The organism is Enterobacter cloacae complex sp. IR5418 (genome assembly GCF_049238105.1).
GTDB lineage: Bacteria > Pseudomonadota > Gammaproteobacteria > Enterobacterales > Enterobacteriaceae > Enterobacter > Enterobacter hormaechei.
Genome location: NZ_JBMKHS010000010.1, coordinates 112,512 through 160,715, shown reverse-complemented (window position 1 = coordinate 160,715; position 48,204 = coordinate 112,512). Strand labels below are relative to the sequence as shown.

Annotated in this window: 39 protein-coding genes, 1 tRNA gene and 2 pseudogenes (1 of these 42 cut by a window edge); 22 read left to right on the top strand and 20 right to left on the bottom strand. The window is 58.1% G+C overall.

Going from position 1 to position 48,204, the window contains the following annotated elements:
- Nucleotides 1-58 precede the first annotated feature (58 nt).
- From ACOTX7_RS10835 to rraB, 5 genes and pseudogenes are all read right to left on the bottom strand, one after another.
- Nucleotides 59-1,135 (bottom strand): annotated as a pseudogene (locus ACOTX7_RS10835) (tyrosine-type recombinase/integrase); the annotation flags it as partial.
- 164 nt (nucleotides 1,136-1,299) lie between these two features.
- Nucleotides 1,300-1,384: transfer RNA gene (locus tag ACOTX7_RS10830), tRNA-Leu, on the bottom strand.
- 105 nt (nucleotides 1,385-1,489) lie between these two features.
- Entirely contained in the window at nucleotides 1,490-2,212 is a 723-nt protein-coding gene (locus ACOTX7_RS10825) for a topoisomerase II (protein WP_221813421.1), read from the bottom strand.
- 30 nt (nucleotides 2,213-2,242) lie between these two features.
- Nucleotides 2,243-3,001 (bottom strand): tRNA isopentenyl-2-thiomethyl-A-37 hydroxylase MiaE, encoded by a 759-nt coding sequence (gene miaE / locus ACOTX7_RS10820; protein ID WP_221256848.1) that lies wholly within the window; start codon nucleotides 2,999-3,001, stop codon nucleotides 2,243-2,245.
- Nucleotides 3,002-3,047: 46 nt separating this feature from the next.
- Nucleotides 3,048-3,473 (bottom strand): ribonuclease E inhibitor RraB, encoded by a 426-nt coding sequence (gene rraB / locus ACOTX7_RS10815; RefSeq protein WP_006810300.1) that lies wholly within the window; start codon nucleotides 3,471-3,473, stop codon nucleotides 3,048-3,050.
- Between the two features lie 99 nt (nucleotides 3,474-3,572).
- On the opposite strand from rraB, the gene argL reads away from it, so the two are divergent.
- The 3 genes from argL (at nucleotide 3,573) to xynR (ending at nucleotide 5,587) form a co-directional block, all read left to right on the top strand.
- On the top strand, nucleotides 3,573-3,668 hold the full coding sequence (gene argL, locus ACOTX7_RS10810) for a putative translational regulatory protein ArgL (RefSeq protein ID WP_213748629.1): 96 nt from the start codon (nucleotides 3,573-3,575) through the stop codon (nucleotides 3,666-3,668).
- Nucleotides 3,638-4,642, top strand: a complete 1,005-nt coding sequence (gene argF, locus ACOTX7_RS10805) for an ornithine carbamoyltransferase (RefSeq protein WP_221256847.1) — start codon at nucleotides 3,638-3,640, stop codon at nucleotides 4,640-4,642. Before argL ends, argF (ACOTX7_RS10805) begins: the two co-directional genes overlap by 31 nt.
- A gap of 186 nt (nucleotides 4,643-4,828) precedes the next feature.
- On the top strand, nucleotides 4,829-5,587 hold the full coding sequence (xynR, locus tag ACOTX7_RS10800) for an IclR family transcriptional regulator (RefSeq protein WP_221256846.1): 759 nt from the start codon (nucleotides 4,829-4,831) through the stop codon (nucleotides 5,585-5,587).
- A gap of 4 nt (nucleotides 5,588-5,591) precedes the next feature.
- On the opposite strand, the gene ACOTX7_RS10795 is transcribed toward xynR, so the two are convergent.
- From ACOTX7_RS10795 to ACOTX7_RS10775, 5 genes are all read right to left on the bottom strand, one after another.
- A complete protein-coding gene (locus tag ACOTX7_RS10795; RefSeq protein ID WP_221256845.1) occupies nucleotides 5,592-7,202 on the bottom strand; it encodes a glycoside hydrolase family 43 protein in 1,611 nt (536 codons plus the stop codon).
- A gap of 11 nt (nucleotides 7,203-7,213) precedes the next feature.
- Nucleotides 7,214-8,596 carry an MFS transporter gene (locus ACOTX7_RS10790; RefSeq protein ID WP_221256844.1) on the bottom strand — a complete coding sequence of 461 codons (1,383 nt, stop codon included), beginning with the start codon at nucleotides 8,594-8,596 and terminating at the stop codon, nucleotides 7,214-7,216.
- A 226-nt stretch (nucleotides 8,597-8,822) separates the two neighbouring features.
- On the bottom strand, nucleotides 8,823-10,790 hold the full coding sequence (gene yagF, locus ACOTX7_RS10785) for a YjhG/YagF family D-xylonate dehydratase (RefSeq protein WP_221813423.1): 1,968 nt from the start codon (nucleotides 10,788-10,790) through the stop codon (nucleotides 8,823-8,825).
- Between the two features lie 14 nt (nucleotides 10,791-10,804).
- Nucleotides 10,805-11,713: a 2-keto-3-deoxygluconate aldolase gene (gene yagE / locus ACOTX7_RS10780; protein ID WP_421626078.1), complete on the bottom strand. Its 909-nt coding sequence runs from the start codon at nucleotides 11,711-11,713 to the stop codon at nucleotides 10,805-10,807.
- A gap of 234 nt (nucleotides 11,714-11,947) precedes the next feature.
- Entirely contained in the window at nucleotides 11,948-12,400 is a 453-nt protein-coding gene (locus ACOTX7_RS10775; RefSeq protein ID WP_221256841.1) for a YhcH/YjgK/YiaL family protein, read from the bottom strand.
- A 675-nt stretch (nucleotides 12,401-13,075) separates the two neighbouring features.
- Here ACOTX7_RS10775 and arcA point away from each other — a divergent pair.
- From arcA to ACOTX7_RS10750, 5 genes are all read left to right on the top strand, one after another.
- Nucleotides 13,076-14,296, top strand: a complete 1,221-nt coding sequence (gene arcA, locus ACOTX7_RS10770; RefSeq protein WP_213826093.1) for an arginine deiminase — start codon at nucleotides 13,076-13,078, stop codon at nucleotides 14,294-14,296.
- A 9-nt stretch (nucleotides 14,297-14,305) separates the two neighbouring features.
- On the top strand, nucleotides 14,306-15,217 hold the full coding sequence (gene arcC / locus ACOTX7_RS10765; RefSeq protein WP_006810310.1) for a carbamate kinase: 912 nt from the start codon (nucleotides 14,306-14,308) through the stop codon (nucleotides 15,215-15,217).
- A 138-nt stretch (nucleotides 15,218-15,355) separates the two neighbouring features.
- Complete coding sequence (argF, locus tag ACOTX7_RS10760) at nucleotides 15,356-16,360, top strand: ornithine carbamoyltransferase (protein ID WP_032673681.1); 1,005 nt, start codon at nucleotides 15,356-15,358, stop codon at nucleotides 16,358-16,360.
- A 46-nt stretch (nucleotides 16,361-16,406) separates the two neighbouring features.
- Nucleotides 16,407-17,810 carry a YfcC family protein gene (locus tag ACOTX7_RS10755; RefSeq protein ID WP_221256840.1) on the top strand — a complete coding sequence of 468 codons (1,404 nt, stop codon included), beginning with the start codon at nucleotides 16,407-16,409 and terminating at the stop codon, nucleotides 17,808-17,810.
- An 80-nt stretch (nucleotides 17,811-17,890) separates the two neighbouring features.
- The gene (locus ACOTX7_RS10750; RefSeq protein ID WP_003863366.1) at nucleotides 17,891-18,370 is read left to right on the top strand and encodes an arginine repressor; all 480 of its coding nucleotides are present in this window, start codon (nucleotides 17,891-17,893) and stop codon (nucleotides 18,368-18,370) included.
- Nucleotides 18,371-18,373: 3 nt separating this feature from the next.
- Here the strand turns inward: ACOTX7_RS10750 and ACOTX7_RS10745 are convergent.
- Nucleotides 18,374-18,491 (bottom strand): annotated as a pseudogene (locus ACOTX7_RS10745) (hypothetical protein).
- On the opposite strand from ACOTX7_RS10745, the gene ACOTX7_RS10740 reads away from it, so the two are divergent.
- The 5 genes from ACOTX7_RS10740 (at nucleotide 18,471) to gbpA (ending at nucleotide 22,062) form a co-directional block, all read left to right on the top strand.
- Nucleotides 18,471-18,575, top strand: a complete 105-nt coding sequence (locus ACOTX7_RS10740; RefSeq protein WP_022646880.1) for a pyrBI operon leader peptide — start codon at nucleotides 18,471-18,473, stop codon at nucleotides 18,573-18,575. The pseudogene ACOTX7_RS10745 and the gene ACOTX7_RS10740 overlap by 21 nt on opposite strands.
- A 34-nt stretch (nucleotides 18,576-18,609) precedes the next feature.
- The gene (gene pyrB / locus ACOTX7_RS10735; RefSeq protein ID WP_003863368.1) at nucleotides 18,610-19,542 is read left to right on the top strand and encodes an aspartate carbamoyltransferase; all 933 of its coding nucleotides are present in this window, start codon (nucleotides 18,610-18,612) and stop codon (nucleotides 19,540-19,542) included.
- Nucleotides 19,543-19,554: 12 nt separating this feature from the next.
- Nucleotides 19,555-20,016 (top strand): aspartate carbamoyltransferase regulatory subunit, encoded by a 462-nt coding sequence (gene pyrI, locus ACOTX7_RS10730; RefSeq protein ID WP_003863370.1) that lies wholly within the window; start codon nucleotides 19,555-19,557, stop codon nucleotides 20,014-20,016.
- Nucleotides 20,017-20,090: 74 nt separating this feature from the next.
- Nucleotides 20,091-20,477, top strand: a complete 387-nt coding sequence (ridA, locus tag ACOTX7_RS10725; RefSeq protein ID WP_006810315.1) for a 2-iminobutanoate/2-iminopropanoate deaminase — start codon at nucleotides 20,091-20,093, stop codon at nucleotides 20,475-20,477.
- 136 nt (nucleotides 20,478-20,613) lie between these two features.
- Complete coding sequence (gene gbpA / locus ACOTX7_RS10720; protein ID WP_221813426.1) at nucleotides 20,614-22,062, top strand: N-acetylglucosamine-binding protein GbpA; 1,449 nt, start codon at nucleotides 20,614-20,616, stop codon at nucleotides 22,060-22,062.
- Nucleotides 22,063-22,145: 83 nt separating this feature from the next.
- Here the strand turns inward: gbpA and ACOTX7_RS10715 are convergent, their stop codons facing one another.
- The gene (locus ACOTX7_RS10715; RefSeq protein ID WP_221813428.1) at nucleotides 22,146-24,530 is read right to left on the bottom strand and encodes a beta-N-acetylhexosaminidase; all 2,385 of its coding nucleotides are present in this window, start codon (nucleotides 24,528-24,530) and stop codon (nucleotides 22,146-22,148) included.
- A 190-nt stretch (nucleotides 24,531-24,720) separates the two neighbouring features.
- Nucleotides 24,721-27,429: a magnesium-translocating P-type ATPase gene (mgtA, locus tag ACOTX7_RS10710; RefSeq protein ID WP_221256838.1), complete on the bottom strand. Its 2,709-nt coding sequence runs from the start codon at nucleotides 27,427-27,429 to the stop codon at nucleotides 24,721-24,723.
- Between the two features lie 386 nt (nucleotides 27,430-27,815).
- On the opposite strand from mgtA, the gene treR reads away from it, so the two are divergent.
- The 4 genes from treR (at nucleotide 27,816) to ACOTX7_RS10690 (ending at nucleotide 32,894) form a co-directional block, all read left to right on the top strand.
- Nucleotides 27,816-28,763 (top strand): trehalose operon repressor TreR, encoded by a 948-nt coding sequence (treR, locus tag ACOTX7_RS10705; RefSeq protein WP_221256837.1) that lies wholly within the window; start codon nucleotides 27,816-27,818, stop codon nucleotides 28,761-28,763.
- Nucleotides 28,764-28,887: 124 nt separating this feature from the next.
- The gene (gene treB, locus ACOTX7_RS10700) at nucleotides 28,888-30,306 is read left to right on the top strand and encodes a PTS trehalose transporter subunit IIBC (protein ID WP_221257201.1); all 1,419 of its coding nucleotides are present in this window, start codon (nucleotides 28,888-28,890) and stop codon (nucleotides 30,304-30,306) included.
- Between the two features lie 51 nt (nucleotides 30,307-30,357).
- Nucleotides 30,358-32,013 (top strand): alpha,alpha-phosphotrehalase, encoded by a 1,656-nt coding sequence (gene treC / locus ACOTX7_RS10695; protein ID WP_221256836.1) that lies wholly within the window; start codon nucleotides 30,358-30,360, stop codon nucleotides 32,011-32,013.
- Nucleotides 32,014-32,147: 134 nt separating this feature from the next.
- Nucleotides 32,148-32,894 (top strand): oligogalacturonate-specific porin KdgM family protein, encoded by a 747-nt coding sequence (locus ACOTX7_RS10690; protein WP_006810325.1) that lies wholly within the window; start codon nucleotides 32,148-32,150, stop codon nucleotides 32,892-32,894.
- An 8-nt stretch (nucleotides 32,895-32,902) separates the two neighbouring features.
- Here the strand turns inward: ACOTX7_RS10690 and ACOTX7_RS10685 are convergent, their stop codons facing one another.
- A complete protein-coding gene (locus ACOTX7_RS10685; protein ID WP_006810326.1) occupies nucleotides 32,903-33,562 on the bottom strand; it encodes a MurR/RpiR family transcriptional regulator in 660 nt (219 codons plus the stop codon).
- 179 nt (nucleotides 33,563-33,741) lie between these two features.
- On the opposite strand from ACOTX7_RS10685, the gene ACOTX7_RS10680 reads away from it, so the two are divergent.
- The 5 genes from ACOTX7_RS10680 to nrdG all read left to right on the top strand — a co-directional run bounded on the left by ACOTX7_RS10680 (nucleotide 33,742) and on the right by nrdG (nucleotide 41,395).
- Entirely contained in the window at nucleotides 33,742-35,139 is a 1,398-nt protein-coding gene (locus tag ACOTX7_RS10680) for a PTS fructose transporter subunit IIC (protein WP_221256835.1), read from the top strand.
- A gap of 10 nt (nucleotides 35,140-35,149) precedes the next feature.
- The gene (locus ACOTX7_RS10675; RefSeq protein ID WP_221813430.1) at nucleotides 35,150-37,744 is read left to right on the top strand and encodes a glycoside hydrolase family 38 C-terminal domain-containing protein; all 2,595 of its coding nucleotides are present in this window, start codon (nucleotides 35,150-35,152) and stop codon (nucleotides 37,742-37,744) included.
- A gap of 1 nt (nucleotide 37,745) precedes the next feature.
- Nucleotides 37,746-38,318, top strand: coding sequence for a PTS sugar transporter subunit IIA (locus ACOTX7_RS10670; RefSeq protein ID WP_221256834.1), 573 nt, complete (start codon nucleotides 37,746-37,748; stop codon nucleotides 38,316-38,318).
- 368 nt (nucleotides 38,319-38,686) lie between these two features.
- Complete coding sequence (nrdD, locus tag ACOTX7_RS10665; protein WP_047354587.1) at nucleotides 38,687-40,825, top strand: anaerobic ribonucleoside-triphosphate reductase; 2,139 nt, start codon at nucleotides 38,687-38,689, stop codon at nucleotides 40,823-40,825.
- Nucleotides 40,826-40,930: 105 nt separating this feature from the next.
- Nucleotides 40,931-41,395: an anaerobic ribonucleoside-triphosphate reductase-activating protein gene (gene nrdG / locus ACOTX7_RS10660; protein ID WP_006810331.1), complete on the top strand. Its 465-nt coding sequence runs from the start codon at nucleotides 40,931-40,933 to the stop codon at nucleotides 41,393-41,395.
- Nucleotides 41,396-41,427: 32 nt separating this feature from the next.
- Here the strand turns inward: nrdG and ACOTX7_RS10655 are convergent, their stop codons facing one another.
- From ACOTX7_RS10655 to ACOTX7_RS10630, 6 genes are all read right to left on the bottom strand, one after another.
- A complete protein-coding gene (locus ACOTX7_RS10655) occupies nucleotides 41,428-43,338 on the bottom strand; it encodes a BglG family transcription antiterminator (protein ID WP_047354585.1) in 1,911 nt (636 codons plus the stop codon).
- Nucleotides 43,339-43,357: 19 nt separating this feature from the next.
- Nucleotides 43,358-44,494, bottom strand: a complete 1,137-nt coding sequence (locus ACOTX7_RS10650) for a lactonase family protein (protein WP_260630841.1) — start codon at nucleotides 44,492-44,494, stop codon at nucleotides 43,358-43,360.
- Nucleotides 44,495-44,620: 126 nt separating this feature from the next.
- On the bottom strand, nucleotides 44,621-45,361 hold the full coding sequence (gene dagF, locus ACOTX7_RS10645; RefSeq protein ID WP_221256833.1) for a 2-dehydro-3-deoxy-phosphogluconate aldolase: 741 nt from the start codon (nucleotides 45,359-45,361) through the stop codon (nucleotides 44,621-44,623).
- Nucleotides 45,358-46,476: a DgaE family pyridoxal phosphate-dependent ammonia lyase gene (locus ACOTX7_RS10640; RefSeq protein WP_221256832.1), complete on the bottom strand. Its 1,119-nt coding sequence runs from the start codon at nucleotides 46,474-46,476 to the stop codon at nucleotides 45,358-45,360. The genes dagF and ACOTX7_RS10640 overlap by 4 nt, the downstream gene beginning before the upstream one ends.
- The gene (locus tag ACOTX7_RS10635; RefSeq protein ID WP_221256831.1) at nucleotides 46,460-47,593 is read right to left on the bottom strand and encodes an amidohydrolase/deacetylase family metallohydrolase; all 1,134 of its coding nucleotides are present in this window, start codon (nucleotides 47,591-47,593) and stop codon (nucleotides 46,460-46,462) included. Before ACOTX7_RS10635 ends, ACOTX7_RS10640 begins: the two co-directional genes overlap by 17 nt.
- Before the next feature lie 42 nt (nucleotides 47,594-47,635).
- A protein-coding gene (locus ACOTX7_RS10630) for a DUF4310 family protein (protein WP_003856081.1) crosses the window boundary here: on the bottom strand, nucleotides 47,636-48,204 show its 3' portion. 73 nt of this gene lie beyond the right edge of the window; the window shows 569 of its 642 coding nt (coding positions 74-642); the start codon falls outside the window, past its right edge — the gene reads right to left on this strand; its stop codon occupies nucleotides 47,636-47,638.

The window sequence follows — 48,204 nt, the reverse complement described above, 5'->3', positions numbered from 1 at the left end:
GAAGATGCGTGATCTGATCCTTCAACTCAGCAAAAGTTCGATTTATTCAACAAAGTCTCCATAACCCTGACTCACCGAGCGCACCACGTGCCATCGTCCTAAACCCATGCCCGCAGACCTCAGTTTTCGTGTCATATCCCATCGAGCGCAATGCACTGTTTACTGTGTTCTCACTCATAACTTTAGTTGCATCATGATCACCCGGAAAAAGCAGCTCTTTATCACCACTAATCTGCTTAAGCTGCTCTAACAAAATCATCGCCTGTCGACTGAGAGGAACGATATGTTCCTCTTTCATCTTCATACCCCGGTATGAGTAACGCACGCCTTTAATTTCTTCTCGTTTAGCAGGCACGCGCCAAAGAGATTTATCGAAGTCGAACTCATCCCAGCGCGCGAAACGTAACTCACTGGAACGCACAAAAGTGAGTAAGGAAAGCTCGACCGCGATCCGTGTCATTACGCGGCCACGATATGCAGCAAGACGTGCAAGAAACTCAGGGAACCGGCTGGAGGGTAAGGCGGGGTAATGTCGCGCTTTGGTTGTTGATAGCGCACCGGCCATGTCACTGGCTGGATTAGAGTCAATGTAATCGTTCTGTACAGCATAACGCATAATAGCCGTGACACGCTGCTGAAGACGCTGCGCAACATCATGCTTACCACTGGCATCAACTTTTTTAATCGGGGCTAACAGATGGCTAGTTTTGAGCTGGCGAATGTCGGACGAACCGATATGAGGGAAGATATAAAGCTCAAGATAGCGAAGAACGCGCGATCGATGGTCTTCACTCCAGCGCTTGTTACTGGCATGCCATTCACGAGCAATGGTTTCGAAAGTATATGCCCCCGAATTCTCGGCCTGAGCTTCTTTCTGTTCGGCTTTTGGATCAATACCCTGCACTAACAGCTTTTTAGCTTCGTCGCGCTTCGCTCTTGCCTGAGCAAGCGTCACAGTCGGCCAAACGCCAAAAGCGAGGCGATCCTCTTTTTTGTCAGAGGGGCGTCGGTATTTCATGCGCCAGTATTTAGAACCCTTGGCCGAAACCTCGAGATACAAACCGCCGCCATCGGCCATTTTGTAAGTTTTGTCTTTTGGCTTTGCGGTCTCGACCTGTCTGGCGTTGAGCTTCATTTTGGGGGCACATTTCTAATCGAAGTTAAGATGCCCCCAATTATGCCCCCAATGACATCCGGATTTCAACGGACAACCTCGGACGACTCAGGACGTAAAAATCGCTGCAAGCATTGATTTTTAAGGAATAATTGGACTTTCTCGGATGGTCTTGGAAGTACTAATGGTGCCGAAGGCCGGACTCGAACCGGCACGTATTTCTACGGTTGATTTTGAATCAACTGCGTCTACCGATTTCGCCACTTCGGCACTGAAGGGGATGCGGAAACGTTGTGGATTATACCTGTCGCGCGCCGCCATGCAAGCGACGACGCGCTAAACCTGCGCTAAGTGCCCAAAAAACCAGCGCTACCGTCACTCCAGCTCAGACACCGCCAGTCGAATCACCCCTGCCGCCTTCTGCTCCGGCAGCGCCAGCACCTTCGCCCACATCGCCTGCACCATATCGCAGGAGAGCTTCTCTTTGCCCGCCGCCTTCTCCGGCATCTGCAACAGCTGGATATCCTCGCCGTACTTATCGGCAAGTTGCTTCATAATCGGCCGGACATCCTCGACAGCCGCCTCGCGTTCGGCCTGCGTCACGGTGTGGCGATTTTTGCCGTAGGCCGCGCGCATCATGTCGGCGTCGGCCTGCATGCGCCGCGCCATCAGGTCTTTATCCAGCATGCGCATCGGGTTCACACCGCCCTTCACCATCGGGTAGAGGAAGCGGAAACAGGCGTCATCGCTCACCTTCTGGATGGCGGCGGTCTGCTCCATGTTGATGGTCATGTAGTTCACCACGTTGGCGTCCGGGGCGTTTTGCAGGCGCGTCATCTGCAAATGCAGGATCTGCGGCTGGATGGTGTCGATAATCTGCTGCTCCGGCTCGCCCGCTTTTTGCAGGGCGGCCATCTGGTCGAGAATGCGCTGATGCAGCGCAGGCTCCTGCTCCTTAATCACCTGCCAGGCGGGCATCGCGTTAAGGGCGGTATCCATCTGCTGTTCCGGGGCGCGTTGCCTGTCAAAGAACACCCAGAACGCCACGGCGGCAGCCGCGACAATAACAATGACCGTACTGATCCACGTTTTTTTCATCTCGCATCCTTATCCTTGCGTTATGCCGGTTTACACCGGCACGCCGCTGTGGAAGCGAAACTCGTGGTCCGGTGTCGAGATAAGTGTGGCTTCAATTTCGCCAAAAAGCTGTATGCGCGGTGAGATATCGTCGTCGCTCACCTGCTGAGCCAGCGTCAGGTAGTCCTGATAGTGGCGCGCTTCCGAGCGCAGTAGCGAGAGATAGAACTTCTGTAAGTCATCGTCGAGGAACGGGGCCAGCGCGGCGAAGCGTTCGCAGGAGCGGGCTTCGATGTAGGCGCCACAGATGAGCTTGTCTATCAGCGTCAGCGGTTCGTGGGTGCGCACTTCCTTCAGCATCCCTCTGGCGTAGCGGCTGGCGGTGATTTTGACGTACGGAATGTCGCGGGCCAGCATCGCCTCGCGCACCTGCCAGAAGTGGTGCAGCTCCTCTTTAATCAGCAGCACCATGCTGTCGATGAGCGCCTGGCCCCACGGGTCGTCGGTTTTGGGCATCACGCTTTTGCCAATCTGCCTGTGCAGGGCGATGAAGTCCGGCTCCGGGCCGTCGCGGAAGGTGAACTGTTCGTAGGGTTTGAGCCACTCGAGCAGCACGTCGGCACCGCTTTCGTCGGCGACGTATTTACGCACCAGCAACAGCGCGGTCTGGGCGGCCTTAAGCTCGCACACCATGTGGTCGGTGAGCAGCAGCGGCAGGTTCGCCGGGTCGCGGGCTTTATCAATCCATGCTTGCGGGGTCGGGCACTGGAGGAAGTTAAGTACGGGGGCGAGTATCTGCGGGTAATCCATGGTTCTGCCTTGAAAAAGCGGTGGCGCGGGCCACCGCCTGAAACGCTTAGTGACGCACGCCGTCGTCGTCTTCGTCGACGTAATCTTCGTCGTCGCCTTCTTCGCCGTCTTCACCGTTCGGATCTTCGAAGTAGGTGCCCCAGCCATCGTATTCCACGTCAAACTTCTCGGCCAGGTTCATCAGCTGTTCTACCTGCGCGTCAATCAGCTCCGCCTTCAGCGCGCCTTCGCTCAGGATGTCGCAGCAGATGACGGTGTCGCCCTCTTCCACTTCCAGCTCTTCCGGCTCGGTCACTTCGTAACCCAGCTTGAAGGCTTCCACGGCCATTTTTTCCAGCGCGTCGAAATCATCCGCAGAGAAATGGTGCTCGATGGTGTACAGCGCGTCCGGATCGCTACCGTCTTCCAGCAGTTCTTCAATAATCAGACGCGTCTCTTCGCGTTGTTCTTCCAGGTGTTCCGGGTTTGCCATGGCTCAATCCTCTTTAAAGTGCGGCAGATACTTCTATTTTCACACACGGACGGGTTTGCCTCCACCTTTGTAAGAAAGAATTGTGAAACGGGGTTGCAAATGAATAATTACACATATAAAGTGAATTTTAATTCAATAAGTGGCGTTCGCCATGCGAGGATAAAATGTCCGATTTGTACAAAAAACACTTTCTGAAATTGCTCGACTTTACCCCTGCACAGTTCACTTCTCTGCTGACTCTTGCCGCACAGCTCAAAGCCGATAAAAAAAAGGGTAAGGAAGTACAGAAGCTTACCGGTAAAAACATCGCGCTCATCTTCGAAAAAGACTCGACCCGTACACGTTGCTCTTTCGAAGTTGCCGCATTTGACCAGGGCGCGCGCGTCACCTATTTAGGGCCGAGCGGCAGCCAGATTGGGCATAAAGAGTCAATTAAGGACACCGCGCGGGTTCTCGGGCGGATGTATGACGGCATTCAGTATCGCGGCCACGGTCAGGAAGTGGTCGAGACGCTGGCGGAGTATGCGGGCGTGCCGGTGTGGAACGGGCTGACCAACGAGTTCCACCCGACCCAGCTGCTGGCGGACCTGCTGACCATGCAGGAGCACCTGCCGGGCAAGGCGTTTAACGAGATGACGCTGGTCTACGCGGGCGATGCGCGCAACAACATGGGCAACTCGATGCTGGAAGCGGCGGCGCTGACCGGGCTGGATCTGCGTCTGGTGGCTCCGAAAGCCTGCTGGCCGGAAGAGAGCCTGGTGGCGGAGTGCAGTGCACTGGCCCAGAAGTACGGCGGGAAGATCACCCTGACGGAAGACGTGGCGGCGGGCGTGAAGGGCGCGGACTTTATCTATACCGACGTCTGGGTGTCGATGGGCGAAGCCAAAGAGAAGTGGGCGGAGCGGATTGCGCTGCTGCGCGGGTATCAGGTAAACGCACAGATGATGGCCCTGACCGGCAACCCGGACGTGAAGTTCCTGCACTGTCTGCCGGCGTTCCATGACGACCAGACCACGCTCGGCAAGCAGATGGCGAAGGAGTTCGATCTGCACGGCGGGATGGAGGTGACGGACGAGGTGTTTGAGTCGGCGGCGAGCATCGTGTTCGACCAGGCGGAAAACCGGATGCATACCATTAAGGCGGTGATGGTGGCGACGCTTGGGGAGTGATCGTTTCTCCCACTTTATTGGTTCGGAGCACTCTTCTTGCCGGGTGGCGCTGCGCTTACCCGGCCTACACAACCCGTAGGCCCGTGCAAGCGCAGCACCGCCGGGCAAACCGGCTCCATTTCATTGATTTTTCACCCCGAAAAAGGTACGTTTTCGCCTTCATTCCAGCGTGGACATGCCAGCATTATGCCGATTATTCAGTCTGTTGAACGTGCGTTGCAGATCCTCGACCTGTTCAACGAGCAGGCCACCGAGCTTAAGATCACCGACATCAGCAAACTGATGGGGCTGAGCAAGAGTACCCTCCACTCGCTGCTGAAAACCCTCCAGCTTCACGGCTATATCGATCAGAATCCGGAGAACGGTAAGTATCGCCTCGGCATGAAGCTGGTCGAGCGCGGTCATTTTGTCGTGGGCTCGATGGATATTCGGCAGAAGGCGAAAGGCTGGCTGACGGAGCTGTCACAGCGGACCGGGCAGACCACCCATCTGGGGATCCTGGACGGGCGTGAAGGGGTCTATATCGAGAAGATTGAAGGCAAGCTGGCCGCCATCGCCTATTCGCGCATTGGCCGCCGCCTGCCGGTTCACGCCACCGCCATCGGCAAGGTGTTGATTGCCTGGCTGGGCGAGGCCGAACTGAACGCCCTGCTGGAGGGCTATCAGTACACCACCTTTACGCCTTCCACCCTCGGTTCCCGCGAGGCATTGCTGGATGCTCTGATAAAAACGCGCGAGCAAGGCTACGCCCTGGATTGCGAAGAGAACGAGCAGGGCGTACGCTGCGTGGCGGTGCCGGTGTGGAACCACGAATCCCGCGTCATCGCCGCCCTGAGCCTCTCGACGCTGACCTCGCGCGTGGACGATGCTGAACTGGCTAATTTCCGCGAGCAGCTTCAGCAGGCCGGGCTCCAGCTCTCACGCGCACTGGGCTACCCGGCCTGAGCCGTTATACCGGCTCGTAGGTGAAGTAGTCGAAATCCGCGTGGCAGCCGTCACCGCTGATGTCCTCGCAGTGCAGACCCACAAACGCGCCGGTGAAGAAACCGCGCCCGCCGATGTAGTCGTCCGACAGCTTCCACGCCTCATACGTGACAGGTACGATGTGCCACGTCTCGCCGTCGAACGAGTAGCTGTAGCGGTAGACCAGCGTATCCACGTCGACCCGCAGCCAGACGCTCTCCGCCTGTTCAGGCACCGGAATCGGCTGCTCGTGCAGTGGCCACGACGGCACGTTGTGGTCAAGCTGGATCACCTTGATCGTTCTCCCCTGCCCTTCCTCGTAGTCCACAAAGCAGTAGCTCCAGTTTTTGCTGTTGTAGTAGCAGGTCAGCCCCGCGCTCTGCTGGAAGTGGACCGGCGAGAACTGCATCCGCGTCTCGGCCCGGAAGGTGAAGTGCTGCCAGCGGCGCGCCACGGTCGACTGGGTGAAGGTCGAGTTGAGCGAGTCGTTGCCGTACAACCGTAAATAGCCCGGGCGGGCGGTGAGCGAGCCGAGGGTGTCGTCGAACGGAATGCGCAGGGTCTGCAATTCAGGGTCAAGCGAATTGGCGTCGAAATCGTCCCGCCAGTTACCCTGTGCGATTTTGGGCTGCTCCGCCACCTGCGGGCCGGGCACGGTGAGCTGCGCGTGCTTACCGCCTTCCACGTACGGCCAGCCGTCGCGCCATTCAATGCGGGCGATGCCGGTCTCGCGCCCCAGCGGGCAGTAGCCGCGTCCGCCGGAGGCCAGCAGCGGTATACCGGGCAGGCGCAACGAGCGGCTGGTGAGGTAGGCCATGTACCACTCCCCGGTGTGGGTTTGCAGCAGCGAGCCGTGGCCGCTCTTTTGCAGCGGGTTCTCCGGCAGGTGCCAGCTGGTCATCATCGTCACGTCCGGGTGCAGCTCGTACGGCCCGTCGATATTTTTGGAACGCAGCACCACGACCGCGTGTTCGTAGCTGGTGCCGCCTTCGGCAACCATCAGGTAGTACCATCCCGCGTGGCGATACAGGTGCGCCCCTTCGGTGTAGCAGAGCGGCGTGCCGGTAAACAGCGTTTTTCGCTCAGGCGAGAGCGTGCCGGTCTGCGGGTCAAACGCCTGCATCACGATGGTGTTGTGCGGATTGCTGTGGTGGCGCGGCCCCCACGGGCGGTAGAGGTAGTATTTGCGGCCATCATCGTCGTGGAACAGGGACGGGTCAAACCCGCCGTTGCCCATCGGGATCGGTTCGCTCCATGGCCCTTCGATGGAGGGGGCGGTGACGAGGAAATTACGACCATTTTTCCACGGCGAGTCGACAATTTTTACGTCGGTATAGAGCAGCCAGAACTTCCCGTCGGCGTAGCTCAGGCACGGCGCCCAGATGCCGCCGGAGTCCGGGTTGCCCTTCATGTCCAGCATCGACACGCGGTCCAGCGGGGTGCTGACCAGCGACCAGTTTTTCAGATCGCGGGAGTGGTAGATGCGCACGCCCGGGAACCACTCGAAGGTCGAGGTGGCGATGTAGTAGTCCTCGCCCTGACGGCACAGGGACGGGTCCGGGTTGAAGCCGGTCAGAATGGGGTTAGTGATTTCCATATTGCCTCCGGTTAATGGGATGCGGCTGTCGCGGCGTCGGGAACGGCCTCGCCCTGCGCCGCGCGGTGCTTGATCAGCTGCTGGCTGATGGCCTCCACGCGGGCGTCGGTGAGCTTGTAGAACGACAGCATGATGAACATGCCCGCGTAGAGCACCACCGGCACCACGCAGAACAGAATTTTGATGGTGGTGAGCACCTCAACCGGCTGCACGCTGCTGCTGGCGGAGTAGTTCACCCAGGCCAGGATCCAGCCCACCACCGCCCCGCCAATCGCCAGGCCAATCTTCAGGCTGAACAGGTAGGTGGAGAACACCAGTCCATCGAGGCGGCGTCCGCTGCGGCTCTCCTCGTAATCCACCACGTCAGAGGCCATCAGCCACTGTAGCGGCGTGGTGGTGTTAAAGACGAACAGGAACAGGATGTTGAGGGCGAAAATCAGCGCGATGTGCTCCGCGGGGGTGAAGAAGATCAGCAGGCTAATCAGTGAGTAAGCGACAATGATCCACTTAAAGGCGGTGACGCGGTCGAAGCGGCCCAGCAGACGAGACGAGCAGAGCGAGCCGAACATGGTGGCGAGGCTGCCGTAGAGTAAAAACTGCGTCGCCATCTCCGGGTGATCCATCACGTATTTTACGAAGTAGAGCGTCGCCCCGCCGCGCACCACGTTAGAGCAGGTCGCCATCATCTTGAACGCGCACATGATGCGCCACTGGCTGTTGCCCAGCAGCAGTTTGAGATCTTTCGCCACCGACGAGCCAGGCTGCACCTCAAAGGTGTAGCGCTCTTTGGTGGTGAAGAAGCAGACGTAGAGCAGCACCACGCCGCTCAGCCCCAGCACGCACATGGCGCCGAAGTAGCCCACCTGCTCATCCCCTTTGCCGATGATGCTGACCAGCGGCAGCGCGATACCGCTGATGGCAAGCGAGCCAGCCGCCGCCAGGAAGAAGCGCCAGGACTGAAGGGCGTGACGCTCTTTCGGATCGGCGGTGATCACCCCCGGCATGGCGCAGTACGGCACGTTAACGAAGGTGTAGACCAGGGTCAGCAGAATGTAGGTTACGCAGGCGTAGATGATTTTGCCCTGCGCCGAGAAGTCCGGCGTGTAGAAGGTCAGCATACAGACGATGCCAAACGGGATGGCGCCCCACAGCAGGAACGGGCGGAACTGGCCATAGCGGGTGCGGGTGCGGTCTACCAGCAACCCCATCAGCGGATCGGTCACGGCGTCGAGCACGCGGGAGACCAAAAACAGCGTCCCCATAATGCCCGCAGAGAGGCCGAACACATCGGTGTAGAAATAGGCCAGCAGGAACATCGTGGCCTGCCAGACGAAGCCGCAGGCGGTGTCACCCAGCCCGTAGCCAATTTTGTCTTTCATGGTTAATTGCGTCATCAGAATTACACCCTTATGTAGTGTGCTGAATTACAACATCGTGTTACTGGAGTGTAATGAGCTGTTCAATTAACCAGCAATGGTCATATCTTATTTCTGAATTACGTTATTTTGCTTTTGTGACGCCAACGATATATCTCAAATCATTGTTTAAATTAGAAAAATAAAGACAAGCAAAAACCGCCCGCGGAATATTTCCCGCAGACGGTTTTATCTCTGAAAATAATTAAAGACCGAGCGCTTTTTTACCGGCGTTAATTACCTCGATGATTTTATCGGTGTCATAAATACAGCCTTTCCAGGTGCCGCCGCTCACCGACTGTAATGCCGCCCACAGGCGGGTATCGTCCGGCAAAAAGTCATGGGCGTGCAGGTCCGGGTGCGTCTGCCGCCGCGCCAGCTCGCGCGCGCCCTCCTCCGGCGTCAGCGGATTGTACGCCGTACCGATAAAGTTCACGCTGCCCGTCAGGGTCAGGCGGTCGACCGCAATCTCAATGATGTCGTTGTCGCGCAGCTTGCCAATCGGCCCGCCCGCCAGCGCTTCCGGCGATACGTGGCCGAAGCAGGCGCCCGTCGACACGCCCGAGAAGCGCGCATCGGTGATGAGCGACACCGTTTTGCCCCACGAGATATGCTTCAGCGCGGAGGTAAGCTGGTAGGTCTCTTCCATGCCGGTGCCGGACGGTCCACCGCCGATCACCACCATGATATCGCCCTGCTGAATCTCTTCCCGCTTGATGGCCCTGATTGCCTGCGCTTCCGAGACAAACACCCGCACCCGGCCAGTGTGGCGGTAAACGCCATCGTCGCCCACTACCGACGGGTCGATCGCCGTGGCCTTGATCACCGATCCTTCCGGCGCGATGTTGCCCGTCGGGAAGCAGACCGTCGAGGTCAGCCCTTTCGCTTTTGCCTTCTCCGGCGGCAGGATCACGTCATCCGGCTCCACGCCGTCCTGCTCGCGCAGGCACTGGCGGAAGCGCTTACGGCGCTCGGACGTCTGCCACCAGTCGAGGTTCTCGCCCACCGTCTGGCCGGTCACGGTCATGGCATCCAGATGCAGCAGGCCGAGATCGCGCAGGTGGAGCATGACTTCCGGCACGCCGCCCGCGAGGAAGGCGCGCACGGTCGGGTGATAGTCCGGGCCGTTGGGCAGTACGCTCACCAGGCGCGGCACCCTGCGGTTGACGCGCGTCCAGTGCTCAACGTCCGGGATCGTACAGCCCGCCGCGTGGGCGATGGCCGGAATGTGCAGCAGTAAATTGGTGGAACCACCGAACGCCGCGTGGATCACCATGGCGTTTTCGATGGCTTTATCGGTGAGGATATCGCGCGTGGTGATGCCGCGGTTATCCAGCTCGCTCACCGCCCGCGCCGACTGGCGGGCGATCTCCAGCCACACCGCCTGCCCGGACGGCGCCAGCGCAGAGTGCGGCAGCGCCAGCCCCAGCGCTTCCGCGACCACCTGCGAGGTGCCCGCCGTGCCGAGGAACTGACACCCGCCGCCCGGCGAGGCGCAGGCGCGACAGCCCAGCTCGGCGGCCTCCTGCAAGGAAAGTTCATGGTTGGCGAAGCGCGCGCCGATGGTCTGCACCTTGCCCGCATCTTCCCCCACGGTTGGCGGCAGCGTCGCCCCGCCCGGCACCAGAATGGTCGGCAGGTCGTGCATGGAAGCCAGGGCGATCATGGTGGCGGGCAGCCCTTTATCGCAGGTTGCCACGCCGATCACCGCCCGACGCGTCGGGAGAGAGCGGATCAGGCGGCGAAACACAATTGCCGCGTCGTTGCGGTACGGCAGGGAGTCGAACATGCCGTGCGTACCCTGCGAGCGACCGTCGCACGGATCGCTGACGAAGGCCGCAAACGGGATACCCCCGTTGCGGGTGATCTCCTTCGCCGCCGCCTGCATCTGCATGCCGATTTCCCAGTGTCCGGTGTGGTAGCCCAGCGCAACCGGGCGTCCGTCTCCGGCGCGGATGCCGCCTTGGGTGCCGATGATCAGCACCTCTTTCCCGGTCAGCTTGTTGGCGTCCCAGCCCATCCCGGCGTTCTGCGTCATGCCGAACAGGTTGCCGCTGGGGGATTCTATCAGCATCTGCGGGGTCAGCGGCAGCGCGCCCTGCGGCCCTGCCGCATGGGTGATCACCGCATAAAACGCGTCGTCCTGTGGGGTGAAAATTTTCTCAATGGTCATCGTTATCGTCCGGCTCAGCAGAGCTTGAGCTGTTGTAACAGGGTTTTCAGCTGCGCCTTGCGCGGCTCGTCCAGCGGTGATGCGGGCGGCAGCACATACGTGGAGACTGGGCGGCCGCAGAGCACAATCGCCTCTTTAATGACGTTCACAAACGGCGTATCCAGCTGATACATCTGCGGAATTTGCAGCAGGGTCTGATGATACTCAGCCGCTTTCGCTACGTCCCCGTCGCGCCAGGCTTTCAGAAGTTTTACCGACACCTGCGGAGCAAAGTTGCCGCTGGCCGAGATCGCCCCGTCGCCGCCGAGCAGCAGGGTATTAAACAGATGATCGTCGTAGCCGCAGAGCACGGTGAAGTGCGGATGGGCGCCTTTGACGGTGTGGATCATGCTGCGCAGGTGGGCAACAGAGTCGATGGTGTCTTTGATGCCGATAATGTTGCTGCGCGAGTCGGCGAGGGTTTTCACCAGCGCTGGCGTCAGATCCTGCCCGGTCAGCGCCGGGAAATTATAGAGCATCACCGGCAGCGTGACGCTGTCGGCCACCTGCTCGAAATAGCGGATCAGGTTCGCTTCCGACACTTTCCAGTAGTAGGGGTTGATCACCACGATGCCGTCCGCGCCCGTCTGCTGAGCGTGCTGGCTCAGTTCAATGGTTTCCCGGGCGTTGGTGCCGCCGGTGCCGATCAGGACCGGTACGCGACGATCGACATGATCGATAGCAAATTGGGCAATGGTTTTACGCTCTTCGGCGCTAAGCTGGGAAAACTCGCCGCCGCTGCCCAGAAAGAACAGGCCGTCAACGCCTGCCGCGATCAGATCGTCGATCAGCGCGGCGGTGCCCTGCTTATCGAGCTGGCCATCGGCGGTAAAAATAGTGGAGACAGGGGGAATGATTCCCGTAAACAACGCGGACTGCGGCATGAGATCTCCTTGCTGAATCATTTTGTTCTACATTATAGAACAGCGTTCGTTAATTTAACGATCATACTATGACGCAGAAAAAGGAGAGGTAAATGGGAAGGGAAGAAGGAGTGCGGGAAATTTAAGCTGGATCACATATTGTTCCCCCCTCACCCCGGCCCTCTCCCCAAAGGGGAGAGGGTGTTAAAGTCCCCTCTCCCCTCTGGGGAGAGGGTTAGGGTGAGGGGTGTGGGGTTACTCAACTAACATTTTCACGACCACTTTTCGCACCTTAGCAGGCGCCCCCACCGCGCACAGCGGCTTATGCACTTCGCCCGGGTAAAACACCACAAAATCCCCTTCGCTCAGCACCACGGTTTTCTCCTGCTCGCCTTCCGGCAGGAACGCGATGTCTTTGTCCGCCAGCCAGTCAGTGTCCGGCGTGCCGTGCGGCAGGGTGCTGAAGGTCATCCCTTCCTGACCTTTCAGCACAATCTGAATATCCAGATAGCGTGCATGATATTCAGCACGACGCTCGGCGAACGGCTGGGTCATGTCTTCAGAGACCAGATAAAGCAGGCTGTCGCCGTTGATGTCGTGCTTGCCGGTCGGCGTCGCGTCGGTGACGTGGGCCTTAACGTGCTCAATGGCCTGGCGCAGCTCTTCTGGCAGCCAGGACTGGAGATGATGAATATTGCCAATAATCATGATGCAACCCTCAAATTAAAACATTGTTTCATTTTTAGCTTTTATACGAGAATTGCTGCTTCCATACCAGTTCTTTTTTGGCAAGATTTGCGCCAGCGCATGTTTATCGGGAAATGTGTTAATCCCCTGTTAATAGCACGCAGGCATTTATGCAGTGGTTATGCATAACCTCATTTCATGCGCTTTACGTATCTGATCTAACTCGCTGAATTGAAACGGTAACTCACAAAACAGGTTGGTATATCACACTTTATCACTCCAGTTATTTCCTTTTAAAATCCATAATTATTTATTGATTTTTCTTAAGTCAAAAATAGTTAACTGTCGTTATTGCATAGCTATTCATGGCGCTAGGTTTTATTTTTTAAAATCAAGCACATAACTAAATATTTCAAAACGTGTAATTCTACAAAATAATAACAAATTCAAATATTGCCACCCGTTTCTGCTTAGCTATTCATCCGTCAATAATATGAAATTAATCATTATCTGATGCGAATCATGCAATTGAAAACAAGCGACTCACTATCGGTTTTCGCGTGAGCAATGTCACAATAACCATTATTTAAGCGCCTACTATGAATCACGAAATCAATTGAGCTTAGCCGCCATGAAATTAAATACATCACATGGCGCATGCCCTTTTTATTCTGAAAAAAAGTTAAAGGAATAATTATGGAAAAGCATTACGTCGGTTCTGAAATTGGTCAATTGCGTAGCGTTATGCTGCACCGTCCTAATTTAAGTCTGAAACGGTTAACCCCCTCAAACTGTCAGGAGCTGTTATTTGATGACGTGCTCTCGGTTGAACGGGCGGGTGAAGAGCATGACATCTTCGCAAACACGCTGCGCGAGCAGGGTGTGGAAGTCCTGCTGTTGACCGACCTTCTGACACAAGCCCTTGATATTGCTGAAGCGAAAGCCTGGCTTCTTGAAACACAAATCTCCGACTATCGCCTTGGCCCAACCTTTGCCGCCGACGTGCGCGGCTGGCTGGCGGATATGCCGCACCGCGAACTGGCGCGGCGTTTAAGCGGCGGATTAACCTACGGCGAAATTCCGGCAGTCATTAAAAATATGGTGGTGGATACCCACACGGCGAATGATTTTATTATGAAACCGCTGCCGAACCATTTATTTACCCGCGATACCTCCTGCTGGATATATAACGGTGTTTCCATTAATCCAATGGCGAAACCTGCCCGTCAGCGTGAAACCAATAACCTGCGGGCAATATATCGCTGGCATCCGGCATTTGCCGACGGCGATTTTATCAAGTATTTCGGCGACGAGAATATTAATTACGACCACGCCACATTAGAAGGCGGCGACGTATTAGTGATTGGTCGCGGGGCGGTCCTGATCGGCATGTCCGAGCGCACGACGCCGCAGGGCGTGGAGTTCCTCGCCAACAGCCTGTTCAAACACCGCCAGGCCGAGCGCGTGATTGCCGTTGAACTGCCAAAACACCGCTCCTGCATGCACCTCGACACCGTCATGACCCACATCGACGTGGACACCTTCTCCGTTTACCCGGAAGTGGTGCGCAAGGACGCCCAGTGCTGGACGCTCACCCCGGACGGACGCGGCGGCCTGCTGCGCACACAGGAAACCGACCTGCTGCACGCCATCGAGAAAGCCCTTGGCATTAACCAGGTGCGCCTGATCACCACTGGCGGCGACGCCTTCGAAGCCGAACGCGAGCAGTGGAACGACGCCAACAACGTTCTGACCATTCGCCCGGGCGTGGTGATCGGCTACGAGCGCAACGTCTGGACCAACGAGAAGTACGACAAAGCGGGCATCACCGTGCTGCCGATCCCCGGAGATGAACTCGGACGCGGACGCGGCGGCGCGCGCTGCATGAGTTGCCCGCTGGAACGTGACGGAATTTAAGGAGCCATCATGGAACGAAAACCCACTCTGGTTGTGGCCCTGGGCGGCAATGCGCTGCTCAAGCGCGGCGAGCCGCTGGAAGCGGAGATCCAGCGCCAGAACATCGAGCAGGCCGCCCGCACCATCGCCGGGTTAACGGCGCAGTGGCGCGTGGTACTGGTGCACGGCAACGGGCCGCAGGTCGGGCTGCTGGCGTTGCAAAACAGCGCCTACGACAAAGTCACCCCCTACCCGCTGGACGTTCTCGGTGCCGAAAGTCAGGGAATGATCGGCTACATGCTCCAGCAGGCGCTGAAAAACAACCTGCCCCAGCGCGAGGTGAGCGTCCTGCTCACGCAGGTGGAAGTGGACGCCGCTGACCCGGCCTTCAGCAACCCGACCAAGTATATCGGCCCGGTTTACAGCGAAGCCCAGGCGAAAGCGCTGGCCGCGGAAAAAGGCTGGGTGTTTAAGGCCGACGGGAGTTATTTCCGCCGTGTGGTGCCGTCGCCGCAGCCGAAGCGCATCGTCGAGAGTGATGCCATCACGGCGCTGATCCAGCGCGACCACCTGGTGATCTGCAACGGCGGCGGCGGCGTGCCGGTAGTGGAAAACGCCAACGGCTATCGCGGCATTGAGGCGGTGATCGACAAAGACCTCTCCGCCGCCCTGCTGGCGCGCCAGATCGAAGCCGATGCCCTGCTGATCCTGACCGATGCCGACGCGGTGTACCTCGACTGGGGCAAGCCGACCCAGCGCCCGCTGGCGCAGGTGACGCCGGAACTGCTCAGGGGCATGCAGTTTGACGCCGGATCGATGGGGCCGAAAGTGGCCGCCTGCCGCGAGTTTGTTGAAGCCTGCAACGGCATTGCCGGGATCGGCGCGCTGAATGACGGCGCGGAGATCCTGGCGGGCGAGAAAGGCACGTTGATTCGTAACTGAGAACACATACACACATACACACCCCTCACCCCGGCCCTCTCCCCAAAGGGGAGAGGGTGCAATCGTCCCCTCTCCCCTTTGGGGAGAGGGTTAGGGTGAGGGGAAGGTCTTAGACACTCATTTCAAAAGGATTTATCCATGACCATCAACCTGAAAAACCGCAACTTCCTGAAACTGCTGGACTACACCCCGGCGGAGATCCAGTACCTGATCGACCTCGCCATTGAACTGAAGGCCGCCAAAAAAGCCGGACGCGAAAAACAAACCCTGGTCGGGAAAAACATCGCCCTGATCTTTGAAAAAACCTCCACCCGCACCCGCTGCGCCTTTGAAGTGGGCGCGTTCGACCAGGGCGCGCAGGTCACCTATCTCGGCCCAAGCGGCTCACAGATCGGCCATAAAGAGTCGATGAAGGACACCGCCCGCGTGCTGGGCCGCATGTATGACGGCATCGAATACCGCGGCTACGGCCAGGCGATTGTCGAGGAGCTGGGCGAGTATGCGGGCGTGCCGGTGTGGAACGGCCTGACCGACGAGTTCCACCCGACCCAAATCCTTGCCGACCTGATGACCATGCTGGAGCACGCGCCGGGCAAAACCCTGCCGGAGCTGAGCTTTGCCTACCTGGGCGATGCGCGCAACAACATGGGCAACTCCCTGATGGTCGGCGCGGCGAAGATGGGGATGGATATCCGCCTGGTTGCACCGAAATCCTTCTGGCCGGAAGCGGGCCTGGTTGAGCAGTGCCGCGCCATCGCCAAAGAGACCGGCGCGCGCATCACCCTCACCGATGACGTGGAAGAAGGCGTCCACGGCACCGATTTCCTCTACACCGACGTGTGGGTCTCCATGGGCGAGCCGAAGGAGGCGTGGGCCGAGCGCGTCAGCCTGATGAAGCCGTATCAGATTAACGCGGACGTGATGAAGGCCACCGGCAACCCGAACGTCAAGTTCATGCACTGCCTGCCCGCGTTCCACAACGAGCACACCAAAGTGGGCCGCGAGATCGAGATGGCGTACGGCCTGAAGGGGCTGGAGGTGACGGAAGAGGTCTTTGAATCACCGAACTCCATCGTCTTTGACGAAGCAGAGAACCGCATGCACACCATCAAAGCGGTCATGGTGGCGACACTCGGCGACTAATCACCGCCCGGCGCGCCGCAGGTGCGCCGGGTTTAAGGAGCACATCATGGGCAAGTTCAAATTTCCCTCCGCTTACACCATTCTCTTTTTTCTGATTGCCGTGGTTGCCGTGCTGACGTGGATTGTCCCCGCTGGTCAGTACCATATGGCGATGAACGAGGCGCTCGGCAAAGAGGTGCCGGTCGCCGGGACCTATGCGCAAGTGGCATCACATCCGCAGGGGCTGGTTTCGGTGCTGATGGCGCCGATTGCCGGGCTGTACGATCCGGAATCCGGCCAGGCCGGGGCGATCGACGTGGCGCTGTTTATTCTGATCATCGGGGGTTTTCTCGGGATCGTCACCAAAACCGGGGCAATTGACGCCGGGATCGAGCGCGTCACCACCCGCCTGCGCGGCCGCGAGGAGTGGATGATCCCGATCCTGATGGCGCTGTTTGCCGCAGGCGGCACGATTTACGGCATGGCCGAAGAGTCGCTGCCCTTCTATACCTTACTGGTGCCGGTGATGCTGGCGGCGCGGTTCGATCCGGTGGTTGCAGCCTCCACCGTGCTGCTCGGCGCGGGGATCGGCACCCTCGGATCCACCATCAACCCGTTCGCCACGGTGATCGCCGCCAACGCCGCCGGGATCCCCTTCACTAACGGCATCGCCCTGCGCCTGGCGCTGCTGGTGATCGGCTGGGTCATCTGCGTGGCGTGGGTGATGCGCTACGCCCGCAAGGTGCGCAAGGATCCGTCGCTGTCGATCGTGGCGGATAAGCAGGAGGAGAACCTCGCCCACTTCCTCGGCAACAAGGGCGAGCAGTCGCTGGAGTTCACTCCGGTGCGCAAAATTATCCTGGTGATCTTCGCCCTCGCCTTCGCGGTGATGATCTACGGCGTGGCGGTGCTGGGCTGGTGGATGGCGGAGATCTCGGCGGTGTTCCTCGCCAGCGCCATTATCGTCGGCCTGATCGCCCGCATGAGCGAAGAGGAACTCACCTCAACCTTTATCAACGGCGCGCGAGATTTGCTGGGCGTCGCGCTGATTATCGGCATCGCGCGCGGTATCGTAGTGATCATGGATAAGGGCATGATTACCCACACCATTTTGCACAGCGCCGAGGGGATGGTTACCGGGTTGTCGACGGTGGCGTTCATCAACGTGATGTACTGGCTGGAAGTGGTGCTGTCGTTTCTTGTGCCTTCTTCGTCCGGCCTGGCCGTTCTGACGATGCCGATCATGGCACCCCTTGCCGATTTCGCTAACGTCAACCGCGACCTGGTGGTCACGGCTTACCAGTCGGCATCCGGCATCGTTAACCTGATCACTCCCACCTCTGCCGTCGTGATGGGCGGGCTGGCTATTGCCCGCGTGCCCTACGTGCGTTATCTGAAATGGGTGGCGCCACTGCTGGGGATTTTAACGGTGGTGATTATGGTGGCGTTAAGCCTGGGTGCCTTGTTGTGATTTGCCGGATGGCGCTGCGCTTATCCGGCCTACGGATCGGTGCAGTGCCACCGGTTATTTCGGGAACTGATATGGGAACTATGATGGATTACGAAGAGTACTCTCCCAAAGAGCAACTACAGCTAACGGTCTGCCAGCGTCTGATCGCGGAAAAGAGCTATCTCTCCCAGGAAGAGATCCGCCGCGATTTGCAGGAGCGGGGTTTTGAGACCATCAGCCAGTCCACCGTTTCACGTCTGCTCAAGTTGCTTGGTGTCATAAAAATTCGAAATGCCAAAGGGCTAAAGATTTATTCGTTGAATCCCCAGCTGCGCCCGGCCCCCGACGCGGCGCGTACCGTCTCTGAAATGGTGGTGAGCGTGGAGCACAACAGCGAATTTATCCTTATCCACACCGTCGCCGGATATGGCCGCGCGGTGGCGCGTATTCTGGATTATCACCAGTTACCGGAAATTTTAGGCGTGGTGGCCGGAAGCAGTATTGTCTGGGTCGCCCCCCGCGTGGTGAAGCGCACCGCACTGGTGCATAAGCAAATTAATTATTTACTCAGAACGCATTAATATTCATAAAGAACCGTTTGCATTGAGTAAAGCGTGCATTAAATCGCTTGATCCGCAAAGCGAGCTGCGTATAATGCCCGACAATTTGCCGGGAGGAAGCATGGTCAAGCGTGTACGACATAACGTCTTACCGCGTCTGAAATCAGACGCTGGCCTGCCGTTTTTCTTCCCGTTGCTAAACCTATTCCCAGAGCCCCTCATTTGAGGGGCTTTTTTTTGCCCGGCGTCAGGAGATAAACATGAATCCGCTTTATCAAAAACACATCATTTCCATAAACGACCTCAGCCGCGAAGAGCTGGAACTGGTTCTGGAAACCGCGGCAAAACTGAAGGCCAATCCGCAACCGGAGCTGCTGAAGCACAAGGTGATTGCGAGCTGCTTCTTCGAAGCCTCGACCCGCACCCGCCTCTCCTTTGAAACCTCCATGCACCGCCTGGGCGCGAGTGTGGTGGGCTTCTCGGACAGCAGCAACACGTCGCTGGGTAAAAAAGGCGAGACTCTGGCGGATACCATTTCAGTGATCAGCACCTACGTTGACGCGATTGTGATGCGTCACCCGCAGGAGGGCGCGGCGCGCCTGGCGACCGAGTTTTCCGGCGGCATTCCGGTGCTGAACGCCGGTGACGGCGCCAACCAGCATCCGACCCAGACCCTGCTGGATCTGTTCACCATTCAGGAGACGCAGGGCACGCTTGAGAACCTGAACATCGCTATGGTCGGCGACCTGAAATATGGCCGTACCGTCCACTCCCTGACCCAGGCGCTGGCGAAATTTAACGGCAACCGCTTCTTCTTCATCGCGCCGGACGCGCTGGCGATGCCGCAGTATATTCTCGACATGCTGGACGAAAAAGGCATCGCGTGGAGCCTGCACGCCAGCATCGAAGAGGTGATGGGCAACGTGGATATTCTCTACATGACTCGCGTGCAGAAAGAGCGTCTGGATCCGTCCGAATACGCCAACGTGAAGGCGCAGTTTGTGCTGCGCGCCAGCGACCTCGAAGGCGCGCGCGACAACATGAAGGTGCTGCACCCGCTGCCGCGCATCGATGAGATCACCACAGACGTGGATAAAACGCCGCACGCCTGGTACTTCCAGCAGGCCGGAAACGGCATCTTCGCCCGCCAGGCGTTACTGGCACTAGTTCTGAATCGCGAATTGGCACTGTAAGGGGAAACGACAATGACACACGATAACAAACTCCAGGTTGAAGCCATCAAACGTGGCACCGTGATTGACCACATCCCTGCGCAGGTCGGCTTTAAGCTGCTGACGCTGTTCAAACTGACCGAAACCGACCAGCGCATTACCATCGGCCTGAACCTGCCGTCCGGCGAAATGGGCCGCAAAGATCTGATTAAAATCGAGAACACCTTCCTGACCGACGAGCAGGTTAACCAGCTGTCGCTGTACGCACCGGACGCCACCGTTAACCGCATCGACGATTACGACGTGGTGGGGAAATCTCGCCCGAGCCTGCCGGATCGCATCGAAAGCGTGCTGGTCTGCCCGAACAGCAACTGCATCAGTCATGCTGAGCCGGTTTCCTCCAGTTTTGCAGTGAAAAAGCGCGCCAATGACATCGCACTCAAATGCAAATACTGCGAAAAAGAGTTTTCTCATTATGTGGTGCTGGCCAACTAATTGAGGTTGGTAAAGGATCCCGGCCTCCCTATAATGGCCGGGAACATTTAATCAGCTGTTATTCTGGAGAAATCATGACCAAAGTACTCGCGACGGAAAATGCACCAGCGGCTATCGGCCCCTACGTTCAGGGCGTTGATCTGGGCAGCATGATCATCACCTCTGGCCAGATCCCGGTGAACCCAAAAACCGGTGAAGTGCCAGCCGACGTAGCGGCACAGGCGCGTCAGTCGCTGGAAAACGTGCAGGCTATCGTTGAATCTGCCGGTCTGAAAGTGGGCGATATCGTCAAAACCACCGTGTTCGTGAAAGATCTGAATGACTTCGCGACCGTTAACGCTACTTACGAAGCGTTCTTCACCGAGCACAACGCCTCTTTCCCGGCGCGCTCTTGTGTGGAAGTAGCCCGTCTGCCAAAAGACGTGAAAATTGAAATTGAAGCGATTGCCGTACGTCGTTAATTCATTTCAATAAAGAGAAGGCAGCTGCGGCTGCCTTTTTTATTTCGACCATTTTTACTCACCGTAGCAAATGACGTTGCCCCCGCCCCATTAATAGACTGACGCTGCCTTTTTATATCTTATTAATGGACGACGAATGAAACTCTCGAAAATTGCGCTGGCCGTTGCCACATTAACGGTGGCGTCTTCTGCACTTGCACACGGATATATTGAATCCCCCGCCAGCCGCGCTTATATGTGTAAGCTCGGCCAGAATATTGACTGTGGCTCTGTACAGTATGAACCGCAGAGCGTAGAAAAATCCTCCGGCTTTCCAACGGGTGCGATGCCGCCGGACGGACAGCTTGCCAGCGCCGGTATTGCCAACTACTCCCAGCTTGATAAGCAGAGCCTGAACGCCTGGACCAAAAGCCCCATGACGGCAGGTCCGCATGCGTTCGTCTGGCGCCATACTGCACCGCATAAAACCACCAACTGGCGCTATTACATCACCAAACAAAACTGGAACCCCAATAAGCCGCTGACCCGCGACCAGTTTGAGTTAACGCCATTCTGTACCATTAACGGCAATGGTCAGGCACCGGCGATGACAAAATCCATGACCTGTAACGTGCCCGAGCGTACGGGCTACCAGGTGATTTATGGCGTGTGGGAAATCGCGGATACCGCAAACAGTTTTTATCAGGCCATTGACGTGGACTTCGGTAACGGCGGCAACGTCACGCCGGACGACACCCCGGCGGTCATATCCCAGTGGAGTAAAACCCTGAGCGGACAAATCGTCGGTAACAACCTGAACACGGGCGATAAAGTGATTGCGCGATTCTTCGATGCCAACGGGGAAGTTGCTGCCATGCGTACCGAGATGACGATTAGTTCTGCTGCCCAGGGGGATGCGAACCAGTGGTCATACGATCTGGCGCAGAAGATCAACGCCGCGCACAGCGATGTGCGTGTCGGGGTGAAGGATGAAGCGGGCGAAATTAGCCCGGTCCACGGCGCAAACAGCGTCTTCGTCAAAGACGGCAGCGCCCTGCGGTCCGTTGCGATCTCGTACGAAGAGCAGAAGGCAGAAGTGCATGAAACCATTGCCGTTTCTGGCCTGCACTACAGCAAAATCGAGAACGGCAGTGCGACCGTTACCTTCCACGTGAATACCACGGGCGACGTGAACCTTGAAGCGCACGTGATGAACCACAACGGGGCGGAAAAAGGCTACCTGAAGCAGGACATGAACAACGCCAGCCAGGACGTGACCATGACCCTGACTGACGTGACGGCGGGCCACCATATGCTGAAATACTTTGCCACCAACAAAGACGGTACGCTGTTCGCGCAGGACGTGCTGGATCTGATGCTGGAAAGCGACGCGGCGGACAGCAGCGGCCCGCATGACTTTATCTTCCCGGATAACGTCGCGTCCTACAAAGCGGGGACCGTAGTGCTACAGCCGAAAGACGGTAAGACCTACCAGTGTAAGCCTGTCCCGTTCAGCGGCTACTGCATACAGTACAGCCCAACCGCCAACCAGTTTGAGCCAGGCGTTGGCTCACACTGGAGAGAGGCGTGGGTTCTGAAGAACTAGTCCCCTCACCCCGGCCCTCTCCCCAAAGGGGAGAGGGTGTTAAAGTCCCCTCTCCCCTTTGGGGAGAGGGTTAGGGTGAGGGGCTACTGATTCCGCGTCGCGCGCAGCAGCGTTTCCAGCGGATACACCGCCGCAATCACCACCTCGTCCTGCACCTTCGCCGCGTTATCCAGCTCGCTCTGAATCGACGCTATCTCGTTATCATCCAGCGTGCCCTGACGCGCCACCAGATCCGTCAGCCTCAGGCCAGTCGAGGCCAGCTTATCCACCTCCTGAATCACCGGTTTGATGGCCTTAAGCTGATAGCTGTTTTCGCTTAGCGCCAGCGCGTCGCTGGTGTTGCTCTGCCAGCGGGTAAAGACGTGGCGCAGCGCCTCGGCGCTTTCCGTGTCTTCCGCGTCGCTCACCAGACGGTCCGCCCATTTATTCATCTGACGCACGGTGGTGCTTTCGGCGTTCAGCGCGTCAGCGAGCCGGTTGAGCGGCTCAAACTGATGGTAGTTCCCGGCCTGAAACTTAAGATGCTGGCGAGTGTAATATTGCGCCGGTTCGAGCGCCTGGGCGAGGATTTGCAGCGGTAAGGTATCCGCATTATTTGCCAGCCGCGTGAACTGTACCTGCTGCTGGGTATGCTGCTGTAGCCCAACCGACACCGTAGACCAGCTGTCCATCGCCTGAAGCCGGGTATACATGTTGTCGATGTCGTTCACGTCCTTCGCGGACCATAGCCGCTCCGCCACCGCAAAGGCGCGCGGCCACAGACGGATATCCAGCACCGGCGCGACCACGTTTTCCGCCCACAGCGCGGCTTCCCCGCCGAGCAGATTGGCCTCGTTCGCCGGGTCCGGCACCACCGGCGCCATGCCTTTTGGCACCTCATCCAGACGCGTGCCGCTAATCGGGTAGCGCGTGTTCCCCACCAGGAAATAGCCGGTGAGCGTGTCGTTATTAACGTTGACGACCGGGCGCGTTTCGCCCATCCAGGTGTCGACGGTAAAGGTCACCTGATTGTCATCACGCCACTGAATGTTATCCACTGCGCGGCGGGATTTTCCCGCGAAATCAATAAACCCGCGCCAGCCGGCATCCCCTTTCACCAGCGTAAAGCTGCCTTCCACCGGCTTGCCTTTCAGACGCGGCATGGAGAAAGCCCAGCTCTGGGCACTGTCGGTATCCGCAATCACGTCCACGCCGTTCAGCCCCTGCGGCACAATTTCGTTGCGGTAGTGGTAGGCGGTGGATTGCGGCTGGTCGAGGTAGAAGCCCGTTGAGAGAATGCCCTTATAGCCGTTCTGCGCCACCTGCCCCAGCGCATCCTGTCCCTGCCAGGACTGGATCAGAATGCTTTTCGGCAGGTCGGGATGGTAGATCTCATCCCAGCCGACCATCTGCCGGTGGTGCTTCTCAAGGATCGTCTCCAGCTTGCGGTTGAAATACGCCTGTAATGCGTGGCTGTCCGCCAGTTTGTTGTCGCGCATGAATCTCTGGATCGCCGCGTTTGCTTTCCACTGGCTGTCGTCCACCTCATCGCCGCCAATATGCAGATACGGATCGGGGAAGATCGCCGCCAGTTCGCTGACCATCGCGTCAGCAAAGGCGTAGGTTGCCTCTTTGGTTGGATCCAGCACCGGCTTCAGCACGCCCCAGTGGCGCTCCATGGCGTACGGCCCCGGCGCGCTCATCAGTTCCGGGTAGGCGACGGCAATCGCCGAAGCGTGGCCCGGCATGTCAATTTCCGGCACCACGCGTATGCCGCGCTCGGCAGCGTAACGCACAATCTCGCGCATCTGCTCAGGGGTGTAGAACAGCCCATCGCTGGCAAGCTCGGTTAATTTGGGATAACGCTTCGAGGTAAAGCGCCAGCCCTGATCGTCCGTCAAATGCCAGTGCAGGACGTTGAGTTTTGCCGCGGCCATGCCGTCAATTTGACGTTTGATATCGGGTATCGGGATGAAATGACGCGCCGAATCGAGCAGCAGCCCACGCCACGGGAAGCGTGGCGAATCTTCAATGGTGACCCACGGCAGCGAGGTGTTTTCCGCGCCGTTCTGCATCAGCTGGAGCAGGGTTTCCATGCCGCGCAATGCGCCAAAGCGGGTGTTGGCGGAGATGTTTACGCCGTTGGCGTCCACCGTGAGCTTGTAGCTTTCATCGCTGTCCGGCAGCGGCTGCGGCTTCACCTTTTTGGCAATGGCGATACGGATGGTCGGCTTGTCCGGTTTTTCGGCCTGCGGCTGGAGCGTCCAGCCAGTTTGCAGGGCGATGCGCTGGCGCAGGCGATTGACGGCGTCACCCAGATCGTCGCCGCTGACGCTGACAGAGAGTTGATTGTTAAGCACCAGTGTGCCCTGCGTGGTGGGGCGTTCAACCTTCGCAGGCCAGGGCATTAAGGGAAGGTCGCCTGCCGGGGCGGCAAAAGCAGAGGCGCCGAGCATCAGCCCGGCGGTTAAGAGACTGTACCGTAACATGAATGTTCCTTATCTGACGGGCCAAATACAGGCAAAACATTCTGTTAACATGCGTACAAATTGTCGTCAAGCGAATGCGCCGACGCAGATCACAGGTTGTTGAATTTGGGAGGAAAGCCAGTCCCCTCACCCCGGCCCTCTCCCCAAAGGGGAGAGGGTGTAATCATCCCCTCTCCCTGAGGGGGTGTTTTTACTGCCATCCATACCGACGGCTATAGAAGCCTTTCACCAACTGCGTCAGCACCATGTAGCCCGCGAGGATCGCCACCAGCCATGGGAAGTAGCTTAGCGGCAGCGCCTGAAGTTGCAGGTAGCTTGCCAGCGGCGAGAACGGCAGCGCGATCCCGAGCGCCATCACAATGCCCGTCATCACTATCAGCGGCCACGCGGCGCGGCTCTGGATAAACGGAATGCGGCGGGTGCGGATCATGTGCACAATCAGCGTCTGGGACAGTAACCCCACTACAAACCAGCCGGACTGGAACAGCGTCTGGTGTTCCGGCGTGTTAGCGTGGAACACAAACCACATCAGGCAGAAGGTCAGTATGTCGAAAATGGAGCTGATCGGCCCAAAGAACAGCATAAAGCGCCCCAGATCTGCGGGGTTCCAGCGCTGCGGCTTCTGGATCTGCTCGTCGTCGACGTTATCAAACGGGATCGCCACCTGAGAGACATCGTACATCAGGTTCTGGATCAGCAGATGCAGCGGCAGCATCGGCAGGAACGGCAGAAAGGCGCTCGCCACCAGCACGCTAAAAACGTTACCGAAGTTGGAACTGGCGGTCATTTTGATGTATTTGAGCATGTTAGCGAAGGTGCGACGCCCTTCGATCACCCCCTCCTCCAGCACCATCAGGCTCTTCTCCAGCAGGATGATATCCGCCGCTTCACGGGCGATATCCACCGCGCCGTCCACGGAAATGCCAATATCCGCCGCACGCAGGGCGGGCGCATCGTTGATGCCATCGCCCATAAAGCCCACCACGTGCCCTTCACGACGCAGCAGCGTGACGATGCGCTCTTTGTGCATCGGCGTCAGGCGGGCAAACAGCGTCGTGCGCCGGGCAAGCTGCGCCAGTTCGTCGTCGGACAGGTGCTCAATGTCGCTCCCCACCACCACGTCGCCCGCGTCCAGCCCCACTTCGTGGCACACTTTAGCCGCCACCAGCTCGCTGTCGCCAGTCAGGATTTTGACGGTGATGCCGCTCGCCTTGAGCGCTTTTAAAGCCGGCGCGGTGGTCTCTTTCGGCGGATCGAGGAACGCGATGTAACCTTCGAGGATCAAATCGGATTCGTCGATACGCTGATAATCCCCTTCCCGCGCGGGCAGGAACTTGCTGGCGACGGCCACCACGCGCAGTCCCTGACGGTTAAGGTTATCGGTGACGCGTTTGATGCGCCGCAGCATGGTCTCATCCAGCGGCACGATCTCCCCGTTATGGCGCACCTGCGTGGACACGTTGAGGATCTCCTGCAATGCTCCTTTGCAGATCAGCTGATGCACGTCCGCCTGCTCGCTGACCACCACCGACATGCGGCGGCGTTCGAAGTCGAACGGGATTTCGTCCACCTTCTGCCAGCGGCCAGAGAGCATGCGGGCTGACTCCTCGTCCACGCCTTCCAGCACCGCCACGTCGAGCAGGTTTTTCAGCCCGGTCTGGTAGTGGCTGTTGAGCCACGCGCTGTGGAGCACGCGCTCGCTGGTTTTACCGGCGATGTCGGTGTGGTTCTCCAGCACGATTTTGTCCTGGGTCAGGGTGCCGGTTTTATCGGTGCAAAGGATGTCCATCGCGCCAAAGTTCTGAATGGCGTCGAGATGCTTGACGATCACCTTTTGTTTAGAGAGCTTCACCGCCCCGCGCGCCAGCGTGGAGGTAACAATCATCGGCAGCATTTCCGGCGTCAGGCCAACGGCCACGGAGAGCGCGAACAGCGCCGCTTCCCACCAGTCGCCTTTGGTGTAGCCGTTTATCAGCAGGACGATTGGCGTCATGACCATCATAAAGCGGATCAGCAGCATGCTGACGCGACCAATGCCTTTCTGGAACGCATTCGGCTCGCTCTCTTGCTCGCTGACGCGTCCCGCAAGCTGTCCAAACCAGGTGTTGCCGCCGGTGGCAGTGACAATCGCCTGCGCCGTGCCGCTCACCACCGTGGTGCCCATAAAGCACAGGGTGTCGCACTCCAGCGGGTTCATCTGCTGCGGGTCGCGGGTCCGCGCCACCTTTTCCACTGGCAGGGATTCACCGGTGAGCGAGGCCTGTGCGACAAACAGATCCCGCGCCTGGATGATGCGTAAATCCGCCGGGATCATGTCCCCCGCCGCCAGCTTCACCAGATCGCCCGGCACCAGCTGGTCAATGGGCAGCTCAATCCAGGCGTTTTCGCCGAGGTCGTTAATCACGCGCGACACGGTGGCGGTGTTACTGACCATCGCTTTCAGCGCATCCGCCGCTTTGGTGGAGCGGGCTTCCTGAATGAAGTTCAGCAGCGTGGAGATCCCCACCATCAGGGCAATCACGCCTGCGGCAAACAGATCTTCCGTGGCGTAGGAGATGATCCCGAGCACGGTCAGCAGCAGGTTGAACGGATTGCGGTAGCAGAGCCACAGGTGGACCCACCATGGAGAGGGTTTTTGCGCCGGAATCTGGTTGTCGCCATATTTTGCGCGGCTTTTTGACACTTCTTGCGCGTTCAGCCCTTCTGGGTGGCCGCCAAAGGCGCGCCAGACTTCATTTTCATCCATCGCCGCCACGTTCAGGCAGCGCTCGGTCAGGGAAGCGGGGATTGCCGCTCCCGCCATCGTTTTAGCATTTGGCAGCGGATCGCGCGCAATCAGGCGACGTGGCAGGTGACGGCTCAGCTGCGTAAACAGCTGCCGGGTGATATTTTTCAGCATAGTCATTCCCCCGCATCCGCAAAGGCGGACGCAGTTTTCCCGCAGGCGTGGCAAAGCCGTACCTGTCAGGCACTTAATTTATCAAGCAGGAACGTATGAACGTTGCTGCCTCACGCCGGTGAGACAGCAAAAGGCTGGCTTACCGGAAAGAACGTTTGCTCCTGGTCAGGAGAGGTGTGGGATCGGGATCCATATGGCCTCCGGTAAGTAAAAAACAGGGTGTCGGCACGCAGTATAGCGATTTATCCATACCGCTTGTGTCTAATCGGGCGGTATTATAACGCCCTGCAAATAAACCGAACGTAAACCAGACTTTGCCCATAGCGAATTCGCAGGATAGCATTAGGCTCAATTGATTATTTTATCGTTGTTACAGGGAATACAGCATGCAGAACCGCCTAACGATTAAAGACATCGCGCGTTTAAGCGGCGTGGGGAAATCGACTGTCTCACGCGTGCTGAACAACGAAAGCGGTGTCAGCGAGCGCACACGCGAGCGCGTCGAGGCGGTGATGAATCAGCACGGTTTTTCCCCTTCCCGTTCCGCGCGCGCCATGCGCGGGCAGAGCGATAAAGTGGTCGCCATTATTGTCTCGCGTCTGGATTCCCTCTCTGAAAACCTCGCCGTGCAGACCATGCTGCCCGCGTTCTACGAGCAGGGCTATGATCCGATCATGATGGAGAGCAAGTTCTCCGCACAAATGGTGGAGGAGCATCTCGGTATGCTTCAGCGCCGCAACATTGATGGCGTGGTGCTATTCGGGTTTACCGGCCTGAAAGAGGACGTACTCAAACCCTGGCAGCCGTCACTGGTGCTGCTGGCGCGCGACGCCAGCGGGTTTGCCTCTGTCTGTTACGATGACGAAGGGGCGATCGTGATCCTGATGCAGCGCCTGTATGAACAGGGCCATCGGCATATCAGCTATCTCGGCGTACCGCATGCCGATATCACGACCGGCAAGCGTCGCCATGAAGCGTACCTGGCGTTTTGTAAACAACACAACCTCCCCGCCGTGGCCTCGCTGCCCGGTCTGGGTATGAAACAGGGATATGAGCAGGTCGCCAGTGTGCTGACGCCACACACCACCGCCCTGGTGTGCGCCACGGATACCCTTGCGTTAGGTGCGAGCAAATATTTACAGGAGCAGCGCATCGGGGAGCTGCAACTGGCGAGCGTGGGAAGCACGCCGCTGATGAAGTTCTTGCACCCGGAGATCATCAGCGTCGATCCGGGCTATGCCGAGTCTGGCCGACAGGCAGCCGCGCAGCTGATCGAGCAGATCAACGGTCGTACCGAACCCCGTCAGATCGTTATTCCAGCCCACCTCTCATAATTCGTTTGAATAGATTATTGTGATCTTCGCCCGATCTCGGGAACGTTCCCATTTTCGCCGTCACGCTGAAAGAGTAGGCTTGCGCTCAGGTCATTACCCTATCAATCGGTCATGAGGTTTCATGATGAGTAAAGTCAAACAAGCAGATATCGATCAGCTGATCGTCCTGGTCGGCGGACGCGATAACATCGCCACCGTCAGCCATTGCATTACCCGCCTGCGCTTCGTGCTGAACGATCCGGCCAAAGCCAATCCGAAGGCCATTGAAGAGTTGAAAATGGTTAAAGGCTGCTTCACCAACGCCGGGCAGTTCCAGGTGGTGATTGGTACTGAAGTGGGCGATTACTATCAGGCTCTGCTGGCGACTACCGGGCACTCTTCCGCCGATAAAGAGCAGGCGAAGAAGGCCGCGCGCCAGAATATGAAATGGCATGAGCAGCTCATTTCCCACTTCGCGGAGATCTTCTTCCCGCTGCTGCCAGCGCTGATCAGCGGGGGCTTGATCTTAGGCTTCCGTAACGTCATCGGCGATGTGCCGATGAACGACGGCAAAACCCTGGCGCAGATGTATCCGGCGCTGCAAAGCATCTACGACTTCCTTTGGCTGATTGGCGAAGCCATCTTCTTCTACCTGCCGGTGGGGATCTGCTGGTCGGCGGTGCGTAAAATGGGCGGTACGCCAATCCTCGGTATCGTGCTCGGCGTGACGCTGGTCTCTCCACAGTTAATGAACGCTTACTTACTTGGTCAGCAAACGCCAGAGGTGTGGAATTTCGGCCTGTTTACTATCGCCAAAGTGGGCTATCAGGCGCAGGTGATCCCGGCGTTGCTGGCGGGTCTGGCGCTGGGCTTTATTGAGACGCGCCTGAAGCGCATCGTGCCAGATTACCTCTATCTGGTGGTGGTCCCGGTCTGCTCGCTGATCCTGGCGGTGTTCCTGGCACACGCCTTTATCGGTCCGTTTGGCCGCATGATTGGCGACGGCGTAGCCTTCGCGGTGCGTCACCTGATGACCGGCAGCTTCGCGCCAGTCGGTGCCGCGCTGTTTGGCTTCCTGTACGCTCCGCTGGTGATCACCGGTGTGCACCAGACCACGCTGGCGATCGATATGCAGATGATCCAGAGCCTCGGCGGTACGCCTGTCTGGCCTATCATCGCCCTGTCTAACATCGCACAGGCCTCGGCGGTAACCGGCATAATCATTGTCAGCCGTAAGCACAATGAGCGTGAGATCTCCGTTCCGGCGGCCATCTCCGCTTACCTCGGCGTCACTGAACCGGCGATGTACGGTATCAACCTGAAATACCGCTTCCCGATGCTCTGCGCGATGATCGGCTCCGGTCTGGCGGGCCTGCTGTGTGGCCTGAACAGCGTGATGGCGAACGGGATTGGCGTCGGCGGCCTGCCGGGGATCCTCTCCATTCAGCCCGCTTTCTGGCAGGTATTTGCCCTGGCAATGGCGGTGGCGATTATCATCCCAATGGCGCTGACGACCGTAGTTTACCAGCGTAAGTTCCGTCAGGGCACGTTGCAGATTGTTTAATTCTCTCTTTCGGGGCGCAGTTGCGCCCCTTCGCATTTGCAGGAACGCACTATGAATACCCTTCCTCACTGGTGGCAGAACGGCGTCATCTATCAGATTTACCCAAAGAGTTTCCAGGACACCACCGGCAGCGGCACGGGCGATCTGCGCGGCGTGACGCAGCGCCTGGACTACCTGAAAACCCTTGGCATTGACGCCATCTGGCTGACGCCGTTTTATATCTCCCCGCAGGTGGATAACGGTTACGACGTGGCGAATTACACCGCCATCGACCCGTCCTTTGGCACGCTGGATGACTTTGACGAGCTGGTTACCGAAGCGCACGCGCGTGGCATCCGCATCGTACTGGATATGGTCTTTAACCACACCTCCACGCAGCATGCCTGGTTCCGCGAGTCGCTGGATAAAGCAAGTCCGTACCGCCAGTTCTATATCTGGCGTGACGGTACGCCGGATGCGCTTCCCAATAACTGGCGATCCAAGTTTGGCGGCAACGCCTGGCGCTGGCACGCCGAAAGCGAGCAGTATTATCTGCACCTGTTCGCGCCGGAGCAGGCGGATCTCAACTGGGAAAACCCGGCGGTGCGCGCCGAGCTGAAAAAGGTGTGTGAATTCTGGGCCGATCGCGGCGTGGACGGTTTACGTCTGGACGTCATCAACCTCATCTCTAAAGATCAGCATTTCCCGGACGACACTATCGGCGACGGTCGCCGCTTCTACACTGACGGGCCGCGCATTCATGAGTATCTTCAGGAGATGAGCCGCGACGTTTTTACCCCGCGTAACCTGATGACGGTGGGCGAGATGTCCTCCACTTCGCTGGAAAACTGCCAGCAGTATGCATCCCTCGACGGTCGTGAGCTGTCGATGACCTTTAACTTCCACCACCTGAAGGTGGACTACCCCGGCGGCGAAAAATGGACGAAGGCGAAGCCGGACTTCGTGGCGCTTAAAACCCTCTTCAGCTACTGGCAGCAGGGGATGCACAACAAAGCCTGGAACGCGCTGTTCTGGTGTAACCATGACCAGCCACGCATCGTGTCGCGCTTTGGCGATGAAGGCGAATACCGCGTGGCGGCGGCGAAAATGCTCGGCATGGTGCTGCACGGGATGCAGGGCACGCCGTATATCTATCAGGGTGAAGAGCTGGGGATGACCAACCCGCATTTCAGCCGCATCACCGACTATCGCGACGTGGAAAGCCTGAACATGTTCGCCGAACTGCGGGCTAACGGTCGCGATACGGATGAGTTACTGGCGATTCTGGCAAGTAAATCCCGCGACAACGGCCGCACGCCGATGCAGTGGGACGCGTCGCACAATGCGGGCTTTACCGAGGGCGAGCCGTGGATTGGCGTCTGCGATAACTACGAAACCGTGAACGCCCGCGCGGCGCTGGACGACCCGGACTCGGTGTTTTACACCTATCAGTCGCTGATTCGCCTGCGTAAAACCCTGTCGGTGCTGACGTGGGGCGACTATGAAGATTTGCTCCCGGAGCACCCTTCCCTGTGGTGCTACCGCCGCCAGTGGCAGGGGCAAACGCTGATGGTGGTGGCGAACCTGAGCCGCGAGCGCCAGCAGTGGCAGCCGGACCCTGTAGAGGGGGCATGGCGGGTGGCACTCAGCAACTATGAGGACGTTCCTTCCCGCCCCGATACGCTGCTATTGCGCCCGTTTGAAGCCATCTGGTGGGTGCAGGAATAAACAACAGGAGATACAGCATGCTGTATCTCTTTTTTTATGTTTAGCGATACGCTAAATGTACGACGATAACTTTTACAATATGGCGCACCCAAAATAAAAATAGCCTGCCAATTAAATAACCTCGGCAGGATATTATGAAAAAGACAATTATTAACGCAACGTGTATCAGCGCATTATTATTAAGCACACAGGGATGGTGCGGAAATACGTCCGTCGACCTTCGTTTTGGTCATAATACGCGCTCAGACGTAAATGATTCTCGTATTAAGGTCATGCATCAGGCGAATAACGGTTTTTACTTCTCCGTTGAAGCCGCACAAAACCACAACGACACCTTTTTTGGGGATACCGACCGCTATAATCCAGACGACAAAGGGTTAACAGAAGCGGCACAGGAGATCGAAACGCGCTGGCGCTTCGATCTGGGAAATGGTTTCGCCGTTGCGCCAGGGATGGTGACGGTGTTCACCACCAGCAATACCCATTACCGCCCCTTCATTCAGGGCTGGAAAGCGTTCGATAACGGTCTGAACCTCTCCGCCCGTTACCGCTATAACACCGTCAATGACGCGCACAGCGACAAAGAACTCGACGGCAGCGGCTACACCCGCCGCCAGTCACACCAGTTCGACATTTGGTTTGCGTATAACATTGGCAAATTCGGTATGTCCTACAACCCGCGCTTCCGCTGGCAGGATAATGTCGATCAGGGAACCGGGGATGACACCTACTGGGAGCATACCGTCGCCTTCAACTACAAGCTCGACGATGGCTGGACGCCTTACGTCGAACTGGTTTCGCTGGATAAAACCTATATCAACGATGACGGCAACCATGAAAATGATTATGCCGTACGTCTGGGGATCGTGAAGCAGCTCTGACGGCCTGACTACACCGTATCGTGCTGTAGCAGCCTACAGCCGATACGGTCCACAGCGCTTAACAGTTCAAGCTGCCCTTCCCGCTGATACAGCGACACCGCGTTCATGTCGATCGGTAACGGCCAGCAAAGCGTTGAGATCGACGCCAGTGTCGACCCCTGCCGGGTGATCGCAATAATCTTCAATCCTTTGCGCAGCGCGTTACGCGCCATTTCAATCAGCGACTGCGTCTCCCCGGATTTACTGATCAACACCAGCGTCCCCTTCGATACCCGCGTGAGCTGGTGCATGTCATTCAAAATAAGGTGCGGCAGGCTCGCCAGCGATAAAAAGCGCGACAGGTAGTTGAGGCTGGTGAGCGAGGCTCCCCGTGCGTACAGATAGATATGGCTGGAATGCGTAAGCAACCTGGCCACGTCTGTCACAATATCATCCGCCTGTGGCCCCGCGTCGGGGGCGGCAGGTGCAGGTGTAAAATGATCGCGTAAAAAACGATACCGAAGCTCGGTATAGCTTTTATAGCCCATTTTTTTACACACACGATTAACGGATGTTGTCGTGGTAAAGGTATCACGGGCAATCTCTTTTGCCGATATATTAGAAATATTACGCGCGTGATGCTGAATGTATTCAAATATCAAACGTTCACTTCCCTGGAATGAATTCATCTATTACGCCCCGTTTAATCCCGACACGATATTAACACAACAGGGAAATAGTCTCTGGAAGGCGCTTCACACATTGCATGTTGGCGTATCACGATACGTAATTAGTATTAGCAAACATTAAAAACTGTTTTAGGTTCTCTTTATACTCCCCCTGTTTTCACATTCAGGGAATTATGACAATGACGAGACAAAAAGTTGTCGCCGTAACGGCCTGCCCGACAGGTATCGCACACACCTTTATGGCGGCAAATAAAATTATTGCATGGGCTAAAGCGCACAATATCGAGGTAAAGGTCGAAACCCAGGGCAGCGATGGCGTTAAAAACCGCTTAACGAAACAGGATATCGCCTCCGCCACGGCCATTATTCTGGCAACCGACGTGCCCATTCAGGATGCCGAGCGTTTTGAAAACATTCCCCACCTTCAAACCCGCACGCAAGAGCTGATCAAACATACCGATCGCTATCTGCGTCAGGCGCTGGCCATGGAAAAAAACGTCACCTCTGTCGCCCACGAAGACGATCTCCCGCGTTCGGCTTACCAGATTTTTATTGGCCATATTATGGCGGCCATCAGCTATATGCTGCCGGTGGTGGTGATGGGCGGGCTGATGATGGCGACGGCCAAAATTACCGGGCAGTTTATTAACATCGAACATTCGCCGTTCAGCGTGCTGGATAAAGTGGGCTTTATGACCATCAAGTTCATGTATCCGGTTTTCGCCATGTATCTGGCGTTTTCCATTGCCGGTAAACCGGCGCTGATCCCCGGGCTTATCGGCGGCATGATGTCCGATGAAGTCTACAAGCGCTTCTTTGATATCGAAGGCTTTATGCCGTCCGGCTTTTTCGGCGCGATCGGCATTGGCTTTTTTGTGGGCTATCTGGTGCGCTGGCTCAATGATTCGATTCACGTCCGTCAGCAGCTCACCACCATCAAAACCATGCTGATCGTCCCGCTGATCACCGGCATTACGCTGGTGATGGTCATGGAATACCTGATTAACCCCATTTTTGGCTCGCTTAACCAGCTGATGGTGGTCTTTTTTACCTCGGCAGGTGACACCGGGCGCGGGTTCTATTCCGCGATGATCGCCGCGGGCACCGCGTTCGACCTGGGCGGCCCGGTCAACAAGGCGGCAGGCTCGGTCGCGCTCGGCCTGAATGGTATCAGCGAGACGTTTGATTTAACCGCCCGCGAACTCTCCATCGTGATCCCCTCCATTGGCGTCGGCTTTGCCGCGTTTCTCAATGGCCGCTTTGGATTGCCGGATGTCTTTAGCCAGGAAGAGAAAACCGTTGGCAGTACCTCGTTGTTGCTGGGCGTGATTGGCATCTCCGAAGGCGCTATCCCGTTCATTCTGAAAAACCCGCGCCTGATCCCGGTGTTCATGACCGGTGCCGTCGCTGGCGCACTGGTCGCCATTGCCCTTGGCGTGAAGCAGACGCTGCCTCTGCCAGCGATCTGGGGCTGGCCGCTGGCAACCAATGTGGCGGGCTACCTGGCGAGCGTCTTTATTGGCGCCCTGATTTGCGCCCTGGGCGTGCTTTACGTCAGCCCAAAGAACGCCAGATAAGGGGAGCGTCATGAATCAGATCCACGTCATTGCCCATACCCACTGGGATCAGGAGTGGTATTTCACCCGTCAGGACAGCATGGTGCTGGCGTCATACAACTTTGCGGATGTCATCAACACGCTGGAGCAGGACCCGGCTTATACCTGCTATCACCTTGACGGACAGATGGCGGTGGTGGAGGACTTTCTCGCCATCAATCCTGATTATCGCACCCGGCTGGAAACGCTGGTCAGAGAGAAAAGGATTTTCGTGGGGCCGTGGTATACCCAGACGGACACCTACAACGTGCATGGCGAATCGATTATCCGCAACCTGAAGTACGGCATTTTCGCTGCCCGAAAGCTGGGGCATGCCATGCAGGTCGGGTATCTTCCGGATACGTTCGGCCACAACGCGCAAATGCCCACGATTTTGCAGGGCTGCAATATCGACAATATCGTCTTCTGGCGCGGTATCGATCACGACAGGCACATCAAAAGCAGCCAGTTCCTCTGGCGCGCGCCGTCAGGGACGACCGTCATCGCCTGTGCGATGGCGCTCGGTTATGGCGCCGCGAAAAACATGCGTTCAGAAGCCTGCCATCTACAGGGAAAAATCTACCCGATGGTCACGCTTTTGCGTTCACGGGCCGGTATAAACGACCTGCTGCTGCCCTGTGGCGGCGATCAGGTCAGTATCGACCCGGCACTGCCAAAAATCCTCGAGATTGCCAGCGCACACTCCCCCGATGAGGACCGATACGTTATCAGTTCGCTGGAGCGTTACGTCGACATCCTTCGCGCGCAGCGTGAGCAGTTTGAACACTGGGAAGGGGAGCTGAAATCGCCGCGCTACACCCGCATCCATAAAACGATCGGCTCCGTGCGTTACGACATCAAACAGAAAAATGATGAGGTTGAACAGTTCATCCTGCGACAGCTGGAGCCGACAATCGCCATGGCGCGCCATCAGGGGATCCCGGTCAACCTCTCCGTGGTCGATACACTCTGGAAGAAGCTGTTGCGAAGCCATGCCCACGACTCCATTGGCGGCTGTAACAGCGATGCCACCAACCGCGACATTCTGCATCGTCTGGAGCAAACCGAACAGCTGTGCCATAGCCTGTGGAATCTGGTGGTGAAAACCCTCGCCGCCTGCGCTCAGGAAGGCGACCTGCTGATTTTCAACCCGCTGGCCACCCCAACGCAGCGCGTGGTGAAAACCACCCTGTATAGCCGCGCTGAAAATATCGCGCTGACGTATCAGGGGCAGCCTATCCCCTTCGACGTTTTGAAAAGAGACGTGCTGCCTGGCGGAACAGCGATCTCCCTTACCGCTGAAGGTGAATGTGAAACACCCCTTCCCCCTTATTTCCGCTGGCAGGTTGCTTTGCAAACGCCGATTTTGCCGTCAGTCGGCTACCTTACCGTCAATGTTGAAGATAGCCCTGCACCGTTCAGGCAGCCTGAACAGATTAAGGGCGAGGGGATAGAGAATACGTATTATCAACTGACGCTGGACACCGGAACGCTAACCCTGCATGACAAACGCAGCGGCAGACGCATCCCCTCTTTCTTTACCCTCGAAGACTGCGCGGACGCGGGCGACAGCTACGATTTCTCACCGCTTGCGGGCGATAAGCCGACGCGCTGTTCGCATTTTACGCTCGTCGACTGCCTGAAAACGCCGCTTGTTGAAAAGCTGATCGTCGAGGCCACGATGCTTCTTCCGCGGGATCTCACCGATCGTCAGGAAGATACCCGAACGCCGTTCTCCCTTCGTCTGGTGTGCGAATTACGCCACGGCGATCCGAACCTGTATGTCGAGGCTTCGCTGGAAAACAGCCACCGCGATCACCGGCTACGTTTACTGATCGGCAGCGATATTCACACCCGTCACGCTCTCGCCTCACAGCCCTTCGCAATCATCCAGCGCGAAACGGGATATGACGATGAAAACTGGCAGGAGCGCTATCGCGAGATGCCCGTGGATATCGAAACCAGCGAGGGAATTATCGCTGTCACGGAACCGGGTAAGGCGCTGGTGGTGACAAGCCGTGGCATGAAAGAATTTCAGATTATCGGCAGCGAACCCGCGGCGATTGCCCTGACGATGTTTAAATCGACGGGCGTGCTCGGGCGCAACGATCTCGACTGGCGGCCGGGCCGGGCCTCCGGCATCAATAATACCGTGGTTGAGACGCCTGATGCCCAGTTGCTGAAACCGCTGTGCTTTTCATTCACCGTCGCGCTGGCGGACAACGCCGACCACCTCACGCTGCGCCAGCTGGAGAATCAGGCGGCTGGACAGCCCTTCACCTATCAACGGCAAACGTTACACACGCTCGATCACCGGCTTGAGCGCTTTGCGTTGCGTCTGCCCGAATGCAGGCTTCCGGCAGAATTCTCGCTACTCACCCTGCCGGAGCCGCTCATCCTTTCTGCTCTGCCCCACGCGCAGCAGCTGCATGGCACCGTTGTGCGCCTGTTTAACGCCGGAACAGAGCCGGTTCCCGTCCCGGAAAGCCTGGCGGTGCTCCGGCAGATCAACTATCTGGAAGAGCCGATGCCGCCGGTAACGGCGATCCTCCCTTCTGCGACCTGCGATTTTTTGATTGAGGCTTAACATGAACTTGCTTGCATTGACGCATCCCGACCTGGTGTTTATTAACCCGCCCCAACGTACGCCTGACGCCTTGATCCGCTGGCTCGCCGGGCCGCTCGCCAGGCGGAATGTCATCAACGATCGAGTGGCATTTATCGACAGCGTTTTACAACGCGAAAGTGAAGGCCCGACCGCGCTGGGGGAAGCACTCGCCGTCCCGCACGGTAAAAGCGAGGCGGTGCAACAGGCGGCATTTTGTCTGGCGCTGTTTGACGAGCCGATATGCTGGCCGGGGCTGCAAGGTGACGAAGAGGTGAGAATGGTTTTCCTGCTCGCCATTCCACCAGCGGAAGCAGGCAGTACGCATATGCAGTTGCTGACGACGCTGACCAGCAAACTCACGGAAGATCGGGTGCGCGAGCAGCTGCTGGCGGCGCGTACCCGGGAAGAGGCGATGTCTGCCCTGGGTGAGGAAGTATGTCAAAAACAGGACGATGCCCCCGAACGCTCTCTTCTCATCCCGTTGTTACTGGGTAGCATCGCTGCCGCAGCCTTTTTGCAGGCAGGATTGAGCTGGCTCTGCGGGGTGAATTAATCGAGTAGCGCTCAGTACAGGCTCTGCTGAGCGCTTGTTTTTGTTGAAAAATTAAACAGATTTTTCCTTCGCGTCTTTACAAAGTCTCCAGTGCCCGCCGTTTGTACTCTCGTCTTTTTACTTTGTCCTGCATCAAAAAAACCGCAAACTTGTTTGATGCAAATCACTATATGTAGCACTTAAAATGCACGCCGACCCAACATCTTGTATTTATCGTCTACTATTCCAACAACAAGACGGCGCTTACGCTGGCCGGAATTGTGGATAACACGAGCTGGGAACGCGGGAAGTCTTTGGCGCGGCGAAGAATACGCCCGGTGAATACTTCTCCACCTCTGTGGATAACCTGTTTTTAAAATGGAGTGATCATGACACCGCATGTGATGAAACGTGATGGCTGTAAAGTGCCGTTTAAATCAGAGCGCATCAAAGAAGCCATTCTGCGTGCAGCTAAAGCAGCGGGAGTCGATGACGCAGATTACTGCGCCACCGTCGCAGAAGTCGTTAGCAGCCAGATGCATGAACGCAGCCAGGTGGATATCAACGAGATCCAGACCGCGGTTGAAAACCAGCTGATGTCTGGTCCGTACAAGCAGCTGGCGCGCGCCTACATTGAGTATCGTCACGACCGTGACGTGCAGCGTGAGAAACGCGGTCGCCTGAACCAGGAGATCCGCGGCCTGGTAGAGCAAACCAACTCTTCGCTGCTCAATGAAAATGCCAATAAAGACAGTAAAGTGATCCCGACCCAGCGCGACCTGCTGGCCGGTATCGTCGCCAAGCACTATGCCCGCCAGCACCTGCTGCCGCGCGATGTGGTATCGGCGCACGAGCGCGGTGAGATCCACTATCACGATCTCGACTACTCGCCGTTCTTCCCGATGTTTAACTGCATGCTGATCGACCTGAAAGGCATGCTGACCCAGGGTTTCAAAATGGGTAACGCGGAGATTGAGCCGCCGAAATCCATCTCCACCGCGACGGCGGTCACGGCGCAGATCATCGCCCAGGTGGCGAGCCATATCTATGGCGGCACCACCATTAACCGCATCGATGAAGTGCTGGCCCCGTTCGTGACCGAGAGCTTCAACAAGCACCGTAAAACGGCGGAAGAGTGGCAGATCCCGGACGCCGACGGTTATGCCCGTTCCCGCACCGAGAAAGAGTGTTACGACGCGTTCCAGTCGCTGGAATATGAGGTAAACACGCTGCACACCGCCAACGGCCAGACGCCGTTTGTGACCTTTGGATTTGGTCTCGGCACCAGCTGGGAATCGCGCCTGATCCAGCAGTCTATTCTGCGCAACCGTATCTCCGGCCTCGGCAAGAATCGCAAAACCGCGGTGTTCCCGAAGCTGGTGTTCGCGATCCGCGACGGCCTGAACCACAAATTTGGCGACCCGAACTACGACATCAAGCAGCTGGCGCTGGAGTGCGCGAGCAAGCGCATGTACCCGGACATCCTGAACTACGACCAGGTAGTGAAAGTAACCGGTTCGTTTAAGACACCAATGGGCTGCCGCAGCTTCCTCGGCGTGTATGAAGATGAAAACGGCGAGCAGATCCACGACGGGCGCAACAACCTGGGCGTGATCAGCCTTAACCTGCCGCGCATCGCCCTGGAAGCCAAAGGTGATGAAGCGGCCTTCTGGACGCTGCTGGATGAGCGCCTTCAACTGGCACGTAAGGCGTTGATGACCCGCATCGCCCGCCTTGAAGGGGTCAAAGCCCGCGTCGCGCCAATTCTCTATATGGAAGGGGCCTGCGGCGTGCGCCTGAAAGCGGATGATGACGTGTCGGAGATCTTCAAAAACGGTCGCGCGTCGATCTCTCTCGGCTATATCGGCATTCACGAAACGATTAACGCACTGTTTGGCAACAAGCACATCTATGACAACGACGCCCTGCGTGAAAAAGGCATCGCGATTGTGCAGCGCCTGCGCGATGCGGTAGATCAGTGGAAAGACGAGACCGGCTACGGTTTCAGCCTGTACAGCACGCCGAGCGAAAACCTCTGCGATCGCTTCTGCCGTCTGGATACCGCCGAGTTCGGCATCGTGGAAGGGGTGACCGACAAAGGTTACTACACCAACAGCTTCCACCTCGACGTGGAGAAGAAGGTGAACCCGTACGACAAGATCGACTTCGAGGCGGCCTATCCGCCTGTCGCCAGCGGCGGTTTTATCTGCTACGGCGAGTACCCGAACATTCAGCACAACCTGAAGGCGCTGGAGGACGTGTGGGATTACAGCTATCAGCACGTGCCGTATTACGGGACCAACACGCCAATCGACGAGTGCTACGAGTGCGGCTTTACCGGTGAGTTTGAGTGCACCAGCAAAGGCTTCACCTGCCCGAAATGCGGTAATCACGATGCCGCCCGCGTCTCCGTGACCCGCCGCGTGTGCGGCTATCTCGGCAGCCCGGATGCCCGCCCGTTTAACGCCGGTAAGCAGGAAGAGGTGAAGCGCCGCGTGAAGCATCTGGGGAATGGGCAGATCGGGTAATCCGCTGCCACGTTAATGCCCGGTGGCGCTGCGCTTACCGGGCCTACGGACCGCTCTCTTTTGTAGGCCGGGTAAGCGCAGCGACACCCGGCGTGGTTATTCGCGATGAACTATCACCAGTACTACCCCGTCGACATCGTTAACGGTCCCGGCACCCGCTGCACCCTGTTTGTATCAGGCTGCGTTCACGAGTGCCCCGGCTGCTACAACAAAAGCACCTGGCGCCTGAACTCGGGTATGCCGTTCACCGCGGAGATGGAAGATCGCATCATCAACGACCTGAACGACACCCGCATCAAACGCCAGGGGATCTCCCTCTCCGGCGGCGACCCGCTCCATCCGCAAAACGTGCCGGCGATCCTGAAGCTGGTAAAACGCATCCGCCGCGAGTGCGCGGGAAAAGACATCTGGGTCTGGACGGGCTATAAGCTGGATGAACTGAATGCGCAGCAGAGGGAAGTGGTGGATCTGATTAACGTCCTGGTCGACGGCAAGTTCGTGCAGGATCTAAAAGATCCTATGCTTATCTGGCGCGGCAGCAGCAACCAGGTTGTGCATCATCTGCGTTGAATGAAGGCGGATATCCTCAGTCCGCCTGAACGTCAAAACCGACTCAAACTCTCCATCGCCACCGCCTTGAACGCCGCGAAATCCTCGCACTGGCACAGGCGCGCCATCGCCCGTTCACGCAGGAAGGTGACAAAGATGTCGTAAATCGCCATTGCCTCTTCGTACTCGCTTTTGCTGATGGCGAGCAGGAAGATGACATGGGCGGTTTCATCTCCCCACTGAATGCCCTGCGGCGCCAGCACGGTGTAGACCACCGTTTTCTGCGCCAGGAGGCCGAGGGAGTGCGGCAGCGCAATGCCGTCGCCAAGCATGGTGCTGACGATGGCTTCACGCTCGATGACCGAATCCAGAAACTCCGCGCCGACAAAACCTTCGCCTTCAAGCTGCCCGCACAGTTCGCGGAACAGCGTTTGCTGGTCGACAGGCTTGTCGAGAATGCGGAAATGGGCCGCGTCGAAGTATTTCTCCAGCATCCACGGGCGGGTGCGGTCCACCAGCACCAGCTTGCCGATCTGCTCTAACTGATAATCGGTCGGGAACGGGGCGATCATCACCACCGGTTTGGATTTTTCGCTCACGCGGGCGGTGGAGATCACAAAGTCTTCACCGATGGCATCGGCAAGCTCGTACTCGCGCAGGGTGAGCGTGCGCGTCACCTCAATCTGCGGGTACTTGCGCTGAAGCACCGCCTCGATCATGCGCACCATCGCGTTACCGGCGTCGCACACCAGCAGCACGCGCGGCTGGCGCTGGTAGCCGATGTTGTAATGGCGCTCCAGCCCGACGCCGATATGCAACACCAGAAAACCAATTTCGTTTTCGCTGATCACATACGGGGTGTATTTGCCCCAGCTCGACACCGCCGCCAGCGTCATATCCCACGCCATCGGGTAGTGCTGCTTGATGTTATCCAGCAGCGGATTGGGGATCATGATTTGATACCGCACGCGGGTGATCATGGTTTTGATGTGCGTGAGCAGATCCGCATGCAGTTGCTCATCGCTGAGCAGGTTGTAGTTATAGTGGGTATTGATGTAGCGCAGAATGTAGTTGACCAGGGCTTCGTCGTCGTCGGCATTAATCGCGCTGGGGGCGATCTCCTGGATCTGCCGCGCCGCAATGTGCACGCACAGCCAGCTCTCTTCGGAAGGCGACAGCGCTTTGCCCGCCAGCTCCTGGATAGCCACCGCGATATCTTTCGCCGCCTCGCGCACGTTCTCTTCCACGTCTTCCGCGTGAAACTCCGGCAGCGGATAGCCCTCGCTGATACGGCGCACCGACACCGCACAGTACAGCCGCAGGAACAGTTCGCCTTCGTCGGTCAGGCGAATATGATGGCGCGTCAGCGCGTCGTGCAGCACGGGCACCATCTTTTCCGCCACGCCTGCGTTGAGCGCCACGTCGGTCACCAGCGGGTTCAGGCTATCCTGCTGCGCCAGCTCCCACAGGAGGTCGGTCAGGCAGGCGCGGATCGCCATCTCGCTGCCAAACAGCTTCATGCCGTGGCGCGGGCGGGTTTCCAGCGTCAGGTTGTAACGATGAAACCACTCACGCACTTCCACCATGTCGCTCTGCAAGGTGGCCCGGCTGACGAACCACTCATCGGCCAGATCCTCCAGCTTGAGAGAAAAGGCTGACGTCAGAAAACGCACCACCAGATAGTGCACGCGCTCCGGTCCGGTTCGCGGAATGCGCAGCGCGCGCGGATGGGATGCCTGCAATTGTTGATAGCGCGCCACATCATTAATTTTGAGCTGATAGCCGTTGCCCCGGCTCAAAATGAACTGCGCGCCGTGGCTGGCCAGCAGCGCGTTCAGGGCGGTGATATCCGCCCGGACGGTTCGCGTGGAGACCGACAGCCGCTGCGCCAGCTCGTCCTGCGGCAGCGTCTCGTTTTGCAACAGATCGAAAAGTTGCGCTAAACGTTGGTTCGGAAATCGCACGTCGTTGTCCTCTTACTGCTCAGGGTGAAATGACCATCTGGGATGGGCTGCCGACCGGGGTATAGTCTGGCCCGGCGCTCAGCTTGCCGTCCGGCGCCACGCGGAAACGGGTAATGTTGTCGCTGCGCTGGTTCATGACGTACAGCCAGCGCCCCTGCTTATCGAGGGTCAGGGTGCGCGGATAGTCGCCCCGCGTCCAGACATCGTCCTGATGCGTCAGCGTCCCCTCCGCCGTTACGGTAAAGTGCCCGATGCTGTTATGCAAACGGTTAGCGACATACAGCTGTTTCCCGTCGGCGCTTAGCGCCAGCCCGGCAGCAAAACTGGTGCCTTTATAACCGTCCGGCAGGGCTGAAACCGTTTTGCCCTCTTTCAGCCTGCCATTGCTGTCCAGCACATAATGGGTGAGCGTAGACGCCTCTTCGTTAATCAGCCACAGGGCATCGCCCTTCGGTGTAAAGACGAAGTGGCGCGGACCGGCCCCTTTCGACGAGGCGCTGATAAACGGCGGATCGTTCGGGGTCAGCTTTCCTGTTTGATCGTCAAAACGGTACTGATAGATGCGATCCAGCCCAAGATCGGTGGAAAACACGTATTTACCGCTCGGATCGGCGGCGATCATGTGCGCATGCGGGCCGTTATGATCGCTGATGGCGAAACTGCCCTCGACGGCCGCTTCCGGCTTCGCCGCGCCCGGTTCGCCCCGATCCTGATGGGTGTCCGTAGCCTCACCCAGGCTGCCGTCTGCGTTAACGGGCAGCACCGCGACAGTTCCGCTGATGTAGTTTGCCACCAGCAGGTGTTTGCCGTTTGGCGTCAGCGAAAGATAGACCGGACCGGCACCGCCGGAGGCCACCTGATTCAGCTCGCTCAGATCACCGTTATCCCCCACCCGCAGCGCCTGCACCACGCCCTGCTCCACTTCGCTTGCCAGATACAGCGTCTTGCCGTCGTGCGAGACGGTCAGCTGCGCGGCGTTCGGCAATTTGCTCACCAGCGTTTTATTCGCCTGAGCGCCGGTTTGCGGATCGACGGTAAAGCGGTACAGCCCTTCGCCGTTGGGATTATAGGTGCCGACCCAGGCGTACTGGGTCTGGGCGATTGCAGAGGTAGCAAGCAAAGAGAGTGAAGCGACAAGCAGGTTACGGGTGTGCATGATGGCTCCTTGGATTTGTGCGGTATTTCTCCCCTCACCCCAATCCTCTCCCCAAAGGGGAGAGGGGACGATTACACCCTCTCCCCTTTGAGGAGAGGGCCGGGGTGAGGGGTGTAGTTTTTTTTGTTACTTCACCAGCTTCTTCGTCATTTCCAGCAGGGTACGCACGTCTTCCGGACGCGTGTCGCCGCTGGCCTTGTCGATAATTGAACTGTAGATGTGCGGGATGATTTTGCTCACGCCCGCGTCAAGGGCGATCTGCAAGATCTCCTCATAGTTTTCCAGATCGATACCACCCGTCGGCTCCAGCCAGAAGTCGTGACGGGCGCAGGCTTCCGCCACCGCCTGATATTCGTCACGGCACTTCAGGCCGCCCATCGGGAAGTATTTGATGGAGCTGCCTCCGAAATCTTTCAGCAGGGCAATGGCGGTTTCAACCGGCACAATGCCGTCCGGTGCCGTGCTGCTCAGCGGGCCGGTGGAGATTTTCACCATGCCGACGGTGCCGGTCGGGGAGACCAGGCCGTTGACCACCGACTCATTCTGCCCCAGCTGCGCGCGGCTGGTGGCCACGCCGGTAAAGACCTGGTTAACGTGCTGCGGCTGTACCTGGCGGGAGATTTCACTCACCATCGCCGACTGGTTCGGATCCCCCGCGCCCAGCCCTACGGAGAGCGCGTTATCAATCAGGGCTGCGTATTCGCGCATATCCGCGACCGCGCTCGCCACGTCCGGGTAATTTTTGGAGAGCACGCCCACCAGCACATGACCTTCCGCCGCCTCGTAAATGGCGCTGGCATTGGCTTTCGATCCTGCCAGCACGTTCAGGCAGACGCGGTCACGGTAAAAGTTGGGGGTCAGTTTCATGCGTTTTTCTCCTGTCCTAATACTTCGCTAATGCGGCGGTAGACGATGTTCAGCTGGTCAGCATTTACGCTGCGCACATCCGCTTCGATAATCCCTTCGTTGGCTTTATAGCCACGGAAGTAAATGGCATATTCGCCCTGCTTCAGCGCTTTCACCAGCTCACCGGTGCCGACGCCGGTGGTGGCTTCGTCAAACTTAATCTCGGTGCGGGCGATGTCACGCCCGGCGCTGTCCCAGACCACGCGCGCGGTGACGCCGTTCAGGGTGTTGAGCGCGTCGATAAACGGCGTCATCTTCGCCACCATCTCGGCCCCGCTCTCTTTGGTGGCCGTCAGGTAGTGTTCGATGGCGCAGGTCAGGCCAAGAATGCCCTCTTTGCCCACCTTCATCGCGCGGCCAATGCCCGCCGTCTGGCGCTTCACCCACTCAACGTACCGGGTTTTGCCGATCACCAGCCCGCTGGTTGGGCCTTCAATCGCCTTCGCGCCGCTGTAGATCACCAGATCCGCGCCGGATCGGTAATAGGTATGCAGATCTTCTTCCGCTGCCGCATCAACGATCAGCGGCAGATCGTGCTTGCGCGCCACCACCGCTGCCTGCTCAACGCTGAGCATGCTTTTCTGCACGCAGTGGTGGGATTTAATGTAGAGGATCGCCGCCGTCCGCGGGGTGATCGCCGCCGCGAGCTGATCGGCGGAACATTCGTTGGCGTAGCCCGCCTCCACCAGCTTGCCGCCGCCCAGCGCCACCATGGTGCCTACCGGCGCGCCAAAGTTGACGTTGTGGCCTTTCGGCAGGACGATTTCGTTGTTCTCAATCGGAGTGACGTGCAGGTTTTCCAGCAGCCAGTCGCTGTCTTTTACCAGCACCGCCGCCACGGACTGGGCAATGCCCGCCGACGCGCAGGAGACCACCGTCGCCCCTTCCACCTCCAGCAGCTTCGCAATATATTCCCCGGTTTTGTTGACCAGATCCTTCATCTCGAAATAGTGATTCATGCCGTCCATCGCCGCCTGCACCACGTCCGGGCGCGGCGTTGAGACGCCCAGCGCCGTCATGCGGCCAGAGGTGTTGATAACCTGCTTTAAGTTGTACTTCTCATAAATTGAAGGCATGTTCCGTGCTCCCTTGTTCGGTCATGTAGCCCTTGCCCGCGCGGATCGCGGCAAGCGGCACCAGAATGTGTTCAGTTTGCAGACTGTCGTTTTCAGCATCCGTCAGCACCGTCGGCTGGCGCTTGAGGGTAAACAGCGTCAGGTCGGCGTCGAGGCCAGGCTGAATGCGGCCTTTGTGGGTCAGGCGCAGGCCGTCTGCGGCGTTGGCGGTGACGCAGTCAATCACCTGCGGCAACGACATGCCGATGGCGAGGAATTTCGACATTACGCTTGCCAGCGAGCCAACCGGGCCATTAATGCGGTTGCGGCAGTAGATATCCGAGCTGATGGTGTGCGGCAGAATGCCCATCCCGATGGCGCGTTTCGCCACCTTAAAGCTGAAGCTCGCCGTGCCGTGGCCGACGTCCAGGCGCACGCCGCGCTTCAGGGCGGACGTAATGGACGCACGCAGCTCGCCGGAGGGCGTCAGAATGCGGTTGGGCTTGCCGTTGTAGCAGTGGGTGATGATGTCGCCTGAACTGAGCAATTCAGCAATTTCGTCGAGGTTCGGCGGGTTGTTGCCGATGTGCACCATCAGCGGCAGATCGCCGTTCTCTTTCTGGATCGCTTTCGCCCGCTCCAGCGGCGTGATGCCGTTCTCACCGACCACGCTGCTGCTCATGCGCGCCTTCAGGCCGACGATAAAATCCGGGTGGCGCGTCACCGCCTGCTTCACCGCCTCGGCGTCAATATTCGCCATATTGGCCAGCTCGTTCTGGGCGATCAGCCCCACGCGGGAGATGTTCAGCAGGGCAAACACCTCGGTGGAGGCTTTGCGGGTGATGGCGTAAAAATCGTCCACGTCGTCGGCCCCGGTACTGCCCGCGTCCACCACCGTGGTCACGCCGGTGGCAATGCCCACGCTGTCCGGCTCGTCGTGGTAAATCGGGGAGTTCGGGTAGCAGTGTACGTGGGAGTCAATCCAGCCTGCGCTGACGAACACGTCACCGTTAAGCTCAACCGTCTTGCGGGCGGGAGCGTCAATGTCGCCCGTCGCGGCGATCTTCCCGTCCTGAATGGCGATATCGGTCAGGGTATCGTCGGCGAGGCGCGCACGGCGCAGGAGTAAATCAAACATGAGGATCTCCTGAGAAGGCGGGCGCCGGAGCGCCCGCGGGTATTAAAGGGCGACCGGGAACAGCCAGCCCAAAATCATTGCGCCGAGGATGGCGCCACCGGTAATCGGCTTCTGCCAGATGTAGAACAGCAGCGCACCGACCAGAGAGCCAACGCCGATGGGAATGGAGGCGGTCATGGCGCTGAGGATAATCAACGGCCCGAGGAAGCGGCCGGAGGCGTTACCCGCCCCCATCATCACGTCTGCGCCGTAGGTGGAGTTGCTCTGATTGATGGTGAACTTACGCGCCAGAATGATGACGTAGCCAATCGCCAGGCCAATCACCAGGCCGGTAATCAGCGAGGCAATGAAGTTGGTCACCGGGAACATGATCCCCGCGCCCAGCAGCAGCGCCGGAACGCCGAGGCCCACGCCGGTCTGGATGGCGCCGCCGATATCAAGAATACCCACCAGCGACCCTTCGATAATACGGGCGAACAGGAAGCTCGCGCCGAACGCCGCCACCGCGCCGTAGACGCCGGTATCGATTCCCGCTTTCAGCATCGCCACGAAGGCCACTTCGTTAAACGCGCCGATGCCGTAGAGGTAGTACATGTGCGTCCCGGCAAACA

Bases quoted from the DNA above. Each gene is read 5' to 3' on its own strand.
- treR (WP_221256837.1), top strand. From the start codon at position 27,816: ATGCAGAACCGCCTAACGATTAAAGACATCGCGCGTTTAAGCGGCGTG.
- gbpA (WP_221813426.1), top strand. From the start codon at position 20,614: ATGAAACTCTCGAAAATTGCGCTGGCCGTTGCCACATTAACGGTGGCG.
- ACOTX7_RS10650 (WP_260630841.1), bottom strand. From the start codon at position 44,494: ATGCACACCCGTAACCTGCTTGTCGCTTCACTCTCTTTGCTTGCTACC.
- dagF (WP_221256833.1), bottom strand. From the start codon at position 45,361: ATGAAACTGACCCCCAACTTTTACCGTGACCGCGTCTGCCTGAACGTG.
- ACOTX7_RS10740 (WP_022646880.1), top strand. From the start codon at position 18,471: ATGGTCAAGCGTGTACGACATAACGTCTTACCGCGTCTGAAATCAGAC.
- rraB (WP_006810300.1), bottom strand. From the start codon at position 3,473: ATGGCAAACCCGGAACACCTGGAAGAACAACGCGAAGAGACGCGTCTG.
- ACOTX7_RS10635 (WP_221256831.1), bottom strand. From the start codon at position 47,593: ATGTTTGATTTACTCCTGCGCCGTGCGCGCCTCGCCGACGATACCCTG.
- nrdD (WP_047354587.1), top strand. From the start codon at position 38,687: ATGACACCGCATGTGATGAAACGTGATGGCTGTAAAGTGCCGTTTAAA.
- ridA (WP_006810315.1), top strand. From the start codon at position 20,091: ATGACCAAAGTACTCGCGACGGAAAATGCACCAGCGGCTATCGGCCCC.
- mgtA (WP_221256838.1), bottom strand. From the start codon at position 27,429: ATGCTGAAAAATATCACCCGGCAGCTGTTTACGCAGCTGAGCCGTCAC.
- ACOTX7_RS10675 (WP_221813430.1), top strand. From the start codon at position 35,150: ATGAATCAGATCCACGTCATTGCCCATACCCACTGGGATCAGGAGTGG.
- ACOTX7_RS10685 (WP_006810326.1), bottom strand. From the start codon at position 33,562: ATGAATTCATTCCAGGGAAGTGAACGTTTGATATTTGAATACATTCAG.
- pyrB (WP_003863368.1), top strand. From the start codon at position 18,610: ATGAATCCGCTTTATCAAAAACACATCATTTCCATAAACGACCTCAGC.
- ACOTX7_RS10775 (WP_221256841.1), bottom strand. From the start codon at position 12,400: ATGATTATTGGCAATATTCATCATCTCCAGTCCTGGCTGCCAGAAGAG.
- nrdG (WP_006810331.1), top strand. From the start codon at position 40,931: ATGAACTATCACCAGTACTACCCCGTCGACATCGTTAACGGTCCCGGC.
- ACOTX7_RS10750 (WP_003863366.1), top strand. From the start codon at position 17,891: ATGATGGATTACGAAGAGTACTCTCCCAAAGAGCAACTACAGCTAACG.
- yagF (WP_221813423.1), bottom strand. From the start codon at position 10,790: ATGACCATTGAGAAAATTTTCACCCCACAGGACGACGCGTTTTATGCG.
- treC (WP_221256836.1), top strand. From the start codon at position 30,358: ATGAATACCCTTCCTCACTGGTGGCAGAACGGCGTCATCTATCAGATT.
- arcA (WP_213826093.1), top strand. From the start codon at position 13,076: ATGGAAAAGCATTACGTCGGTTCTGAAATTGGTCAATTGCGTAGCGTT.
- ACOTX7_RS10755 (WP_221256840.1), top strand. From the start codon at position 16,407: ATGGGCAAGTTCAAATTTCCCTCCGCTTACACCATTCTCTTTTTTCTG.
- ACOTX7_RS10825 (WP_221813421.1), bottom strand. From the start codon at position 2,212: ATGAAAAAAACGTGGATCAGTACGGTCATTGTTATTGTCGCGGCTGCC.
- ACOTX7_RS10640 (WP_221256832.1), bottom strand. From the start codon at position 46,476: ATGCCTTCAATTTATGAGAAGTACAACTTAAAGCAGGTTATCAACACC.
- xynR (WP_221256846.1), top strand. From the start codon at position 4,829: ATGCCGATTATTCAGTCTGTTGAACGTGCGTTGCAGATCCTCGACCTG.
- argF (WP_221256847.1), top strand. From the start codon at position 3,638: ATGTCCGATTTGTACAAAAAACACTTTCTGAAATTGCTCGACTTTACC.
- argL (WP_213748629.1), top strand. From the start codon at position 3,573: ATGAATAATTACACATATAAAGTGAATTTTAATTCAATAAGTGGCGTT.
- ACOTX7_RS10790 (WP_221256844.1), bottom strand. From the start codon at position 8,596: ATGACGCAATTAACCATGAAAGACAAAATTGGCTACGGGCTGGGTGAC.
- argF (WP_032673681.1), top strand. From the start codon at position 15,356: ATGACCATCAACCTGAAAAACCGCAACTTCCTGAAACTGCTGGACTAC.
- miaE (WP_221256848.1), bottom strand. From the start codon at position 3,001: ATGGATTACCCGCAGATACTCGCCCCCGTACTTAACTTCCTCCAGTGC.
- treB (WP_221257201.1), top strand. From the start codon at position 28,888: ATGAGTAAAGTCAAACAAGCAGATATCGATCAGCTGATCGTCCTGGTC.
- pyrI (WP_003863370.1), top strand. From the start codon at position 19,555: ATGACACACGATAACAAACTCCAGGTTGAAGCCATCAAACGTGGCACC.
- ACOTX7_RS10715 (WP_221813428.1), bottom strand. From the start codon at position 24,530: ATGTTACGGTACAGTCTCTTAACCGCCGGGCTGATGCTCGGCGCCTCT.
- ACOTX7_RS10690 (WP_006810325.1), top strand. From the start codon at position 32,148: ATGAAAAAGACAATTATTAACGCAACGTGTATCAGCGCATTATTATTA.
- arcC (WP_006810310.1), top strand. From the start codon at position 14,306: ATGGAACGAAAACCCACTCTGGTTGTGGCCCTGGGCGGCAATGCGCTG.
- ACOTX7_RS10670 (WP_221256834.1), top strand. From the start codon at position 37,746: ATGAACTTGCTTGCATTGACGCATCCCGACCTGGTGTTTATTAACCCG.
- yagE (WP_421626078.1), bottom strand. From the start codon at position 11,713: ATGCCGCAGTCCGCGTTGTTTACGGGAATCATTCCCCCTGTCTCCACT.
- ACOTX7_RS10795 (WP_221256845.1), bottom strand. From the start codon at position 7,202: ATGGAAATCACTAACCCCATTCTGACCGGCTTCAACCCGGACCCGTCC.
- ACOTX7_RS10680 (WP_221256835.1), top strand. From the start codon at position 33,742: ATGACGAGACAAAAAGTTGTCGCCGTAACGGCCTGCCCGACAGGTATC.